The organism is Streptomyces sp. NPDC045846 (assembly GCF_056431605.1).
In genome coordinates this window covers 335,984-377,664 of record NZ_JBWKKJ010000008.1, presented here as the reverse complement: position 1 = coordinate 377,664, position 41,681 = coordinate 335,984, and the positions used below count along the sequence as shown (strand labels likewise).

General features: G+C 71.2%; 37 protein-coding genes (1 of these 37 cut by a window edge). 5 read left to right on the top strand and 32 right to left on the bottom strand.

The genetic code is table 11. The features are described 5' to 3' along the window. Positions 1-88 precede the first annotated feature (88 nt). From pyrF to pyrR, 8 genes are all read right to left on the bottom strand, one after another. Entirely contained in the window at positions 89-922 is an 834-nt protein-coding gene (gene pyrF / locus AC07F3_RS24405) for an orotidine-5'-phosphate decarboxylase (RefSeq protein WP_479116559.1), read from the bottom strand. After that, positions 919-2,031, bottom strand: coding sequence for a quinone-dependent dihydroorotate dehydrogenase (locus AC07F3_RS24400; protein WP_479116558.1), 1,113 nt, complete (start codon positions 2,029-2,031; stop codon positions 919-921). The genes pyrF and AC07F3_RS24400 overlap by 4 nt, the downstream gene beginning before the upstream one ends. A 67-nt stretch (positions 2,032-2,098) precedes the next feature. Further along, a complete protein-coding gene (gene carB / locus AC07F3_RS24395; RefSeq protein ID WP_114038045.1) occupies positions 2,099-5,407 on the bottom strand; it encodes a carbamoyl-phosphate synthase large subunit in 3,309 nt (1,102 codons plus the stop codon). Then, a complete protein-coding gene (gene carA / locus AC07F3_RS24390) occupies positions 5,400-6,542 on the bottom strand; it encodes a glutamine-hydrolyzing carbamoyl-phosphate synthase small subunit (protein WP_479116557.1) in 1,143 nt (380 codons plus the stop codon). The genes carB and carA overlap by 8 nt, the downstream gene beginning before the upstream one ends. After that, on the bottom strand, positions 6,539-7,150 hold the full coding sequence (locus tag AC07F3_RS24385; protein ID WP_479116556.1) for a PH-like domain-containing protein: 612 nt from the start codon (positions 7,148-7,150) through the stop codon (positions 6,539-6,541). The genes carA and AC07F3_RS24385 overlap by 4 nt, the downstream gene beginning before the upstream one ends. Further along, entirely contained in the window at positions 7,147-8,433 is a 1,287-nt protein-coding gene (locus AC07F3_RS24380; RefSeq protein ID WP_479116555.1) for a dihydroorotase, read from the bottom strand. Before AC07F3_RS24380 ends, AC07F3_RS24385 begins: the two co-directional genes overlap by 4 nt. Before the next feature lie 2 nt (positions 8,434-8,435). Continuing rightward, a complete protein-coding gene (locus AC07F3_RS24375; protein ID WP_479116554.1) occupies positions 8,436-9,419 on the bottom strand; it encodes an aspartate carbamoyltransferase catalytic subunit in 984 nt (327 codons plus the stop codon). A 94-nt stretch (positions 9,420-9,513) separates the two neighbouring features. Beyond that, on the bottom strand, positions 9,514-10,116 hold the full coding sequence (pyrR, locus tag AC07F3_RS24370; protein ID WP_479116553.1) for a bifunctional pyr operon transcriptional regulator/uracil phosphoribosyltransferase PyrR: 603 nt from the start codon (positions 10,114-10,116) through the stop codon (positions 9,514-9,516). A 295-nt stretch (positions 10,117-10,411) separates the two neighbouring features. On the opposite strand from pyrR, the gene bldD reads away from it, so the two are divergent. Further along, positions 10,412-10,912, top strand: coding sequence for a transcriptional regulator BldD (gene bldD / locus AC07F3_RS24365; protein ID WP_014044812.1), 501 nt, complete (start codon positions 10,412-10,414; stop codon positions 10,910-10,912). 163 nt (positions 10,913-11,075) lie between these two features. Here the strand turns inward: bldD and nusB are convergent, their stop codons facing one another. The 14 genes from nusB to AC07F3_RS24295 all read right to left on the bottom strand — a co-directional run bounded on the left by nusB (position 11,076) and on the right by AC07F3_RS24295 (position 24,317). Continuing rightward, entirely contained in the window at positions 11,076-11,504 is a 429-nt protein-coding gene (gene nusB, locus AC07F3_RS24360) for a transcription antitermination factor NusB (protein ID WP_479116552.1), read from the bottom strand. 2 nt (positions 11,505-11,506) lie between these two features. After that, a complete protein-coding gene (gene efp / locus AC07F3_RS24355; RefSeq protein WP_479116551.1) occupies positions 11,507-12,073 on the bottom strand; it encodes an elongation factor P in 567 nt (188 codons plus the stop codon). 69 nt (positions 12,074-12,142) lie between these two features. Then, positions 12,143-13,249 carry a M24 family metallopeptidase gene (locus tag AC07F3_RS24350; RefSeq protein WP_479116550.1) on the bottom strand — a complete coding sequence of 369 codons (1,107 nt, stop codon included), beginning with the start codon at positions 13,247-13,249 and terminating at the stop codon, positions 12,143-12,145. A gap of 56 nt (positions 13,250-13,305) precedes the next feature. After that, positions 13,306-14,238 carry a Pro-rich N-terminal domain-containing protein gene (locus AC07F3_RS24345; RefSeq protein WP_479116549.1) on the bottom strand — a complete coding sequence of 311 codons (933 nt, stop codon included), beginning with the start codon at positions 14,236-14,238 and terminating at the stop codon, positions 13,306-13,308. Positions 14,239-14,369: 131 nt separating this feature from the next. Next, a complete protein-coding gene (gene aroQ / locus AC07F3_RS24340) occupies positions 14,370-14,819 on the bottom strand; it encodes a type II 3-dehydroquinate dehydratase (RefSeq protein WP_479116548.1) in 450 nt (149 codons plus the stop codon). Beyond that, on the bottom strand, positions 14,816-15,910 hold the full coding sequence (aroB, locus tag AC07F3_RS24335) for a 3-dehydroquinate synthase (protein ID WP_479116547.1): 1,095 nt from the start codon (positions 15,908-15,910) through the stop codon (positions 14,816-14,818). Before aroB ends, aroQ begins: the two co-directional genes overlap by 4 nt. After that, positions 15,907-16,389: a shikimate kinase gene (locus AC07F3_RS24330; protein ID WP_479116659.1), complete on the bottom strand. Its 483-nt coding sequence runs from the start codon at positions 16,387-16,389 to the stop codon at positions 15,907-15,909. Before AC07F3_RS24330 ends, aroB begins: the two co-directional genes overlap by 4 nt. 35 nt (positions 16,390-16,424) lie before the next feature. After that, entirely contained in the window at positions 16,425-17,609 is a 1,185-nt protein-coding gene (gene aroC, locus AC07F3_RS24325) for a chorismate synthase (RefSeq protein ID WP_479116546.1), read from the bottom strand. A 145-nt stretch (positions 17,610-17,754) separates the two neighbouring features. Next, positions 17,755-18,597 carry a shikimate dehydrogenase gene (locus AC07F3_RS24320; RefSeq protein ID WP_479116545.1) on the bottom strand — a complete coding sequence of 281 codons (843 nt, stop codon included), beginning with the start codon at positions 18,595-18,597 and terminating at the stop codon, positions 17,755-17,757. Then, the gene (gene mltG / locus AC07F3_RS24315) at positions 18,578-20,308 is read right to left on the bottom strand and encodes an endolytic transglycosylase MltG (protein ID WP_479116544.1); all 1,731 of its coding nucleotides are present in this window, start codon (positions 20,306-20,308) and stop codon (positions 18,578-18,580) included. The genes AC07F3_RS24320 and mltG overlap by 20 nt, the downstream gene beginning before the upstream one ends. Before the next feature lie 101 nt (positions 20,309-20,409). After that, positions 20,410-20,874, bottom strand: coding sequence for a Holliday junction resolvase RuvX (gene ruvX / locus AC07F3_RS24310; protein WP_479116543.1), 465 nt, complete (start codon positions 20,872-20,874; stop codon positions 20,410-20,412). Beyond that, positions 20,874-23,543: an alanine--tRNA ligase gene (gene alaS / locus AC07F3_RS24305; protein ID WP_479116542.1), complete on the bottom strand. Its 2,670-nt coding sequence runs from the start codon at positions 23,541-23,543 to the stop codon at positions 20,874-20,876. Before alaS ends, ruvX begins: the two co-directional genes overlap by 1 nt. After that, positions 23,543-23,869, bottom strand: a complete 327-nt coding sequence (locus AC07F3_RS24300) for a DUF6167 family protein (protein WP_479116541.1) — start codon at positions 23,867-23,869, stop codon at positions 23,543-23,545. Before AC07F3_RS24300 ends, alaS begins: the two co-directional genes overlap by 1 nt. A 7-nt stretch (positions 23,870-23,876) precedes the next feature. Continuing rightward, complete coding sequence (locus AC07F3_RS24295) at positions 23,877-24,317, bottom strand: DUF948 domain-containing protein (RefSeq protein WP_479116540.1); 441 nt, start codon at positions 24,315-24,317, stop codon at positions 23,877-23,879. A 176-nt stretch (positions 24,318-24,493) separates the two neighbouring features. Between AC07F3_RS24295 and AC07F3_RS24290 the strand changes: the two genes are divergently transcribed. Further along, positions 24,494-26,650, top strand: a complete 2,157-nt coding sequence (locus tag AC07F3_RS24290; protein ID WP_479116539.1) for an ATP-binding protein — start codon at positions 24,494-24,496, stop codon at positions 26,648-26,650. Between the two features lie 21 nt (positions 26,651-26,671). Here the strand turns inward: AC07F3_RS24290 and rpsD are convergent, their stop codons facing one another. Next, positions 26,672-27,286 (bottom strand): 30S ribosomal protein S4, encoded by a 615-nt coding sequence (gene rpsD, locus AC07F3_RS24285; RefSeq protein ID WP_053723667.1) that lies wholly within the window; start codon positions 27,284-27,286, stop codon positions 26,672-26,674. Positions 27,287-27,520: 234 nt separating this feature from the next. On the opposite strand from rpsD, the gene AC07F3_RS24280 reads away from it, so the two are divergent. Then, positions 27,521-28,201, top strand: a complete 681-nt coding sequence (locus tag AC07F3_RS24280; protein WP_479116658.1) for a DUF2470 domain-containing protein — start codon at positions 27,521-27,523, stop codon at positions 28,199-28,201. Positions 28,202-28,207: 6 nt separating this feature from the next. Here AC07F3_RS24280 and AC07F3_RS24275 read toward each other — a convergent pair whose 3' ends face one another. The 4 genes from AC07F3_RS24275 to AC07F3_RS24260 all read right to left on the bottom strand — a co-directional run bounded on the left by AC07F3_RS24275 (position 28,208) and on the right by AC07F3_RS24260 (position 32,396). Further along, the gene (locus tag AC07F3_RS24275; RefSeq protein ID WP_114038150.1) at positions 28,208-29,563 is read right to left on the bottom strand and encodes a replication-associated recombination protein A; all 1,356 of its coding nucleotides are present in this window, start codon (positions 29,561-29,563) and stop codon (positions 28,208-28,210) included. A 56-nt stretch (positions 29,564-29,619) separates the two neighbouring features. Then, positions 29,620-30,258, bottom strand: coding sequence for a vitamin K epoxide reductase family protein (locus AC07F3_RS24270; RefSeq protein WP_479116538.1), 639 nt, complete (start codon positions 30,256-30,258; stop codon positions 29,620-29,622). Between the two features lie 150 nt (positions 30,259-30,408). Continuing rightward, entirely contained in the window at positions 30,409-31,671 is a 1,263-nt protein-coding gene (gene hisS, locus AC07F3_RS24265; protein WP_479116537.1) for a histidine--tRNA ligase, read from the bottom strand. 14 nt (positions 31,672-31,685) lie between these two features. Next, a complete protein-coding gene (locus AC07F3_RS24260) occupies positions 31,686-32,396 on the bottom strand; it encodes an MBL fold metallo-hydrolase (RefSeq protein ID WP_479116536.1) in 711 nt (236 codons plus the stop codon). Positions 32,397-32,533: 137 nt separating this feature from the next. Here AC07F3_RS24260 and AC07F3_RS24255 point away from each other — a divergent pair, with 137 nt between their 5' ends. Both AC07F3_RS24255 and AC07F3_RS24250 read left to right on the top strand, forming a co-directional pair. Then, positions 32,534-33,313 (top strand): peptidylprolyl isomerase, encoded by a 780-nt coding sequence (locus tag AC07F3_RS24255; RefSeq protein ID WP_479116535.1) that lies wholly within the window; start codon positions 32,534-32,536, stop codon positions 33,311-33,313. Between the two features lie 204 nt (positions 33,314-33,517). Beyond that, the gene (locus tag AC07F3_RS24250) at positions 33,518-34,747 is read left to right on the top strand and encodes a DUF349 domain-containing protein (RefSeq protein WP_114038020.1); all 1,230 of its coding nucleotides are present in this window, start codon (positions 33,518-33,520) and stop codon (positions 34,745-34,747) included. Positions 34,748-34,985: 238 nt separating this feature from the next. Here AC07F3_RS24250 and AC07F3_RS24245 read toward each other — a convergent pair whose 3' ends face one another. From AC07F3_RS24245 to yajC, 5 genes are all read right to left on the bottom strand, one after another. Then, positions 34,986-37,478, bottom strand: a complete 2,493-nt coding sequence (locus tag AC07F3_RS24245; RefSeq protein ID WP_479116534.1) for a RelA/SpoT family protein — start codon at positions 37,476-37,478, stop codon at positions 34,986-34,988. Between the two features lie 193 nt (positions 37,479-37,671). Then, positions 37,672-38,223, bottom strand: a complete 552-nt coding sequence (locus AC07F3_RS24240) for an adenine phosphoribosyltransferase (protein WP_479116533.1) — start codon at positions 38,221-38,223, stop codon at positions 37,672-37,674. Next, positions 38,220-39,320: a protein translocase subunit SecF gene (gene secF / locus AC07F3_RS24235; protein ID WP_479116532.1), complete on the bottom strand. Its 1,101-nt coding sequence runs from the start codon at positions 39,318-39,320 to the stop codon at positions 38,220-38,222. Before secF ends, AC07F3_RS24240 begins: the two co-directional genes overlap by 4 nt. Before the next feature lies 1 nt (position 39,321). Then, complete coding sequence (gene secD, locus AC07F3_RS24230; protein ID WP_479116531.1) at positions 39,322-41,088, bottom strand: protein translocase subunit SecD; 1,767 nt, start codon at positions 41,086-41,088, stop codon at positions 39,322-39,324. 144 nt (positions 41,089-41,232) lie between these two features. Continuing rightward, on the bottom strand, positions 41,233-41,681 hold the 3' portion of the coding sequence (yajC, locus tag AC07F3_RS24225) for a preprotein translocase subunit YajC (RefSeq protein ID WP_479116530.1). 10 nt of this gene lie beyond the right edge of the window; only the last 449 of its 459 coding nucleotides appear in the window; its start codon lies beyond the right edge, outside the window; it ends in the stop codon at positions 41,233-41,235.

Here is a 41,681-nt window from a genome sequence, read left to right as displayed (position 1 = left end):
TGAGGGCGGGTTTTTGTACCGTCCCAAGACGTAGGGGAAAGGGTGCTCCCCTGGCCCCCCCCCCCCCCCCCCCCCCCCCCGCCCCCGATCACGCCCCCGGGATCGCCGCGCGGACCTCGTCGGCGTAGCGCGTGGCCGCCTCGCGCAGGGCGCTCACGTCCGGGCCGTGGCGCAGGACGCCGCGGCTGACGCTCGGGACCACGTTGCGCACGGCGGCGCCGAAGACGCCGGGGAGGTCGGCCGGGGTCGCGCCCTGGGCGCCGATGCCGGGGGCGAGCAGCGGGCCGTTGATGTCGAGGTCGACCCCGGCGTCGCCGAGCGTCGCGCCGACCACGGCGCCCACCGAGCCCATCGGCGCCGCCTGCGCGTTCTCGGCCGCCATGTGGTCCAGCATCAGCTGGGCCAGCGGTCGGCCGTCGGCCGCCGTCGAGCGCTGGACCTCGGCGCCCTCCGGGTTGGAGGTCAGGGCCAGCACGAAGACGCCCGAGCCGGACTTGGCCGCGAGGTCGAGCGCCGGGCGCAGCGAGCCGAAGCCGAGGTACGGCGAGACGGTCACCGCGTCCGAGAAGAGGGGGGAGGCCGGGTCCAGGTAGGTGGCCGCGTACGCCGCCATCGTGGAGCCGATGTCGCCGCGCTTGGCGTCCATCAGGACCAGCGTGCCGGCCGCCCGGGCCTCCTCCACCGCCTTCTCCAGGACGGCGACGCCGCGCGAGCCGAACCGCTCGAAGAACGCGGACTGCGGCTTGAGGACCGCGACCCGGTCGGCCAGGGCCTCCACCGTGGTCCGGGTGAAGCGCTCCAGGCCCGCGATGTCGTCGTTCAGGCCCCAGTCCGCGAGCAGGGACGCGTGCGGGTCGATGCCCACGCACAGGGGGCCGCGGGTGTCCATCGCCTCGCGCAGTCGGGTACCGAAGGGGATCATGCGGCGGCCTTCTTCCGGGTCTCGGCGCCGACGGCCTCGGCGAGCGTCGCGTACGGGGAGGTGGCGAGCCGGGCGGCGAGGCCCTTGTGGATCGCGCGGCCCCAGAAGGGGCCCTCGTAGATGAAGGCGCTGTAGCCCTGGACCAGGGTGGCACCGGCCAGGATGCGCTGCCAGGCGTCCTCGGCGTTCTCGATGCCGCCGACCCCGATCAGGACGAGCCGGTCGCCGACGCGGGCGTACAGCCGGCCGAGGACCTCCAGGGAGCGCTCCTTGAGCGGGGCACCGGACAGGCCGCCGGTCTCCTTGACGAGGTCGGCCGGGGACTTGAGGCCGAGCCCCTCCCGGGCGATCGTCGTGTTCGTGGCGATGATGCCGTCCAGGCCGAGCTCCACGGCGAGGTCGGCGACCGCGTCGATGTCCGCGTCGGCGAGGTCGGGGGCGATCTTCACGAGGAGCGGCACGCGGCGGCCGGTCACGCTGCGGTCGGCGGCCTCGCGCACGGCGGTCAGCAGCGGGCGCAGCGACTCGGTGGCCTGGAGGTTGCGCAGGCCCGGGGTGTTCGGCGAGGAGACGTTCACCACGAGGTAGTCGGCGTGGGCGGCCAGGCGCTCGGTGGACTTCACGTAGTCGGCGGCGGCCTCGGCCTCGGGGACGACCTTCGTCTTGCCGATGTTGACGCCGACCGTCGTGCGGAACACGGCCTTGCGGGCCGCCAGGCGCTCGGCCACCGCCGCGGAGCCCTCGTTGTTGAAGCCCATGCGGTTGATCAGCGCGCGGTCCGGCACGAGCCGGAACAGGCGCTTCTTCGGGTTGCCCGGCTGGGGCTCGCCGGTGACCGTGCCGATCTCGATGTGGTCGAAGCCGAGCATCGCCATGCCGTCGATCGCGACCGCGTTCTTGTCGAAGCCGGCCGCGAGGCCGAACGGGCCGTGCATGCGCAGGCCCAGCGCCTCGGTGCGCAGCTCCTTGTAGCGGGGCGCGAGGACCGCGGCGACGAACGTGCGCAGGACGGGGACGCGGGCCGCGAGGCGGATCCAGCGGAAGGCCAGGTGGTGGGCCTGTTCGGGGTCCATCCGCTTGAAGACGAGGTTGAAGAAGAGCTTGTACATGTTCGGTGTCCTCAGGGGCTCATGAAGAGGGGGACACCGTTTCCGGTGTCCCCCTCGTCGCCGTCTGCTAGTCGCGGGCCGCGGTCAGGTGTTCCGCGTGTTCCTGGAGGGAACGCACCCCCACGTCACCGTGGTTGAGGGCGTCGATGCCCTGGACGGCCGCGGCGAGCGCCTGGACGGTGGTCAGACACGGCACGGAGCGGGCCACCGCCGCCGTCCGGATCTCGTAGCCGTCGAGGCGGCCCCCGGTGCCGTACGGGGTGTTGACGATGAGGTCGACCTCGCCGTCGTGGATGAGCTGGACGATCGTCTTCTCGCCGTTCGGGCCCTCGCCCTCACTCAGCTTGCGCACGACCGTGGCGTTGATGCCGTTGCGGCGCAGCACCTCGGCGGTGCCGGAGGTGGCGAGCAACTCGAAGCCGTGGGCGACCAGTTCGCGCGCCGGGAAGATCATCGTGCGCTTGTCCCGGTTGGCGACCGAGATGAACGCGCGGCCCTTGGTCGGCAGCGGGCCGTAGGCGCCCGCCTGCGACTTGGCGTACGCGGTGCCGAACACCGAGTCGATGCCCATGACTTCGCCGGTGGAGCGCATCTCCGGGCCGAGCACCGTGTCGACGCCGCGCCCGTGGACGTCGCGGAAGCGGCTCCACGGCATCACGGCCTCCTTGACGGAGATCGGCGCGTCCAGCGGCAGGGTGCCGCCGTCGCCCTCCCTGGGCAGCATGCCCTCGGCGCGCAGCTCGGCGACGGTGGCGCCCAGCGAGATGCGGGCCGCGGCCTTGGCGAGCGGCACCGCGGTCGCCTTCGAGGTGAAGGGCACGGTGCGCGAGGCGCGCGGGTTGGCCTCCAGGACGTAGAGGATGTCACCCGCCATCGCGAACTGGATGTTGATCAGGCCGCGGACGCCGACGCCCTTGGCGATGGCCTCCGTCGAGGCGCGCAGCCGCTTGATGTCGAAGCCGCCCAGCGTGATCGGGGGCAGCGCGCACGCCGAGTCGCCGGAGTGGATGCCGGCCTCCTCGATGTGCTCCATGACGCCGCCGAGGTAGAGCTCGGTGCCGTCGTAGAGGGCGTCCACGTCGATCTCGATCGCGTCGTCCAGGAACCGGTCGACCAGCACCGGGCGGGTCGGGCTGATCTCGGTGGACTCGGCGATGTACGAGGCCAGCCGCTCCTCGTCGTACACGATCTCCATGCCGCGGCCGCCGAGCACGTACGACGGGCGTACGAGGACGGGGTAGCCGATCTCGTCGGCGATGGCCTTGGCGCCCGCGAAGGTGGTGGCGGTGCCGTGCTTGGGCGCGGGCAGGCCGGCCTCGGCGAGCACGCGGCCGAAGGCGCCGCGGTCCTCGGCTGCGTGGATGGCCTCGGGCGAGGTGCCCACCACCGGGACGCCGTTGTCCTTGAGCGCCTGCGACAGGCCCAGCGGGGTCTGGCCGCCGAGCTGGACGACGACGCCCGCGACCGGTCCCGCGAGGGTCTCGGCGTGGACGATCTCCAGGACGTCCTCCAGGGTGAGCGGCTCGAAGTAGAGCCGGTCGGAGGTGTCGTAGTCGGTGGAGACGGTCTCCGGGTTGCAGTTGACCATCACGGTCTCGTAGCCCGCGTCGCTCAGCGCGAAGGAGGCGTGGACGCAGGAGTAGTCGAACTCGATGCCCTGGCCGATGCGGTTGGGGCCCGAGCCCAGGATGATCACGGCGGGCTTGGTGCGCGGCGCGACCTCGCTCTCCTCGTCGTACGAGGAGTAGAAGTACGGGGTCTTGGCGGCGAACTCGGCAGCACAGGTGTCGACCGTCTTGTAGACCGGGCGTACACCGAGGGCGTGGCGGACCTCGCGGACCACGTCCTCGCGCAGGCCGCGGATCCCGGCGATCTGGGCGTCGGAGAAGCCGTGCCGCTTGGCCTCGGCGAGCAGCTCGGGGCCGAGCTTGTCGGCGGCGGCCAGCTCGTCGGCGATCTCCTTGATGAGGAAGAGCTGGTCGACGAACCAGGGGTCGATCTTCGTGGACTCGAAGACCTCCTCCTGGGTGGCGCCCGCGCGGATCGCGTACATGACGGTGTTGATGCGCCCGTCGGTCGGCCGCTTGGCCTCCTCGAGGAGCACGTCCTTGTCGCCGACCGGGCCCGTGAAGTCGAACTGCGAGCCCTTCTTCTCCAGGGAGCGCAGCGCCTTCTGGAGGGCCTCGGTGAAGTTGCGGCCGATCGCCATGGCCTCGCCCACCGACTTCATGGTGGTGGTGAGGGTGGAGTCGGCCGAGGGGAACTTCTCGAAGGCGAAGCGCGGGGCCTTCACGACGACGTAGTCGAGGGTCGGCTCGAAGGAGGCCGGCGTCTTCTCGGTGATGTCGTTGGGGACCTCGTCCAGCGTGTAGCCGATGGCCAGCTTGGCGGCGATCTTGGCGATCGGGAAGCCGGTGGCCTTCGAGGCGAGCGCGGAGGACCGCGAGACGCGCGGGTTCATCTCGATGACGATGACGCGGCCGTCGTCCGGGTTGATCGCGAACTGGATGTTGCAGCCGCCGGTGTCGACGCCGACCTCGCGGATGATCGCGATGCCGATGTCGCGCAGCCGCTGGTACTCGCGGTCGGTCAGCGTCATGGAGGGCGCGACGGTGATCGAGTCGCCGGTGTGCACGCCCATCGGGTCGAAGTTCTCGATGGAGCAGACGACCACGACGTTGTCGTTCTTGTCGCGCATCAGCTCCAGCTCGTACTCCTTCCAGCCGAGGATGGACTCCTCCAGGAGCACCTCGGTGGTCGGCGAGAGCGTGAGGCCCTGGCCCGCGATGCGGCGCAGCTCCTCCTCGTCGTGGGCGAAGCCGGAGCCGGCGCCGCCCATGGTGAAGGAGGGGCGCACGACGACCGGGTAGCCGCCGAGCTCCTCGACGCCCGCCAGGACGTCCTCCATGGAGTGGCAGATGACGGAGCGGGCGGACTCGCCGTAGCCGATCTTCGCCTTGACGGCCTCGACGACGCCCTTGAACAGGTCGCGGTCCTCGCCCTTGTTGATGGCCTCGACGTTGGCGCCGATCAGCTCGACGCCGTACTTCTCCAGGACGCCCTGCTCGTGCATGGAGATCGCGGTGTTGAGCGCGGTCTGGCCGCCGAGGGTGGGCAGGAGGGCGTCGGGGCGCTCCTTGGCGATGATCTTCTCGACGAACTCGGGGGTGATCGGCTCGACGTAGGTGGCGTCGGCGATCTCCGGGTCGGTCATGATCGTGGCCGGGTTGGAGTTGACCAGGATGACCCTGAGTCCCTCGGCCTTGAGGATGCGGCAGGCCTGGGTGCCGGAGTAGTCGAACTCGGCTGCCTGGCCGATGACGATCGGTCCGGAGCCGATGACCAGGACGGACTGGATGTCGGTGCGCTTAGGCACGCTCGGCCTCCATCAAAGATACGAAGCGGTCGAAGAGGTACGCGGCGTCGTGCGGGCCCGCGGCCGCCTCGGGGTGGTACTGGACGCTGAAGGCCGGCCGGTCGAGCAGCTGGAGGCCCTCGACGACCTGGTCGTTCAGGCAGACGTGGGAGACCTCGGCGCGCCCGAAGGGCGTGTCCGAGACCTTGTCGAGCGGCGCGTCGACGGCGAAGCCGTGGTTGTGCGCGGTGACCTCGACCTTGCCGGTGGTGCGGTCCTGCACCGGCTGGTTGATGCCGCGGTGGCCGTACTTCAGCTTGTAGGTGCCGAAGCCGAGCGCGCGGCCCAGGATCTGGTTGCCGAAGCAGATGCCGAACAGCGGCGTCCCGCGCTCCAGGACCGCCCGCATCACGGCGACGGGGCCGTCGGCGGTGGCCGGGTCGCCCGGGCCGTTGGAGAAGAACACGCCGTCGGGGTTGACGGCGTACACGTCCTCGGCGGTGGCGGTCGCGGGCAGCACGTGCACCTCGATGCCGCGCTCGGCCATGCGGTGCGGGGTCATGCCCTTGATGCCGAGGTCGACGGCGGCGACGGTGAAGCGCTTCTCGCCGATCGCGGGGACGACGTAGGTCTCCTTGGTGGCGACCTCGGCGGAGAGGTTCGCGCCGGCCATCTGGGGCGCTTCCTTCACGCGGGCGAGCAGCGCGGCGTCCTCGGCGACCGCGTCGCCGGAGAAGATGCCGACGCGCATGGCGCCGCGCTCGCGCAGGTGGCGGGTGAGCGCGCGGGTGTCGATGCCGGAGATCCCGACGACGCCCTGCTGTACCAGCTCGTCGTCCAGGGAGCGGCGCGAGCGCCAGTTGGAGGGGGTGCGGGCGGGGTCGCGCACGACGTAGCCGGCCACCCAGATGCGCCCGGACTCGGGGTCCTCGTCGTTCACGCCGGTGTTGCCGACGTGCGGGGCGGTCATCACGACGACCTGGCGGTGGTACGACGGGTCGGTGAGGGTCTCCTGGTAGCCGGTCATGCCGGTGGAGAACACGGCCTCGCCGAAGGTCTCCCCCACGGCCCCGTAGGCCCGGCCGCGGAAGATCCGGCCGTCCTCCAGGACGAGTACGGCGGGAGCTTTGGCGGCTCCCCGGGTGGAGGTCGTCATCGTGCGGCGCCTTCCGTCGTGGTGGTGTGGATGGTCATGGAGTTGATGGCTTCGACCCAGGCCGCGTGCTGCTCGGCGCGGTCGGATCGGAAGCCCGAGTCGATGAGCCTGTCGCCGTGGCTCCAGGTGACGACGAGCAGTCCGCCCTCGGTGAGGACCTTGCCCGCGATGCCCTTGTCGAGCCGGGCCCCGCGCAGCTGGGCGGCCGGGACGAAGAAGTCGTTCGCGCCGGGGCGTACGACGTCCAGGCCCGCGTCCGTCAGGGTGAGCTCGGCCTTGCTGCGGACGCCGAGGCCGTGCGCCACGATGCGGTCGAGCCACTGCCCGGCGGTGGTGGAGCCGTGGTAGCGGCCGCTCAGCCTCAGTTTCGCCTCGCCCGGCGTCTCGGGCATCCCAGGCAGCGGCGGCTCGCCGCCTCCGGGGCGGGCGGGCAGGTCCGGCAGGTCGGCCTGGAGGCGGCCGCGCCACTGCCAGCCCTGGCGCATCAGCCAGTAGACGAGCGCCACAAAGAGCGCGAGCCCGACGAGCCAGCCGATCCGTCCGCCCCAGTTGGTCACCTCGGCGGACTTCTCCTCGGCGGCCAGATTGATCAGTGATGCGTACGTCACGCCAGCTTCCCGTCCACGACCGTTGCCCGGCCCCGCAGGAAGGTGTGCGTGATGCGCCCGGGCAGCTCGCGGCCCTCGTAGGGGGTGTTGCGGCTGCGGGAGGCGAAGCCCGCGGGGTTCACCTCACCACGGTATGCCGGATCGACCAGGGTCAGGTTGGCGGGTTCGCCTGCCGAGACGGGGCGGCCGTGGCCCGTGGCCTGCCCGATCCGGGCGGGCTTGTGGGACATGCGGTCGGCGACGCCGGCCCAGTCGAGCAGACCGGTCTCGACCATCGTGTGCTGGACGACGGAGAGCGCGGTCTCCAGGCCGACCATGCCCATGGCGGCCGCGGCCCACTCGCAGTCCTTGTCCTCGTGCGGGTGCGGGGCGTGGTCGGTGGCGACGATGTCGATCGTGCCGTCGGCCAGCGCCTCGCGCAGGGCGAGCACGTCCTTCTCGGTGCGCAGCGGCGGGTTGACCTTGTAGACCGGGTTGTACGAGCGGACCAGCTCGTCGGTGAGGAGCAGGTGGTGCGGGGTGACCTCGGCGGTCACGTCGATGCCGCGGGACTTGGCCCAGCGGACGATCTCGACGGAGCCGGCGGTCGACAGGTGGCAGATGTGCACGCGGGAGCCGACGTGCTCGGCGAGCAGCACGTCGCGGGCGATGATCGACTCCTCGGCGACGGCGGGCCAGCCGCCGAGGCCGAGCTCGGCCGAGACGACGCCCTCGTTCATCTGGGCGCCCTCGGTCAGCCGGGGCTCCTGGGCGTGCTGGGCGACGACTCCGCCGAAGGCCTTCACGTACTCCAGGGCGCGGCGCATGATCACGGCGTCGTCGACGCACTTGCCGTCGTCGGAGAAGACCGTGACGCCGGCGGCGGAGTCGTGCATGGCGCCGAGCTCGGAGAGCTGCTTGCCCTCCAGGCCCACGGTGACGGCACCGATGGGCTGGACGTCGCAGTAACCGGACTCCTTGCCGAGCCGCCAGACCTGCTCGACGACGCCCGCCGTGTCGGCGACGGGGAAGGTGTTGGCCATGGCGAAGACGGAGGTGTAGCCGCCGCGTGCGGCCGCCTGGGTGCCGGTGAGGACGGTCTCGGAGTCCTCGCGGCCGGGCTCGCGCAGGTGGGTGTGCAGGTCGACCAGGCCCGGCAGCAGGATCTGGCCCTCGGCGTCGACCACGGTCGCGCCCTCGGCGTCCAGACCGGTGCCGACGGCGGCGATGGTCTCGCCGTCGATCAGGACGTCCTGGACCTCGCCGCCGAGGACCCTCGCACCACGGATAAGGATCTTGCTCATGGTTACTTGTTCTCCGAATCGGTGGGACGGGCGTGACTGACGGCGGGCTCGTTGCCACCGAGCAGCAGGTACAGGACCGCCATGCGGGTGTGGACGCCGTTGGCGACCTGCTCGACGACCGTGCAGCGGTCGGAGTCGGCGACCTCGGCGGTGATCTCCATGCCGCGCACCATCGGGCCGGGGTGCATGACGATGCCGTGCTCCGGCATCTTCGCCATGCGCCCGCCGTCGAGCCCGTAGCGCCGCGAGTACTCGCGCTCGGTCGGGAAGAAGGCGGCGTTCATGCGTTCGCGCTGCACACGCAGCATCATCACCGCGTCGGACTTCGGCAGCACGGCGTCCAGGTCGTACGACACGTCGCAGGTCCAGTGCTCGACGCCGACCGGCAGCAGCGTCGGCGGGGCCACCAGGGTGACCTCGGCGCCGAGGGTGTGCAGCAGGTCGACGTTGGAGCGGGCCACCCGGCTGTGCAGCACGTCGCCCACGAGGGTGACGCGCTTGCCGGCCAGGTCCTGGCCGAGCGCGTCCTTGCCGACCAGGCGGCGGCGCATGGTGAACGCGTCGAGCAGCGCCTGGGTGGGGTGCTGGTGGGTGCCGTCGCCGGCGTTGATGACGGGGGCGTCGATCCAGCCGGAGGTGGCCAGGCGGTAGGGGGCGCCGGACGCGCTGTGCCGGATGACGACGGCGTCGACGCCCATGGCCTCCAGGGTCTGCGCGGTGTCCTTGAGGGACTCGCCCTTGGAGACCGAGGAGCCCTTGGCGGCGAAGTTGATGACGTCGGCCGACAGGCGCTTCTCGGCGGCCTCGAACGAGATCCGGGTGCGGGTCGAGTCCTCGAAGAAGAGGTTGCAGATCGTGCGGCCGCGCAGGGCGGGGAGCTTCTTTATCGGCCGGTCGGAGACGCGGGCCATCTCCTCGGCGGTGTCGAGGATGAGGACGGCGTCGTCGCGGGTGAGGTCGGCGGCCGAGATGAGGTGACGCATCATCTGGGGGTTCTCCAGGTGTGGTGGAGGTTGGGGCATGCGGGCGCGCAGAAGCAGGCCGTACGGGTCCGAGCGGTCCGTACGGAGGGGTGTGGGCCTACTGCTCGCCGGCCGGGGCGGTCTGCTTGACACCGAGCAGCACGGCGTCGCGGCCGTCCTCCTCGGCGAGCTGGACCTTGACCGTCTCCCGCAGCGACGTGGGGAGGTTCTTGCCGACGTAGTCGGCGCGGATCGGGAGTTCGCGGTGGCCGCGGTCGACAAGGACCGCGAGCTGGACGGCGCGGGGGCGGCCGATGTCGCCGAGCGCGTCGAGGGCGGCGCGGATGGTGCGGCCGGAGAAGAGGACGTCGTCGACGAGCACGACCAGACGGCCGTCGACCCCGTCGCCGGGGATCTCGGTGCGCCCGAGCGCCCGGGCGGGCTTCAGCCGCAGGTCGTCGCGGTACATGGTGATGTCGAGCGAGCCGACCGGGGTCTTGCGCCCGGTGATCCCCTCGAGCTTCACGGCGAGCCGCTCGGCGAGGTGGACGCCGCGGGTCGGGATGCCGAGGAGCACCACGTCGTCGGCGCCCTTGGCGCGTTCGACGATCTCGTGGGCGATACGGGTCAGGACGCGGGCGATGTCGGGGCCTTCGAGAACGGGCCGCGCCGCATCGGGGTGCGCCGGATCCTGCTGGTTCTGCGGGTGCTGCGTGTCCATATGAAACGGACCTCCTTCTCCGCCTCACGGGACGGACCTTAAAGGACGCCGGAATTGCGTCACCAACGGTACCAGGGGCCGGGAGCCGCCCGGCACCGGGCCGTCACCCGAACGGGTGAGTGGGCCCGACGGATCGCCGTGACCTGGAGGGCCCGGCCCACGCGGAGCCTGTCACTCCTCCGGGGCGCGGGTGTGGACCATTCGGCTTGACGCGGCCAAGTAACGCTGCGTAACCTCACAGTGAGTTACAGCCGCGCGGCGGAGCCGCACGTTGTCACAGCGTCCGGGGAGCTATATGTCCAGCGAATACGCAAAACAGCTCGGGGCCAAGCTCCGCGCCATCCGCACCCAGCAGGGCCTCTCCCTCCACGGCGTGGAGGAGAAGTCCCAGGGCCGCTGGAAGGCCGTCGTGGTCGGGTCGTACGAGCGTGGCGACCGCGCCGTGACCGTACAGCGCCTTGCCGAGCTGGCGGACTTCTACGGCGTTCCGGTGCAGGAGCTGCTGCCGGGCACCACGCCGGGCGGGGCCGCCGAGCCGCCGCCGAAGCTGGTCCTCGACCTTGAGCGCCTCGCGCACGTTCCGCCGGAGAAGGCGGGCCCGCTGCAGCGCTACGCGGCGACCATCCAGTCGCAGCGGGGTGACTACAACGGCAAGGTCCTCTCGATCCGCCAGGACGACCTGCGCACCCTTGCCGTCATCTACGACCAGTCGCCCTCGGTGCTGACCGAGCAGCTGATCAGCTGGGGCGTCCTGGACGCGGACGCGCGCCGCGCGGTCGCCCACGAAGAGGGCTGACGCCCCTTCAGCAGAAACGTGCCGTCGGGCCCGGTGGGAGCACTCGCTCCCACCGGGCCCGACGGCTTTCGCACACCCCCGCACGGCTGGTGGCACCACGGCGAAGGGCCCGCGGCACAGTGTGTGCCGCGGGCCCTTCGTAGGCCTTGTCCCGAACCGGAGGCTAGTCGCGGCGCAGGCTCGGCTTGAGGTCCTTGAAACGGGCGAGCATCCCGTTCACGAAGGCCGGGGAGTCGTCCGTGGAGAACTCCTTCGCCAACTGGACGGCCTCGTCGATGACGACCGCGTCGGGCGTCTCGTCCTCCCAGACCAGCTCGTACGTGCCGAGCCGCAGGATGTTCCGGTCGACGACCGGCATCCGGTCGAGCGTCCAGTCCACCGCGTACGTCGAGATCAGGTCGTCGATGCGGGCCACGTGGCCCGCGTATCCCTCGACGAGCTGCATCGTGTACTCGGCGACCGGCGGCTGACGGTCGTCGGACCGCGAGTGCCGCACCCAGTCCGCGAGGACCGTCTGCACGGACTCACCGCGCTGGTCGGCCTCGAAGAGGATCTGGAAGGCGCGCTTGCGGGCCTTGTTCCGGGCAGCCACGGTTAGCTGTTCACCCGGCCGAGGTAGTCGCCGGTGCGGGTGTCGACCTTGATCTTCTCACCGGTGGTGATGAAGAGCGGGACGCCGATCTCGTAACCGGTCTCCAGGGTGGCCGGCTTGGTGCCGCCGGTGGAGCGGTCGCCCTGCACGCCCGGGTCGGTGTGCTTGATGGTGAGCTCGACGGCGGCCGGCAGCTCGACGTAGAGCACCGCGCCCTCGTGCTGCGCGACCGAGGCGGTGAAGCCCTCGATCAGGAAGTTGGCGGCGTCGCCGACAGCCTTGCGGTCGACCATCAGCTGGTCGTACGTGTCCATGTCCATGAAGACGAAGTACTCGCCGTCCATGTACGAGAACTGCATGTCGCGGCGGTCGATGGTGGCCGTCTCGACCTTCACACCGGCGTTGAAGGTCTTGTCGACCACCTTGCCGGAGAGCACGTTCTTGAGCTTGGTGCGCACGAAGGCCGGGCCCTTGCCGGGCTTGACGTGCTGGAACTCGACGACGGACCAGAGCTGGCCTCCGTCGAGCTTGAGCACCAGGCCGTTCTTGAGGTCGTTCGTGGAAGCCACGGTTGCGGAATCTCCTGGACTGAAAGCTGGTGGACGACCGAGGGTACGCGCCCGGGGCACGTACGCGTGCTAGAGCGCTAGCAGCTCCTTGGTCGTGATGGTGAGTAGCTCGGGGCCGCCGTCCGCCTCGGGGCGTACGACGAGCGTGTCATCGATCCGGACGCCGCCCCGGCCCGGGAGGTGGACCCCCGGTTCGACGGTGACCGGCACGCAAGTGTCCAGTTTACCCATGGCTCCAGGTGCGAGCTGCGGCTCCTCGTCGATTTCGATCCCGACGCCATGTCCGGTGAGCGGTCCGAAGGCCTCCGCGTGGCCCGCCGCGTCCAGTACCTGACGGGCCGCGCGGTCCACCGCGCGGTATTCGGCGCCCGGCACGAGAGCCTCCCGGCCTGCCCGCTGGGCTGCGAAAACAGCGTCGTACAGCTCGATCTGCCAGTCGGCGGGAGTGGTACCGATCACGAAGGTACGGCCGATCTCGCACCGGTATCCGCGGTAGGTGGCGCCCAGGCAGACCGAGAGGAAGTCGCCCTCCTCGACCCGTCGGTCCGCCGGACGGTGCCCGGCCCGCCCGGAGTTGGGGCCGGTGCCGACCGACGTCATGAACGCGGGGCCGTCGGCGCCGTGGTCGACCAGGCGGCGCTCCAGTTCGAGGGCGAGGTGGCGCTCGGTGCGCCCGACCAGGATCGACTCCAGGAGCTCGCCCAGGGCCTGGTCGGTGATCTCCGCGGCGATGCGCAGACAGGCGATCTCGTCCTCGTCCTTGACCAGGCGGCGCTGCTCGACCGCGCCGCCGAGGTCGCTCAGGAGCAGCCGGGGCGCCACCGAGCCGAGGGCGCGGTGGCGGGCCACCGACAAGTGGTGCTCCTCCACGGCCAGCGAGTCGGCTCCGCTCGCCTGGGCGAGGTCGGCGGCCGCGACGGCGGGGTCGCCGCCGGGGGCGGGCAGCACGATGAGCCGGAGCTGCTCGTCGAGGTGGCCCTCGATGAGGTCGCCCGACGGCGTGCGCGGACACAGCAGTACGTCCTCGGCCGGGCCGATGAGGAGGACCGCGCCGGGCGGGGCGCCGCCCGACAGATAGCGGACATTGGCCGGGCGCGAGACCAGGGCGGCCGCGCTGCCTGCGGCCGCGCAGCGGTCCCGCAGCCAGCCGCGGCGCACCGCGAACACCTCTGACATGCCCCGAGCGTATGAGCGGGGCGCCGGGTCGGCCGTTTCAGCGCGTCCGACCGGGGCTACCAGCTCGGCGGGCTCGCGATGGTCCTGGCCAGGACGTCGTCCAGGAGGCGGGCCGTCGTGGGGACGTCGTACTGGGAGTTGTCGATGATCGGCAGGCCCGAGCCGTACCAGCCGGCCATGCGGCCGTGGATGCCCGCGACCTCCTCGTCGGACAGGCGGCGGTTGCCGCTGCGCTCCGCGTTGCGCTCCAGGACCACTTCGAGGCCCGGCAGCAGCACCACCGGGAGCAGCCCCGGGCCCACGTGCCGCTTCCAGCCGCCGAGGCCCACGACCGGCCGGTCGGGGAAGACCGCGTCGTCGAGGATGCAGGAGATGCCGTTGGCCAGGAAGTTGCGCGCCGCGAAGCCGCAGGTGCGGCGGGCGAGGCGGTACTGGGCCTCGGAGTGGTCGTTCCAGCCCGACTGGGGGTCGGCGAACCCCGAGCACACCCACTCGCGTACGTCGTCGAGGCTGATGTGCGCGGTGGGCACGCGGCGGTGCTGCGCCCAGTACCGGGCCACGGTCGTCTTGCCGGCTCCGGCGGGGCCGATGAGCAGCACCGCGAGCGTGGTGGCTCCGGTCCCCTCGGGGGCCTGCGGTATCGGTACCGGCCCGCCGGGCGGCAGGGCCACGTGCCCGGTGGTGTCGCGGGACGGCGGCCGCGCCGATGCGTGCTGCGGCGCGGGCCCGTGCCAGCCCTGGCCGGGCGGCTGCGGGGCCCCGGGGTGGTGGGGCGCCTGCACCGGGGGCGTCTGCGGGTGGGCCGGGAGCTGCGCGGGCGGGTGCCCGGAGCCGGTCGGCGGGCCTGGCTGGTACGGCGGGACGCCCGCGGGAGGCGCGGTGGGCCGCAGCGGAGCCGTCCCCTCCGACTCGATCGACTGGGTCCAGTCGTGCGGGGGCTGCCCCGGGGTGTGGGGCGGCGGCAGTGGAGCCCCCCCTGCGTGCTGCATCCGGTGCCACTCCGTCTCGTACAGGCAACTGGCGCTGGTCGGGCGCCCGTCGGTGCGGGGCGGCCCGGTGCAGAACCGTACCTCTCCCGGCCGCCACAGTGTGAACGGCCGGGGAGCGGCGACGGTGCCCGTCAGGCGCGTTCGCCGGTCACTTCGTCGGCGAGCGCGCGCAGCGCCAGGCGGTAGGAGCCGATGCCGAAGCCCGCGACCGTGCCGGTGGCGACGGGTGCGATCACCGAGGTGTGGCGGAACTCCTCACGGGCGTACGGGTTCGAGATGTGGACCTCGATGAGCGGCGCGGTGCGCTGGGCCGCCGCGTCGCGCATTCCGTACGAGTAGTGGGTGAACGCGCCCGGGTTGATGACGACCGGAATCCGCCCGTCCGCGGCCTCGTGGAGCCAGCGGATGAGCTCGCCCTCGTCGTTGGTCTCGCGCACCGAGACGTCGAAGCCGAGCTCCTTGCCGAGCGCCTCGCAGACCTCGACGAGGCCCGCGTAGGTGGTGGCGCCGTAGACGTCGGGCTCGCGGGAGCCGAGGCGGCCGAGGTTGGGGCCGTTGAGGACGAACACCCGCCGGGTCATGCCGAGACCTCGCCGTAGGCGGCCAGGAGCACCGCCGGGTCCGGGCCCTCCAGGACGGACGGCTTGGCGAGGCCGTCCAGGACGATGAAGCGCAGCAGGTTGCCGCGGGACTTCTTGTCCAGCTTCATGTTCTCCAGGAGCTTGGGCCACTGGTCGCCGCGGTAGGTCAGCGGCAGGCCGACCGACTCGAGGATCGCGCTGTGCCGGTCGGCGGTCGCGTCGTCCAACCGCCCTGCCAGACGGCCGAGTTCGGCCGCGAAGACCAGGCCCACCGAGACCGCCGCGCCGTGCCGCCACTTGTAGCGCTCGTTCTTCTCGATCGCGTGCGCCAGGGTGTGGCCGTAGTTGAGGATCTCGCGCAGACCCGATTCCTTCAGGTCGCCCGAGACCACTTCGGCCTTGACCCGGATGGAGCGCTCGATGAGCTCGGCGGTGTGCGGGCCCTCGGGGGTGCGGGCGCCGGCCGGGTCGGCTTCGATGAGGTCGAGGATGACCGGGTCGGCGATGAAGCCGGCCTTGATGACCTCGGCCATGCCCGACACGTAGTCGTTGACCGGCAGCGAGTCGAGGGCCGCCAGGTCGCACAGGACGCCGACGGGCGGGTGGAAGGCGCCCACCAGGTTCTTGCCCTCGGCGGTGTTGATGCCGGTCTTGCCACCGACGGCCGCGTCGACCATGCCGAGCACGGTGGTCGGAACCGAGATCCAGCGCACCCCGCGCAGCCAGGTGGCCGCGACGAAGCCCGCGAGGTCGGTGGTGGCGCCGCCGCCCACGCCGACGACGACGTCGGTGCGGGTGAAGCCGGACTGGCCGAGCGCCTTCCAGCAGTAGGCGGCGACCTCGGCGGTCTTGGCCTCCTCGGCGTTCGGCACCTGGATGGCGATGGCTTCGTAGCCCTCGGCCGCGAGGTCCTCGCGGATCGCGTCCCCGGTGCCGGCCAGGGCCTCCGGGTGGATGATCGCGATCCGCCTGGCCCGGTCGCCGATGAGTCCGGCCAGTTCGCCCAGCAGGTTGCGGCCGACGAGCACGTCGTACGGGTCCGTCCCGGCGGTGCCGCCGACCTGGATCCGGGTGGGTGCCTGCTCCGTCATGCGTCCTTCAACTCCAGTGCGTCGAGGACCGCCTGGGCGACCTCTTCGGGGGTGCGCTCGTCGGTCGCGACGACCGCACGGGCGACTTCGGTGTACAGATGGCGCCGCGCGTCCATCAGTTCGCGCCACTGCCGGCGCGGATTGACCGCGAGCAGCGGGCGGGCGGTGTTCAGGCCGACGCGCTTGACCGCCTCCTCCACGTCCATCGAGAGATAGACGACGGGGTGCGGCGCGAGCAGCGCGCGGGTGTCGGCGTCGAGGATCGCGCCGCCGCCGAGGGCGAGGACGCCGGGGTGCTCGGCCAGCGCCACGCGTACCGCCTCCCGTTCCAGGGCGCGGAAGTGCGGCTCGCCGTCCTCGATGAAGATGTCCGAGATCGAGCGTCCCTCGGCGGCCACGATGTCGGCATCGGTGTCCCGGTAGGGCGCGCCGAGCCGCTCGGCGAGCAGCGCGCCCACGGTGGACTTGCCCGAGCCCATCGGGCCGACGAGGACGACCAGGGGTCCGGCGGTGCTCACCGGATCTGCAGGTTGTCGAGGTACGACCGCACGTTGCGGCGCGTCTCGGGCACGCTGTCGCCGCCGAACTTCTCGGCGACCGCGTCCGCGAGGACGAGCGCGACCATGGCCTCGGCGACGATGCCGGCGGCCGGCACGGCGCACACGTCGGAGCGCTGGTGGTGGGCCTTGGCGGCCTCGCCGGTGGCGACGTCGATGGTGGCGAGCGCGCGGGGCACGGTCGCGATCGGCTTCATCGCGGCGCGTACGCGCAGCAGTTCACCGGTGGTCAGGCCGCCCTCGGTGCCGCCGGAGCGGCCGGAGGTGCGCTTGACGCCGTCGGCGGTGTTCACGATCTCGTCGTGCGCCTGCGAGCCGGGCACCCGGGCCAGGTCGAAGCCGTCGCCGACCTCGACGCCCTTGATGGCCTGGATGCCCATGAGGGCGGCGGCGAGACGCGCGTCCAGACGGCGGTCCCAGTGGACGTGCGAGCCGAGGCCGACGGGCACGCCGTAGGCGAGCACCTCGACGACTCCGCCGAGGGTGTCGCCGTCCTTGTGGGCCTGGTCGATCTCGGCGACCATCGCCTTCGAGGCGTCCGCGTCGAGGCAGCGGACCGGGTCCTCGTCCAGCTTCGCCACGTCGGCCGGGGTCGGGTAGACGCCGTAGGGGGCCTTGGCCGCGGCCAGCTCCACGACGTGCGACACGATCTCGATGCCGGCCGTCTCCTTGAGGTAGGAGCGGGCCACCGCGCCGAGCGCGACGCGGGCCGCGGTCTCCCGGGCGCTGGCGCGCTCCAGGATCGGCCGGGCCTCGTCGAAGCCGTACTTCTGCATGCCGGCGAGGTCGGCGTGGCCGGGCCTCGGGCGGGTCAGCGGGGCGTTGCGGGCCGACTCGGCCAGGACCTCGGGGTCGACCGGGTCGGCCGACATGACCTGCTCCCACTTGGGCCACTCGGTGTTGCCGACCATGATCGCGACCGGCGAGCCCATCGAGAGGCCGTGCCGCACGCCGCCGAGGAAGGTCACCTCGTCGCGCTCGAACTTCATGCGGGCGCCGCGGCCATAGCCGAGCCGCCGCCGGGCCAGGTGGTCGGCCACCATCTCCGTGGTGATCGGAACGCCGGCGGGAAGGCCCTCCAGCGTCGCGACAAGTGCGGGTCCGTGGGACTCCCCGGCGGTCAGCCAGCGCAACCTGCTCAACGGTGCTCCTCATGTGCGCGCCTGGAACTGCGACGGCGCGACCGGGTGCGCGGCCCTGGCCCGCCACCCCTGATCCTCCCATGGCCGGAGCGATGAACCGGCCGGAGGTCCACCAGGCGGACTCGAGGTCCGCTCCAGGAACCCGCTAGCGGGCGGCCAGCGCTGCCTCCCCCGCCTTGCGCATGGCGTCGAGCGGGGCCGCCGCGCAGCCCGTCATCTGCTCCACCTGGAGCACCGCCTGGTGCACCAGCAGGTCGAGCCCGCCGACCACCGCTCCCCCGCGCCCCGACCAGGCGGCCGCGAGCGCGGTCGGCCAGGGGTCGTACAGCACGTCGAAGAGGGTGCCCACGCGTTCGGGGACGGCCGCGGCCAGCGCGTCGGTGGTGCCGGCCGGGGTGGTGGCGACGACGAGCGGCGCTTCGAAGGCCTCCGCCGCCCGCGACCAGTCGAGGGTGCGGACGTCGACGCCGAGCCGCTCGCCCCAGCCGCGCATCTCCCGCGCCCGCGCCTCGCTGCGCACGTACGCCGTGACGGGGCCGGTGCAGACCCGGGCGAGCGCGGCCAGCGCCGAGGACGCGGTGGCGCCAGCGCCGAGGACGGCCGCGGACCCGACCCGGGTCACGCCGCGCTCCTGGAGCGCCGCGGTCATGCCGGGGATGTCGGTGTTGTCGCCGAGGCGGCGGTTGTCGTCGGTGAAGACGACGGTGTTGACGGCCTCGACGGAGGCCGCGGTGGCGCTCACCGCGTCGAGCAGCGGGATGACCGCCCGCTTCAGCGGCATCGTGAGCGAGAGGCCCGCCCAGGATCCGTCGAGCCCCGCGAAGAACCCGGAGAGCCCGGCCTCGTCGACCTCGAACCGGTCGTAGGACCAGTGGTCGAGGCCGAGTTCGGCGTACGCGGCCCGGTGCAGGACCGGGGACAGCGAGTGGGCGATGGGCGACCCGAGAACGGCCGCCCGCCGCGTGCCCTCACTGGCCGGACTGGGCATTGAACTCTTCCTTCAGCTTGTTGAACTCGGCCAGGTTCTTGGCGAACTCGGTCTTGTGCTTGCCGTCGGTGGCCACGAAGTACATCCAGCCCTCGTTCGTCGGGTCCAGCGCGGCGGCCAGCGCCTCGGTGCCGGGGTTGCCGATGGGGCCGGGGGTCAGGCCCTTCCACTTGTACGTGTTGTACGGGTCCTGGTTGGTGTTGATCTCCGCAAGACCGATCTTGATGTCGCTCTTGTTCATCAAGTAGTTGTACGTGGAGTCGAACTGGAGCTTCTGGTTGGTCTGGGTGTTGTCCGGCTTGAGGCGGTTGTAGACGACCTCGGACATCTTGCGGAAGTCGTCCGTCGTCTTGCCCTCGGCCTGCACGAGGCTGGCGACGGTGATGAGCTGCCAGGGGCCGTCCAGGTGGAGCTTCTTGGCCTCGGCGGCCAGGTCCTGCTTGCCGTACTCGGAAGAGGCGCGGTTGACCATCTTCTTCAGGACGTCCTCGGGCTTCATGCCCTTGGCGACCGGGTAACTGGCCGGGTAGAGGAACCCTTCCAGCGGGTCCTTGACGTTCTTGTGGCCCTTGGCCCAGTCCGGCAGACCCATGCTGTCGGCGTTCTTGAGCGCGATCTCCTTGGTCGTGCCGGGCGACAGGCCGAGGCGTTCGTCGATCTTGCCGTAGACCCAGGAATTGCGTGTGCCTTCGGGAACGATGAGGGCGTTGCGGCTGCTCGGGTTGAGCATCAGCTTGACCGCGTTGGCCGCGGACATGCCCTTCTTCATCGTGTAGGCGCCGGCCTGGATCGTCTTGCCCTTGGGGTCGTCGTTCTGGGCCTGGACGAAGGCGTCGATGCTCTTGACGACACCGGCCTGCTTGAGGATCTGGCCGATCTCGGAGCCGCCCGCGCCGGTCGGGATCTCGACCGTGACGGTGTCGCTGGTGCCCTCGCCCACGTAGTCGGGGGCCGCGCCGAACTTCTTCTGGTAGAACTCGTAGCCCACGTAGCCGATCCCGCCGGCTCCGACGGCGAAGATCACGGCGAGGACCAGACAGGCCCGCCCGCTCTTGCCCTTCTTCTTGGTCTTGCCGCGCCGCTCGCGGCCGCCGCCGCCCCCGGTCGCACGGCCGGACTCGCCCGGCTCGTCGTCTTCGCGTTCGCTGTCGTCAACGCCGGTGAAGAACGGGTGGCGCTCCTCCTGCGGCTCGGCGTCCCACTCGTGGCCCTGCTCCGGCACCTCGGGCACGGCGGGCGCCTGACGCTGGCCGGGCGGCTGCGGCGGCGGATACGCCTCGGGGGTGCCGTAGAGATCGTGGCCCTCGCCGGCATAGCCGTTGTTGTACGGATCGGGCTGCTGGCCCGCGTACGGCATGGCGGCCTGCTCGCCCGTACTGTCCCAGCCGCCCTGGTACTGCTGGGGCTGCTGGGGCTGAGCCGCGTACTGGTCCGCGTACTGCTGCTGCGGGTAGCCCTGCTGGGGCTGTTCGACGTAGCCCTGCTGCGACTGCTGCCCGGCGTAGTGCGGCTGCGGGGCGTACGGATCCTGCGGCTGCTGGGGGTAGTACGGCTGCTGGGGCTGCTGCTGGTAATGCTGCTGCGGCTGCTGCCCGCCGTCGTACGGAGCCTGACCGGAGGCAGCCTGCTGCGCTCCCCACCCCTGGTCCCCGTAGAGGGGATCCTCTGGGTGCCACGGTTCGGAGCCTGCGCCCCGGCCATACTCAGTCATCGGTCCCCTAGAGCCGCGAGGCATCCGGACGGTCCGCCTCTTTTGCTGTGCGGCGACTGTTCGAATGCCTCCGCATCGGCCGGAACGTTACCGTATCGCGATCAGATAACCACTTCGACGCCTTCGCCCGGAGCGTTACCTGACACCCGTTCGGCCTCAAGCGCGTTCTGAAGGATGATCACGGCGGCGGCCTGATCGATGACGGAACGTCCCTTCTTGGACTTCACGCCCGAGGCGCGCAGTCCCTGGCCGGCGGTGACCGTGGTCATCCGTTCGTCGACGAGCCGCACCCCGATCGGGGCGATGCCGCGCGCCAACTCCTGGGTGAACAACCGGACTTTGGCCGCCGCCGGGCCCTCGCCCCCGTTCAGGGAGCGGGGCAGTCCGACGATCACCTCGATCGGTTCGTACTCCTCGACGAGCTGCCGCAGCCGCCGGTGGGCGGCCGGGACGTCGCGTCCCGGCACGGTCTCCACCGGCGTGGCGAGCACCCCGTCGGGGTCGCACGAGGCGACCCCGATCCGGGCGTCTCCGACATCGATCGCGAGTCGGCGTCCTCGTCGCATCAGGCGGTCTCGGCGACCTGGCGCTCAACGGCGTCGATGGCGTCGCCGATCGCGTCCGGGTTCTGACCGCCGCCCTGGGCGACGTCGGGCTTGCCGCCACCGCCGCCGCCGAGCGTCTTGGCCGCGGTGCGGACCAGCTCACCGGCCTTGAGACCGCGCTCGCGGGCGGCCTCGTTGGTGGCGATGACGGTCACCGGGCGGCCGTTGGCCGTGGTGAACAGGGCCACGACCGCCGGGCGGTCGCCAGGGATCCGGCCGCGCACGTCGAGAACCAGCTTGCGCAGGTCGTCGGCGGAGGTGCCGTCCGGCACCTGCCCCGTGACCAGCGCCGTACCGCGGACGTCCTTGGCGGAGTCCACGAGACCGGCCGCGGCCTGGAGCACCTTCTCCGCGCGGAACTTCTCGATCTCCTTCTCGGCGTCCTTCAGCTTGCCGAGCATGGTGGAGATCTTCTCCGGAAGCTCCTCCGGACGCCCCTTGACCAGCTCCTGGAGCTGGGCGACGACCGTGTGCTCACGGGCCAGGAAGTTGTACGCGTCGACGCCGACCAGGGCCTCGATGCGGCGCACGCCGGAGCCGATGGACGACTCGCCGAGCAGCTTCACCAGGCCCAGCTGGGCGGTGTTGTGGACGTGCGTACCGCCGCACAGCTCCTTGGAGAAGTCGCCGATGGTGACGACGCGGACCCGCTCGCCGTACTTCTCGCCGAACTCGGCGATGGCGCCCTGCTTCTTGGCCTCGTCGATCGACATGACCTCCGCCTGCACGTCGAGCTCGCGCGCCAGCACCTCGTTGATCTTCTGCTCGACGTCGGTGAGGACCGTGCCGGGAACGGCGGCGGGCGAGCCGAAGTCGAAGCGGAAGCGGCCCGGCGAGTTCTCGGAGCCGGCCTGGGCGGCCGTCGGGCCGAGCGCGTCGCGCAGCGCCTGGTGGGTGAGGTGGGTGGCGGAGTGGGCACGGGCGATGGCGCGCCGGCGCTTGGTGTCGATGGCCGCGTAGGCCGAGGCGCCGACCGTGACCTCGCCGACCTGCACGACGCCCTTGTGCACGTGGACACCGGGCACCGGCTTCTGTACGTCGCGGACCTCGATGACCGCGCCGCTGTCGAGCCTGATCCGGCCCTGGTCGGCGAGCTGGCCGCCGCCCTCGGCGTAGAAGGGGGTGCGGTCGAGGACGACCTCGACCTCGTCGCCCTCGGTGGCGGCGGGCGAGGGCACGCCGTCGACGAGCAGGCCGACGATGGTGGACTCGTTCTCGGTGGAGCCGTAGCCGGTGAAGTCGGTCTCGCCGGAGGCGTCGGCCACCTCGCGGTAGGCGGACAGGTCGGCGTGGCCGGTCTTCTTGGCCCTGGCGTCCGCCTTGGCCTGGTCGCGCTGCTGCTTCATGAGGCGGCGGAAGCCGTCCTCGTCCACCGAGAGGCCCTGCTCGGCGGCCATCTCCAGGGTCAGGTCGATCGGGAAGCCCCACGTGTCGTGGAGCAGGAACGCCTTGTCGCCGGCCAGGACCGTGCCACCGGTGGCCTTGGTCTCGGTGATGGCGGTGTCCAGGATGTTGGTGCCGCCGCGCAGCGCCTTGAGGAAGGCGGCCTCCTCGGCCAGCGCGACGGTCTCGATGCGCTTGCGGTCGGTGACGAGCTCCGGGTACTGCCGGCCCATCGTCTCGATGACGACGTCGATCAGCTCCTGGACGACCGGGCCGGTGGCGCCCAAGAGGCGCATGTTGCGGATGGCGCGGCGCATGATGCGGCGCAGCACATAGCCGCGGCCCTCGTTGCCCGGCGTCACACCGTCGCCGATCAGCATCACGGACGTACGGATGTGGTCGGCGACGACGCGCATCGAGACGTCGGACTCGTGCTTGTCGCCGTAGCGCACACCGGTCAGCTCGGTGGCCTTGTCCATGACGACGCGCAGGGTGTCGGTCTCGTACATGTTCTGCACGCCCTGCAGGATCATCGCGAGGCGTTCGAGACCGAGGCCGGTGTCGATGTTCTTGGAGGGCAGGTCGCCGAGGATCGGGAAGTCCTCCTTGTTCTCCCCGGCGCCGCGCTCGTACTGCATGAAGACCAGGTTCCAGATCTCCACGTACCGCTCGTCGTTGACGGCGGGGCCGCCCTCGACACCGAACTCGGGGCCGCGGTCGTAGTTGATCTCGGAGCAGGGGCCGCACGGCCCGGGCACGCCCATGGACCAGAAGTTGTCCTTCTTGCCCAGGCGCTGGATGCGCTCGGCGGGTACGCCGATCACGTCGCGCCAGATCGTCTCGGCCTCGTCGTCGTCGAGGTAGACCGTGATCCAGAGCTTCTCGGGTTCGAGGCCGTAGCCGCCGTCCGCCACGGAGCTGGTGAGCAGCTCCCAGGCGTACTTGATGGCGCCTTCCTTGAAGTAGTCCCCGAAGGAGAAGTTGCCGCACATCTGGAAGAAGGTGCCGTGCCGGGTGGTCTTGCCGACCTCTTCGATGTCCGGCGTGCGCACGCACTTCTGCACGCTGGTGGCGCGCGGGGCGGGCGGCTTGGTCTCACCCAGGAAGTACGGCTTGAAGGGGACCATGCCCGCGTTGACGAGCAGCAGAGTCGGGTCGTCCGCGATGAGCGACGCCGAAGGGACGACGGTGTGCCCGCGCTCCTCGAAGAAGCTCAGCCAGCGGCGGCGAATCTCGGCCGACTCCATCAGTGGTCCTCATTCCGGTTGTACGAATGCTTGGGGTACTGCTGTTGTGTGGTCTCGATGGCGACGAGGCGGCGCTGCGCGGGAAGTTCGCGCACCTCGCCCTCGCCGATGCCCAGGACGTCGTTGAGTTCGGCTTCGCGCTGGGCCATGCCGGACTTGACGTCGAGGGCGAAGTCCTTGAGCCGGTGGCCGGCCTCGACCGCCTTGTCGGCGGTGCGCGCGGCCAGGCTCTCCGGGGTCAGCTGTTTCAGCTTCCGGTTGACCTTGGTGGTGGCCCAGACTCCGGCAGCCGCGCCCGCGGTGAACCAGAACGTACGGCGGAACATCGCAGCGTCAGCCCTTTCGCTTGGAGCGCCGCGCGGACGGCACGGTCCGCCCGACGATCACGTTACGTCGGCCCTCCCGGGCGGGCACGTCGGCGGGGACGGCGCCCTTGCGGCCGATCGCCCGGCGCACTCCGTAGCCGAAGGCGGCCACCTTCACCAGCGGGCCCCCGAAGGTGGAGGCGACCGTCGTGGAGAGCGCGGACGCGTTGGAGGTGACCTCCTGGACGTCCGAGGCGATCGCGTCGACGCGATCCAGCTGGGTCTGCGCGGAGCGCACCGCGCTGGAGGCGTCCGCGAGCAGCGGGACCGCCTGGTCGGTGACGTCCGCGACCAGCTTGGTCGTCGCCTTCAGCGTCTGGGCCAGCCTCACGAGAACGACCGCGAGAAAGGACACCAGGATCGCCCAGAAGACGGCCACCAGGATCCCGGCCACCTCTCCACCGGACACTTGCACCGCTCCCCGCAACCCGTCGGAACTCGAAAACCTCGAAAACCTCGAAAAAAGGTGTCCCCCGACCCTATCGCGCCGGGGATGGCTTCCCGCACCGGCTTCGGGGCCGCCACAAGCGGAGTCGCGCAACCCGATTGTACGCAGTGCATGCCCTTGAGTACCCTGCGTGTTCCATGCGCTCCCATCTGCCCGCAGAGTTGAACCGTTTCGTCGGGCGCGACCGCGAACTGGACCGCCTGGGCCGACTGCTCAGCGAGGGACGCATGGTCACCGTGACCGGCGTCGGAGGCGTCGGCAAGACCCGCCTCGCCCTGCGCGCCGCCGCCGCGGTGGAGCAGGAACGGTACTGCGACGGCGTCCGACTGGTCGAGCTGTCCGCCCTGACCGATCCCGGCCTGCTCGACCACGCGGTCGTCGAGGCGCTCGGCCTGACCGACCAGACCGCGAGGCCCCCGCGCCGCCTGCTGCTCGACCACCTCGGGGAGCGCCGGCTCCTGCTGGTGGTCGACTGGTTCGAGCAGTTGGTGGACGCCTGCGCCGGGCTCTTACGGGAGTTGCTGCGCGGCTGCCCCGGCCTGAGCGTGCTCGCCGCGGGGCGGCTTCCGCTCAGGATCGACGGCGAGCGGGTGCTGCCGCTGGCGCCGATGAACGACGAGGACGCGCTGCGGCTCTTCACGAAGCGCGCGGCCGACACCCGGGGCTTTGAGCATCCGCCCGACGGACACGCGGCGGCGGCCGCCGAGCTGTGCCGCCGCCTGGACGGGATCCCGCTGGCCCTGGAGCTGGCGGCGGGCCGGCTCGGCACGCTCTCGGTGGAGCAGTTGCTGCACCGGCTCGACGACCGGTTCCGCCTTCTCACCGGTGGCGGGCGGGCGGCGCTGCCGCGCCACCAGACGCTGCGCACGACCATCGGCTGGAGCCACGAGCTGTGCACGCCGGCCCAGCGGCTGCTGTGGGCGCGGCTCTCGGTGTTCGCCGGCTCCTTCGACCTGGAGGCCGTCGAGTACATCTGCGTGGGCCCCGATCTGCCGCAGGACGAGGTCCTCGACGTCCTCGGCGAACTGCTCGACCAGTCCCTGGTGGTGCGCGACGACGGCCTCGCCGGGGTCCGCTACCGGCTGCTGGACACGGTCCGCGAGTACGGCGCCGAGTGGCTGGCGGGGACGGGGGACGCGGACCGGCTGCACCGGCGCCACCGCGACTGGTACCTGGGGCTCGCCACCTGGTGCGAACTCGACTGGTTCAGCCCCCGCCAGGCCGAGGTCGCCGTCCGTGTGGAGAGCGAACTGGCCAATCTGCGCGCCGCGATGGAGTTCTCGCTCGGCCGCCCCGAGGACGCTCACCTGGCCCAGCACCTGGCGGCCACGCTCTGGTTCTACTGGGCCGGCTGCGGGCGCCTGGCGGAGGGGCGGCACTGGCTGGCCCAGGTCCTGGACGCCGAGAGCGAGCACCACCGTTCACGGCTCAAGGCGCTGTGGGTGCTCGGCTACGTCGCCGTCCTCCAGGGCGACGCGGTGGCGGCGATCGCGGCGCTCCAGGAGTGCCGCGAGGAGGCCGAGTCGCTCGGCGACGCCGTGGCCGTGGCCTACGCGGTGCACCGCACCGGCTGCCTGGCCCTGGTCACCGACGACATGCCCCGCGCCGAGGAGCTGCTGCGCACGGCGCTGTGCGGGTACGAGGAGGTCGGCGAGCTCAACAGCAACGTGCTGATGGGGCAGGTCGAGATGGCCATGGCGGTGGGCTTCCGGGGCCGGCTCGACGAGGCCGTCGCGGTCTGCGAGCAGGTGGTGCGGGTCTGCGAGGACCACGGCGAGCGCTGGGCCCGCGCCTACGCGCTGTACGTCCTGGCGTACGCGGCCTGGTACGGCGGCGAACCGGACCGCGCGCGCACGCTGTTGCGGGAGACCCTCGCGGTCACCCATGCCTTCCACGATCTGGTGGGCACGGTGCTCACCCTGGAGATGCTGGCGCTCGTCGAGGTGGACACGGGGGATCCGGCGGAGGCGGCCGTGCTCCAGGGAGCCGCCGAGCGGATCTGGCCGTCGGTGGGGCTGCCGCTGTTCGGCTCGGCCTATTTCTACGCCGCGCACGTGCTCTGCGAGGAGCGGACCCGCGAGCGGCTCGGCGACGCGGCGTACGAGGAGCACCGGAGCGGCGGCACCCGGCTGGACACGGAGGCGGCGGTGGCGCGGGCGCTGGGCCACGAGGGCGGCGGCGTACGGGAGTTGGCGGCCGCGGTCGAGGGGCAGCCGCACGAGGGGGCCGGACACGCGGAAGCCCGCCGCCTCCCGCTCCATGCGGAGCGGGGCGACGGCGGGCTGAAGCGCTGAGGCTCCGGTGGTACGCCTGGATCAGCGGGCGTAGTACTCGACGACGAGCTGCTCGTCGCAGATGACCGGGATTTCCTTGCGGTTCGGGTCGCGGTCCAGGCGGAAGGCCAGGGCCTTCAGGTTCACCTGGAGGTAGCGCGGGGTCTCGCCCTCGCCGGCGTAGCCACCCTCGCGGGCGACCTGGAAGGGGACCTTCTCGCGGCTGCGCTCGCGGACCGTCACGACGTCGTCCGGACGGACGCGGAACGACGGCTTGTCGACCTTGCCACCGTTGACCTGGATGTGACCGTGCACGACCATCTGGCGGGCCTGGTAGATGGTGCGGGCGATGCCCGAACGCAGGACCAGGGCGTCGAGGCGACGCTCGAGCTCGACGACCAGCGCCTCGCCCGTCTTGCCCTCGGCCTTCTTGGCGCGGTCGTAGGCACGCGCCATCTGGCGCTCGCTGATGTCGTACTGGGCGCGCAGACGCTGCTTCTCGAGCAGACGGACCTTGTAGTCCGAGTTCTGCTTGCGGCCACGGCCGTGCTCGCCCGGCGGGTAGGGGCGGGCCTCGAAGTACTTGACGGCCTTCGGCGTCAGCGCGATGCCGAGCGCACGAGACTTCTTGACCTTGGGACGCGACTGGTTAGGCACGTTCTCCAAACCTCCATGGTTGGGTTAGGTTAGGCTCACCTTACTCAAGGAGATCGCATGTCACGTCCGGGGAACACCAGTCACATCACGGACAGCACGAAGAAGGCCGGCCAGACGCCGCTTGCGCGGGAGGCCGACTCCACCGGCCCCCAGTCGAAGCATGGGGCCGGGCACGTGACGGAGGTCCGATCAGATCGTGGTCAGCCGCGTCCCAGCGGACTTGAAATCGCGCGGATGCCGTCAGCAGCCGAGCGCACACGAACTCTCGTACATAGTACCTGCTCGGCGGTACTGCTCGTACCCGGCCCCGTGGGAGCCCGCCCGGAGGAGCTGATGGCCGACGTGCGCAGCGTCGGTCCCGACGGCGACCTGTTCCTGGTCCTGCCCGCCGAGTCCCCGGCCGTACGGGCCACCACCCACGCCCAGGACGACGACGTCCGGGCGGTCCTGGAGCTCACGGACGTGGCTCCGGTGTCCGTCCCCCACCGTATCCGGGGCCGCGCCTGGGTCTCCGGCCGGCTGACCCAGGTGCCCGGGCAGGCGGGACCCGGCCGCATGACGCTCCGCCTCGAAGTCGGCGACGTGTACGTGGACGACCTCTGGGGCGCCGCCGCGGTGGACGTCGAGGAGTTCGCGAAGGCGGCGCCCGATCCGCTCGTACGGCACGAGACCGAGCTCCTCCAGCACCTCGCCTCCGCCCACGGCGAGCAGCTCGGCCTGCTGTGCGGGCTCGTGGGACGGGAGGGCGTGGCGAGGGTCACCCCGCTGGCGCTCGACCGTTTCGGGCTGCGGGTGCGCTTCGGCCGGACCGACGGCCACACCTTCGACGCGCGCTTCGACTTCCCCGAGCCGGTGGACGACCTCACCGCCCTGCGCCGCGCGATGCACCGGCTCTTCGAGGCGGCGGCCGACTAGGACGCGCTACTCCGGGGCGCGGCCCAGACGTTCGCGCACCTTCTCCACCACGTCCGCGTACCGCGCCTCGGCCCCGTAGCGGGTCGGCTCGTAATAGCGCCGGTCCGCCACCGCGTCCGGGGCGTACTGCTGGGAGGCGATCGCGCCCGGCACGTCGTGCGGGTAGACGTAGCCCTGCGCGTGGCCCAGTTTGGCCGCGCCCTTGTAGTGGCCGTCCCGCAGATGCGGCGGGACGGGGCCCGCCAGGCCCTTGCGCACGTCCTCCATCGCGGCTGCGATGGCTGTCGTCGCCGAGTTGGACTTCGGGGCGAGCGCCAGCGCGATCGTGGCGTGGCTCAAGGTCAGGGCGGCCTCGGGGAAGCCGATCAGGGCCACCGCCTGGGCCGCCGCCACCGCCGTGGGCAGCGCCGTCGGGTCGGCCAGGCCGATGTCCTCGCTCGCGGAGATGATCAGGCGCCGGGCGATGAAGCGCGGGTCCTCGCCCGCTTCGATCATCCGGGCCAGATAGTGCAGGGCCGCGTCCACGTCCGAGCCGCGGATCGACTTGATCAGCGCGCTCGCCACGTCGTAGTGCTGGTCGCCGCCCTTGTCGTACTTCACGGCCGCCCGGTCGACCGTCTCCTCCAGCGTCTGGAGCGTGATCTCCCGCTCCGACTTGGCGAGGGCCGAACCGGCCCCCGCCTCCAGGGCGGTGAGCGCCCGCCGGGCGTCGCCGCCCGCGATGCGCAGCAGGTGCGCCTCGGCGTCCGCGGGCAGGGTGACCGCTCCGCCCAGGCCCCGCTCCTCGGTGAGCGCCCGCTGGACCAGGGCCCGCAGGTCGTCGTCCGTGAGCGGTTCGAGGGTGAGCAGCAGGGAGCGGGAGAGCAGCGGGGAGATCACCGAGAAGTACGGGTTCTCCGTCGTCGCCGCGATCAGGGTGACCCAGCGGTTCTCGACCGCGGGGAGCAGCGAGTCCTGCTGGGCCTTGGAAAAGCGGTGGATCTCGTCGAGGAAGAGGACGGTCTCCTTGCCGAAGCCGCCGATGGCGCGGCGCGCGCCGTCGATGACCGCACGCACCTCCTTCACCCCGGCGGTGATCGCCGAGAGCTCGACGAAGCGCTTGTTGGTGGCCTTGGACACCACGTACGCGAGCGTCGTCTTGCCGGTGCCCGGCGGGCCCCACAGGATCACCGAGGACGGGCCGGCCGGCCCGCCGGCACCCTCCCCCACCAGGCGCCGCAGCGGCGAGCCCTGCTTGAGGAGGTGCTGCTGGCCGACCACCTCGTCGAGGACGCGCGGGCGCATCCGTACGGCCAGAGGGCTGCCCGCCGGGTCTTTCTCCTGGCGGTCCTCTGCAGCTGCGGTGAACAGGTCGGGTTCCACGCTCACGACCTTATGTCACCCCACTGACAACACCCTCTGGCCTGCGAGAACGCCGGTCAGCTGGTCCAGAAGTCCCACCAGCGGGTCAGGATCAGCATGCCGATGATCCCCACGTGCAGCACCGGCAGCACCCAGGTGAACTCGGACAGGAAGTTCTTCGCCCAGCGCGGCGCGGGCAGCAGGCCCTTGCGGAGGTTGAACGACGTCACGTACCAGAACATGAGGATCGTGGCGACCCAGGCCAGGCAGCACCACAGGCACAGCGAGTTGATCCGGTACAGCGACTCGAACTGGAGCCAGCTGACGAACCCGACGCCGAACAGGGTGCCCGCGTTGAAGGTCAGCCAGTACCAGCGGCGGAAGCGGCCGCCCGCCAGGATGCTCATGCCGACGCAGACGACGATGCCGTACGCGACCAGACCCAGCATGGGGTTCGGGAAGCCGAAGGCCGCCGCCTGGTCGCTCTTCATGATGTTGCCGCAGGACACGACCGGGTTGAGGCTGCAGCCCGGCACGAAGTTCGGGTTCTCGAGCAGCTTGAACTTGTCGAGCGTGATGACCCAGGCCGCCACGAGACCGGCCACGCCGGTGATCACGAGCAGCCAGGCGAAGGCCCGGCTGCCGCCCACCGCACCCTCGCCGCTCACCTCCCGATGGCCGGAGTCGGAGGAGACGTCGTCAAGTGTTGTGGTCATAGCGCCGGTCCGTCATCCCGTCATCGTGGTTGCCTGTGCTGCCGCCGCCTCATTCTGCCGCACCGGACCCGCTGTTCACCGTTCGATGGGCATAAGGGCCGATCCCCCGGTCCTCCTCCCGCATGCCGCGGGAGGAGGACCGGGACGGGCTCAGGCCAGGCGGGCGCGCACCGTTTCCAGGACGGCGTCCAGCGGGACCGGCGTCTGCTCTCCGGACTCCATGTCCTTCAGCTGGACCACGCCCTCCGCGAGGTCGCGCTCGCCCGCGACCAGGGTGAAGCGGGCGCCCGAACGGTTCGCGTTCTTCATGGCGCCCTTCAGGCCCTTGCCGCCGAAGGAGAAGTCGGCCGAGATGCCCGCCCGGCGCAGCTCGGTCACCTTGGTGAAGAGCACGCGCCGCGCCTCCTCGCCGAGCGGGACCGCGAACACGCTGGTCGTGGAGGGGAGTTCGAGGGTCACGCCCTCGGCCTCCAGGGCCAGCACCGTGCGGTCGACGCCGAGCGCCCAGCCCACCGACGGCAGCGCGGGGCCGCCGATCATCTCGGAGAGGCCGTCGTAGCGACCGCCGCCGCCGACCGCGGACTGCGCGCCCAGACCGTCGTGGACGAACTCGAAGGTCGTGCGCGTGTAGTAGTCGAGGCCGCGCACCAGCTTCTCGTCGTCCTCGAAGGCGACGCCCTCCGCGGTGATCAGGGCGCGCACCTCCTCGTGATAGGCCTTGCACGCGTCGCACAGGTAGTCACGCAGCACCGGCGCGCCGACCAGCTGCTTCTGCACGTCCGGACGCTTGTCGTCGAGCACCCGCAGCGGGTTGATCCCGGCGCGACGGACGGTGTCCGCGTCGAGGTCGAGGCCGCCCAGGAACGCCTGGAGGGCCTCCCGGTAGACCGGGCGGCACTCGTTGTCCCCGAGCGAGTTCAGCAGGATGCGGAAGTCGCGCAGGCCGAGCGAGCGGTAGGCCTGGTCCGCCAGGATGATCATCTCGGCGTCGAGCGCCGGGTCCTCCGCGCCGATGGCCTCGGCGCCGACCTGCGAGAAGTGCCGGTAACGGCCCTTCTGCGGGCGCTCGTAGCGGTAGTACGAGCCCGAGTACCAGAGCTTGACCGGGAGGTTGCCCGCCTTGTGCAGGTTGGCCTCGAGCGCCGCGCGCAGCACGGACGCGGTGCCCTCGGGACGGAGCGCGAGCCGGTCGCCGCCCTTGGTCTCGAAGGCGTACATCTCCTTCGTGACGATGTCGGTGGACTCGCCGACACCGCGCGCGAACAGTTCGACGTTCTCGAAGCCCGGGGTCTCGATGTAGCCGTAACCCGAGTTCCGCAGCGGAGCGGCGATCGCCTCGCGCACCGCGAGGAACGTGGCCGAGTCCGGCGGGAGCAGGTCGTAGGTGCCCTTGGGGGCCTGGAAGGTACTCATGGTGAGGCTTCTCGTCACATTCCTCGTCGGGGAGAGGCGATGCCCTCTCCCTGGCCGGCGGCCACCTGCCGCAGATAGGGGTTGGTGGCGCGCTCCTGGCCGATGGTCGTCTGGGAGCCGTGGCCGGACAGCACCACGGTCGAGTCGTCGAGCGGCAGGCACACGCGGCCCAGCGACTCGAGGAGCTCGGCGTGGCTGCCGCCGGGCAGGTCGGTGCGTCCGACGGAGCCGGCGAAGAGCAGGTCGCCCGAGAACAGGATCGGAGGAATGTCCTCCGCCTCGGGCAGCCCGAACGTCACCGACCCCTTGGTATGGCCGGGCGCGTGCGACACGGTGAGCTCCATGCCCGCGAGCGCCAGCTTGGCGCCGTCGGTGAGCTCCTTGACGTCGTCCGGCTCCCCCACCGTGAGCTCGCCCATGAGCTGCGCGCCGATGGCCCGGCCCAGGGCCTTCTCCGGGTCGCTCATCATGTAGCGGTCGTCGGGGTGGATCCAGGCGGGTACGTCGTGGGCTCCGCAGACCGGGACGACCGAGGCGCAGTGGTCGATGTGGCCGTGGGTGAGGACGACGGCGACGGGCTTGAGCCGATGCTTCTTCAGCGTTTCCTCGACGCCCTGGGTGGCCTGGTGGCCGGGGTCGATGATCACGCATTCCTCGCCTGCGGCGGGGGCGACCAGGTAGCAGTTGGTCCCCCAGGCCCCGGCGGGGAACCCGGCAATCAGCACGATCGTCCTCGATTTCTTGCGCGGCGGGTGATTACGGCTGTTCAGAGCCTACCGGCGCTGCTCCGGTCACAGCGAACCCATATACGGTACGGGGCACAGTCAGCTCGTACTCACGTACCCGCACAAGGAGACGACCGGTGGTCAGCAGCGAACAGCGTCGGCGCCAGCTCGCGCGCGAGAAGTTCGAGCGGCAGCAGCAGCGCCGGGAAGAGGCACGGCGCAGGGCCAGGCGCCGCAACACGGTCATCGCCGCGGCCCTCGCGGTGGTCGTGGCGGCGGGCGGCGCCGCGTTCGCGACGGGCGCCTTCTCCGACGACGGCAAGAAGGCGGACGCGGCCGCGCCCTCCGGCAGCCCGACGCCGACCCCGAGCGGGTCGCCCGAGCCGAAGATGGCCGTAGACGCCAAGGCCAAGTACGACATGGCGCTGAAGACGAACGCCGGCGACATCAAGATCGCGATGGACGCGGCGAAGACGCCGCACACGGTGAACTCGTTCAAGTCCCTCGCCGACAAGGGCTACTTCAACAACACCAAGTGCCACCGGCTCACCACGCAGGGCATCTACGTGCTCCAGTGCGGCGACCCGCAGGGCACCGGTTCGGGCGGTCCCGGCTACACGATCCCCGACGAGAACCTGACCGGGCTCGGCAAGGCGGGCGCGGACGGCACCGTGACCTACCCGGCGGGCACGGTCGCCATGGCCAATACCGGCCAACCGCACAGCGGCGGCAGCCAGTTCTTCCTGGTCTACAAGGACAGCAAGCTGCCGCCCACCTACACCCCGTTCGGCACGATGGACGCGGCCGGCCTGAAGGCCGTCGAGGACGTCGCCAAGGAGGGTGTCGAGGGCGGCGCGGGCGACGGAGCGCCGAAGAAGGCCGTCACCATCGAGAAGGCCGCCGTCACCAAAGAGTGACGCCCCCGGCCGCCCGGCACCGAGCGTGAACCGCTGAATTCGGCCGCGCTGAGTGCGGACAGCCGGGCGGCCGGTCGCCTAGATTGGCGTTGTGCAGCGCGGGCTCGTACGCGCTGTGGAGGGCGGGCGAGACCCGCCGGGAAACTGTGGACGATGCCCCGGGGGGACGAACCCCCCGCGCAGGCATCATGTGGAGGAGGCGCTGTGAGCAGCGACCCGTGGGGCCGCGTCGACGAGACGGGCACCGTGTATGTGCGTACAGCCGAGGGCGAAGTGGTCGTCGGATCGTGGCAGGCGGGCTCTCCCGAGGAGGCCCTGGCCTACTTCGAGCGCAAGTACGAGGGCCTGGTTGTCGAGATCGGCCTCCTCGAACGGCGGGTGAAGACCACCGACCTGTCGGCGAAGGACGCGCAGACCGCGATCGACCACCTGCGGTCGCAGGTGGACGAGCATCACGCGGTCGGTGACCTCGACGCGTTGCGGGGGCGCCTCGACAAGCTCGTCCAGACCGTCGAGTCGCGTCGCGAGGAGCGCAAGGTCCAGAAGGCCAAGCAGACCGACGAGGCCAAGCACGCCAAGGAGGCGCTGGTCGCCGAGGCCGAGGAGCTGGCGCAGAGCGAGCAGTGGCGCTCGGCGGGCGAGCGGCTGCGTGCCCTGGTGGACACCTGGAAGGGGCTGCCGCGCCTGGACCGCAAGTCCGACGACGAGCTGTGGCACCGCTTCTCGCACGCCCGCTCGGCGTTCTCCAAGCGCCGCAAGGCGCACTTCGCGTCGTTGGACGCCCAGCGCGAGGACGCCCGCAAGGTCAAGGAGAAGCTGGTCGTCGAGGCCGAGGCCCTGTCCGGCTCCACGGACTGGGGCACGACGGCCGCGCGCTACCGCGACCTGATGGCGGAGTGGAAGGCGGCGGGCCGCGCCCAGCGCGAGGCCGAGGACGAGCTGTGGAACCGCTTCCGCGGCGCCCAGGACGTCTTCTTCGCGGCGCGCAGCGAGGTGTTCGCGGAGCGCGACGCCGAGCAGACCGAGAACCTGAAGCTCAAGGAGGAGCTGGCCGTCGAGGCCGAGAAGATCCTCCCGGTGACCGACCTGAAGGCCGCCCGCGCCGCGTTCCGCTCCGTCAACGAGCGCTGGGAGGCCGTCGGCCACGTGCCCAGGGACGCGCGTCCCAAGGTCGAGGGCCGGATGCACGCCGTGGAGCGGGCGATCCAGGAGGCCGAGGAGGCCGAGTGGCGCCGCACCAACCCGGAGGCGCGGGCGCGTGCCGCGGGTCTCACGGGCCAGCTCCAGGACGCCGTCGACAAGCTGCAGAAGCAGATCGACGCGGCCCGCGCGGCCGGCAACGACGCGAAGGCGGACAAGCTGGCCCGCGAGCTGGAAGGCCGCCAGGCGCTGCTCGACCAGGCGCTGAAGGGTCTTGAGGAGTTCGGCGGCTGATCACGCCACCGCCGCACGGCGAGGCCCCGGAACCCTTCGGTTCCGGGGCCTCCGCCTTTCTCCGCCCAGCCGGGGCCGCAGGGGCCACGAGACGCGAGCACGGTCCGCAGGCGTCGGCGGGGTTGCTGGGGCTTCGCCCCGGACCCCGTTCGCCGAACAGGCTGAGGTTGCCTCTGCTCGGCACCCTGTCGAGGTCAGCCCGTCCAGGGGCGTGCCCCCGGCGCCGGCCCGCAGGCCGCTAGGGCCGCCGCGCCGACGTCACCCGGTACACGTCGTACACACCCTCAACACCCCGCACAGCCTTGAGCACGTGGCCGAGGTGCTTGGGGTCGCCCATCTCGAAGGTGAAGCGCGAGGTGGCGACACGGTCGCGGGAGGTCTGTACGGCGGCCGACAGGATGTTGACGTGCTGGTCGGACAGGACGCGGGTGACGTCCGACAGGAGGCGCGAGCGGTCCAGGGCCTCGACCTGGATGGCGACCAGGAAGACCGAGGACTGGGTGGGGGCCCACTCCACTTCGAGGATCCGCTCGGGCTGCTGGGACAGCGAGTCCACGTTGACGCAGTCCGCCCGGTGCACCGATACGCCGCTGCCCCGGGTGACGAAGCCGATGATCGGGTCGCCGGGGACGGGCGTACAACAGCGGGCGAGCTTGACCCACACGTCGTCGACGCCCTTGACGACCACGCCCGGGTCGGCGTTCTTGCGGCGCTTGCTGCGGCCGCGCGAGGGCGGCGCCGACTCGGCGATGTCCTCGTTGGCGGCCTCCTCGCCGCCGAGCGCCTGAACCAGCTTCTGCACGACGCCCTGGGCCGCCACATGGCCCTCGCCGATCGCCGCGTACAGCGAGGAGATGTCGGGGTAGCGCATCTCGTGGGCGAGGGTGACGAGCGAGTCGCCGGTCAGGATGCGCTGGATCGGCAGGTTCTGCTTGCGCATGGCCCGCGCGATGGCGTCCTTGCCCTGCTCGATGGCCTCGTCGCGGCGCTCCTTGGAGAACCAGGCCCGGATCTTGTTGCGGGCGCGGGGCGACTTGACGAAGCCCAGCCAGTCCCGCGAAGGGCCCGCGCCTGCCGCCTTGGAGGTGAAGACCTCCACCAGGTCGCCGTTGTCCAGGGTCGATTCGAGCGGCACGAGCCGTCCGTTGACGCGTGCGCCTATGGTGCGGTGACCGACCTCGGTGTGGACGGCGTACGAGAAGTCGACGGGGGTCGAGCCCGCCGGGAGCGCGATGACGTCGCCCTTGGGCGTGAAGACGAAGACCTCGTTGCGCGAGAGGTCGAAGCGCAGCGACTCCAGGAACTCGCTGGGGTCCTCGGTCTCCTTCTGCCAGTCGAGCAGCTGGCGCAGCCACGCCATGTCGTTGAGGTGGTCGTCCTTGCCGGTCTTGCGCGGCACGTCGGTGCGCACCTTGGAGGCGCCCGCGACGGCCTCCTGCTTGTACTTCCAGTGCGCGGCGATGCCGTACTCCGCGCGGCGGTGCATGTCGAACGTGCGGATCTGGAGCTCGACGGGCTTGCCGTTGGGGCCGATCACCGTCGTGTGCAGCGACTGGTACATGTTGAACTTGGGCATCGCGATGTAGTCCTTGAACCGGCCGGGGACCGGATTCCATCGCGCGTGGACCGTGCCGAGCGCCGCGTAGCAGTCGCGGACCGTGTCGACCAGGACGCGGATGCCCACCAGGTCGTAGATCTCCGCGAAGTCACGGCCGCGGACGATCATCTTCTGGTAGACGCTGTAGTAGTGCTTGGGGCGGCCGGTGACGGTCGCCTTGATGCGGGCCGCGCGCAGGTCGGACTGGACCTCGTCGGTCACTATGGCGAGGTACTCGTCGCGCTTGGGGGCGCGCTCGGCGACCAGGCGCACGATCTCGTCGTACATCTTGGGGTAGAGGATCGCGAAGGCGAGGTCCTCCAGCTCCCACTTGATCGTGTTCATGCCCAGGCGGTGGGCGAGCGGCGCGTAGATCTCCAGGGTCTCGCGCGCCTTCTTCTCCTGCTTCTCGCGCTTGAGGTACCGCATGGTGCGCATGTTGTGCAGGCGGTCGGCGAGCTTGATGACCAGGACGCGGGGGTCCTTGGCCATGGCGACGACCATCTTGCGGACGGTCTCGGCCTGCGCGGCGTCGCCGAACTGCACCCGGTCGAGCTTGGTGACGCCGTCGACGAGCAGCGCCACCTGGTCGCCGAAGTCGCGGCGCAGGGTGTCCAGGCCGTACTCGGTGTCCTCCACGGTGTCGTGCAGCAGGCCCGCCATCAGGGTGGCCGGGTCCATGCCCAGCTCGGCGAGGATCGTGGTCACCGCGAGGGGGTGCGTGATGTACGGGTCGCCGCTCTTGCGCTTCTGGCCGCGATGCCAGCGCTCGGCGACCTGGTAGGCGCGCTCGACCTGGCGCAGCGTCGCCGTCTCGATCTTGGGATCGTTGCTGCGCACTATCCGCAGGAGCGGTTCGAGCACCGGGTTGTACGCCGACGAACGCTGCACGCCCAGCCGGGCGAGGCGGGCCCGCACCCGGTTGGAGGAGCCGCCGGAGCGCGACACCGAACCGGCCGGGACCACCGGCTTCGCGACCGGGGCCGGCGCCGCGGCGGGCCGCTCGGCCGGGGCCTTGGCGTCCTCGGGCGCCGCGGGCTTCCGCTTCGCCGCGGGCTCGGGGGGCGTGGCCTGGTCCGCCGCGGCCGGCTGCTCGGGCTGCGCGGCGGAGAGTGGCTGGGCCTCGTCTGGCAAGAGCGCTCCTCTGGGGTCCCCCCGGACGGGGTCTGGGGGAGGGTCCGGGTCCCCCGGTCAGGCCCGGAAGACCCATGGTATCGAGCCAACGGCCTCCGCTCGCCCTCGGCCGGTGTGACGGCTCTGCCAGGAGAAACGCCAGAGGCGGGCACCGGATTCCTCCGGGCCCGCCTCGGCGGTGTCGTACTGCCGCTCAGACCGTGATCAGGGCGTCCAGCGGGGCGCCGCGCAAAGCGGTCTCCAGCCGTGCCCGGCCGCTGAGGAAGCTGAGCTCCATCAGGACCGCGACCCCGGCGACCTCGGCTCCGGCCCGGCGGATCAGTTCGAGGGAGGCCTCGGCGGTGCCGCCGGTGGCCAGCACGTCGTCGATGACCATGACGCGGTCACCCGCGCTGAGGTCCTCGGCGTGCACCTCGATCTCCGCGGTGCCGTACTCCAGCTCGTACGCCTGCTTGAGCGTGGCTCCGGGGAGCTTGCCCGCCTTGCGTACGGGGATGAACCCGATCCCCGCGCGGACCGAGACGGGGGCCGCCAGGATGAAGCCGCGCGCCTCCAGGCCGACGATCTTCGTCGCGCCGTGCTGGACGCACAGGGCGGCGAGCGCGTCGGTGAGGGCCGTGAACGCCTCCGGGTCCGCGAGCAGCGGCGTGATGTCCTTGAACATCACCCCCGGCTTCGGATAGTCCGGCACGTCACGGATGCGGCTGAGCAGCAGGCCCGCGGTCTCGGTGGGGACGCTGGTCATCGGCGCTTCCCCCGGTTGTTGCGGCTCGGCTGGCGGCGCTGGCCGACGACCGCGCCGGCCGTCTCCGAGTCGTCCTCGTCGTCGAGCGGCGCCGCGTCCTCGGGACCCTCCGCGCTCTCGCCCTTGGCGGCGGCCGCCGCGCGCTTGGCGAGCACCCGCTTCTTGAGGGCCTTCATCTCCGGCATGGCCTCCTTCAGGTCGGCGACCAGCGGAGTGGCGATGAAGATCGAGGAGTAGGCACCGGCCGCGAGGCCGACGAACAGGGACAGCGAGATGTCGTTCAGCATGCCGGCGCCGAGGACGCCGCCACCGATGAACAGCAGGCCCGCCACCGGGAGCAGCGCCACGACGGTGGTGTTGATGGAGCGGACCAGGGTGCCGTTGAGGCTCTTGTTCGCCATCTCGCTGTAGGTGACCCGGGTCTGCTTGGTGATCCCCTTCTGGCCCTCCTTGAGTCCGTCGAAGACGACGACGGTGTCGTAGAGGGAGTAACCGAGGATCGTCAGCAGACCGATCACGGTGCCCGGGGTGACCTCGAAGCCGACCAGCGCGTAGATGCCGACCGTGATCGTGAGGTCGTGGATCAGGGCGACCAGGGCCGCGAGCGCCATGCGCCACTCGAACGCGATGGCCAGGTAGACCACCACCAGGACCATGAAGATGATCAGGCCCGTCCAGGCCTTGTTGGCGATCGTCTCGCCCCAGCTGGGGCCGACCAGATCGGCGTTGATGTCGTTCGCGTCGACCTTGAGGTCCTTCGCGAGGTCCTTCTTGATCTGGTCCGACTTGGCCGTGTCGACCCCGCCGATGGTGATGCGGATCGTGCCGTCGCCGAGCTTCTGGGCGATCGCGTCGTGGCCGGACGCGGTGTGCGCCGCGTCCTCCGCCTGAGAGGCGGAGAAGGAGGTCTTCGGGGTGGTGAAGACCGCTCCGCCCTGGAATTCGATGCCCATCGTCAGACCCCGCACCGCCAGGCCGACGATGGCCGTGATGGTGATCAGGATCGAGATGCCGTACCAGATCTTCCGCTTGCCGACGAAGTCGTATCCGACCTCACCGCGGTACAGCTTGGCGCCGAGAGTGCCGAGCTTCGACATCTCACGCCTCCTTCGGGTTGTCGACGGGGGCGGAGGTGGTGCGGCGCGCGCGGCGCAGCGGGGGCTTGGCGCCGAGCCGCTTCGGGTCCAGACCGGACCACGGGTGGCCGCTCGCGAAGAACTTCGTGCGCGCAAGGAGGGTCATCACCGGCTTGGTGAACAGGAACACCACGACCACGTCGAGCAGGGTGGTCAGACCCAGCGTGAACGCGAAGCCCTGGACCTTGCCGACGGTCACGATGAACAGCACCGCGGCGGCGAGGAAGGACACGAAGTCGGAGACCAGGATGGTGCGCCGGGCGCGCGGCCAGGCCCGCTCGACGGCGGGGCGCAGGGTGCGGCCCTCGCGGATCTCGTCACGGATGCGTTCGAAGTACACGATGAACGAGTCCGCGGTGATGCCGATGGCGACGATCGCACCGCAGACGGCGGGCAGGTTCAGCGCGAAGCCGATGCCCGGGCCGAGCAGCGCCATGATCGTGTAGGTCAGGATCGCCGAGACGACGAGGCTGAGGATGGCGATGAGCGCGAGGCCACGGTAGTAGGCCACCAGGTAGATGATGACCAGGCCGAGACCGATGGCACCGGCGATCAGACCGGCGTGCAGCTGGTCGGCGCCGAGGGCCGCGGTCACCGTGGTGACGCTCTGCTCCTGGAAGGTGAGCGGGAGCGCACCGTAGGAGAGGACGTTCGCCAGGTCCTGGGCGGTCTGCTGGTTGAAGTTGCCGGAGATCTCGGCGGAGCCGCTGAGCGTGGAGCTCACGGTGGGCGCCGAGACGACCTGGTTGTCCAGGGCGATCGCGAAGCGGTTGTTCGGGTACTGCTGCTGCGAGAGCTTGCCGGTGATCGACGCGAACTTCTTCGAGCCGCCGCCGGTGAAGTCCATCTGAACGATCCACTGACCGTTCTGCTGGTTGATCACGGCCTGCGCCTTGGAGACGTCCGTGCCGTCGACCTCGGCCGGGCCGAGGATGAACTTCTCCTGGCCGTTCTGGTCGCAGGCGACCGTCGGCTCGGAGGACTTGGCGCCCTCGCCCGCCTTGGAGCGGGCTGCCTTGGTGGAGCAGTCGAGCGCCGCGAACTGGGCCTGGAGCTTGGCCGCGGCCGCCGCGTCACCGGAGGACGCCGACGGGTTCGGCGCGGGGCTGTTCGGCTTGCTCGCGCCGGGCGTGGGCGAACCGGAGGCCTTCAGGGCGTCGGAGACGGCGCGGCCCTGGGGCGAGCTGCTGGAGCTGGGCTTGCCCGCGCTCGGGGTGCCCTTGCCGGAGGCGCTGGGAGCGCCCGAGGGGGTGGGCTTGCCGCTCGGCTTGCCGCTGGTCGAGGCGCTCGGGGAAGCGCTCGGAGCGGGAGCCGCGGTCGGCTGGGCGGTCAGGACCGGCCGGAAGTACAGCTTGGCGGTCTGGCCGACCTGCTGGCGGGCCTGCTCGGAGTTCGTGCCCTTGGGGATGTTGACAATGATGTTGTCGCTGCCCTGGGTCTGAACCTCGGCCTCGCTCACACCAAGACCGTTGACACGCCGCTCCATGATGGAGACCGCCGTGTCCATGTTGGCCTTGTTGATCGCCGACTCCTGGCCAGGCTCGGGCTTGGCCTTGAGCGTGATGCTCGTACCGCCCGCGAGGTCGATGCCCAGCCTCGGGGTGGTGTTGTGGGAAAGGAACATCCCACCGGTGAGCGCGACCATGGCGATGAGGATGAAGGCCAGGGCACGGCCCGGCTTGCTCTGTCCCCCCGCCGCCGGCCTTCGGCCCTTGTTCGGTGCTGCCACCTTGTCGTTTCTCCCTGTCCAACCGCCCTGCGCCGGGTATGCGCGTGGGCGGCCACGAAGTGTTGTGGGGACGTCCCCCGCGGAAGTCGGCGCGCTGTGGGGACCGCCCGCGCCGGTCGGGCGCCGTGCGGTCCCGGTGCGTGACTACTTCGCGTCGGCCCCGCCGTCGGCCTTGCCGTCCTTGCCGTCCTTGGGCTCGGCGGCGTCCTCCGCCTCGTCCTTCTTGCCCAGGTCGATCTTGGCGTCCTTGGTGTCCTCGGCCTCGGCGGCCTCGGTCAGCGACGAGGCGTCGTTCGGCACCGCCGGGAGCTCCTCCTCGGTGTCGCCGTGCACGATGCGGTTGTACTCCGCGTCGTCCAGGACCGCGCCGATGGCGTTCTTGGCGTAGACGGCGTGGACGCCGGGCGCCACCTCCAGAAGCACGGTCTCGTCACCGACTTCCTTGACGGTCGCGTACATGCCCCCGATCGTGCGGACACCGGTGCCGGGCTGCATCTCATTGCGCATGGCCGCGGCCGCTTGCTGCTTCTTCTTCGCCGACCGCGTCATCAGGAACATGGCCCCGATGAGCACGATGAAGGGGAGGAGGGTCA

Bases quoted from the DNA above. Each gene is read 5' to 3' on its own strand.
- AC07F3_RS24400 (WP_479116558.1), bottom strand. From the start codon at position 2,031: ATGTACAAGCTCTTCTTCAACCTCGTCTTCAAGCGGATGGACCCCGAA.
- ruvX (WP_479116543.1), bottom strand. From the start codon at position 20,874: ATGCGACGAGGACGCCGACTCGCGATCGATGTCGGAGACGCCCGGATC.
- bldD (WP_014044812.1), top strand. From the start codon at position 10,412: ATGTCCAGCGAATACGCAAAACAGCTCGGGGCCAAGCTCCGCGCCATC.
- aroQ (WP_479116548.1), bottom strand. From the start codon at position 14,819: ATGACCCGGCGGGTGTTCGTCCTCAACGGCCCCAACCTCGGCCGCCTC.
- AC07F3_RS24380 (WP_479116555.1), bottom strand. From the start codon at position 8,433: ATGAGCAAGATCCTTATCCGTGGTGCGAGGGTCCTCGGCGGCGAGGTC.
- AC07F3_RS24350 (WP_479116550.1), bottom strand. From the start codon at position 13,249: ATGTCAGAGGTGTTCGCGGTGCGCCGCGGCTGGCTGCGGGACCGCTGC.
- AC07F3_RS24320 (WP_479116545.1), bottom strand. From the start codon at position 18,597: ATGCCCAGTCCGGCCAGTGAGGGCACGCGGCGGGCGGCCGTTCTCGGG.
- AC07F3_RS24290 (WP_479116539.1), top strand. From the start codon at position 24,494: ATGCGCTCCCATCTGCCCGCAGAGTTGAACCGTTTCGTCGGGCGCGAC.
- AC07F3_RS24300 (WP_479116541.1), bottom strand. From the start codon at position 23,869: ATGTTCCGCCGTACGTTCTGGTTCACCGCGGGCGCGGCTGCCGGAGTC.
- pyrR (WP_479116553.1), bottom strand. From the start codon at position 10,116: ATGGACACGCAGCACCCGCAGAACCAGCAGGATCCGGCGCACCCCGAT.
- AC07F3_RS24345 (WP_479116549.1), bottom strand. From the start codon at position 14,238: ATGCAGCACGCAGGGGGGGCTCCACTGCCGCCGCCCCACACCCCGGGG.
- AC07F3_RS24240 (WP_479116533.1), bottom strand. From the start codon at position 38,223: ATGACCAGCGTCCCCACCGAGACCGCGGGCCTGCTGCTCAGCCGCATC.
- AC07F3_RS24375 (WP_479116554.1), bottom strand. From the start codon at position 9,419: ATGATGCGTCACCTCATCTCGGCCGCCGACCTCACCCGCGACGACGCC.
- AC07F3_RS24270 (WP_479116538.1), bottom strand. From the start codon at position 30,258: ATGACCACAACACTTGACGACGTCTCCTCCGACTCCGGCCATCGGGAG.
- pyrF (WP_479116559.1), bottom strand. From the start codon at position 922: ATGATCCCCTTCGGTACCCGACTGCGCGAGGCGATGGACACCCGCGGC.
- hisS (WP_479116537.1), bottom strand. From the start codon at position 31,671: ATGAGTACCTTCCAGGCCCCCAAGGGCACCTACGACCTGCTCCCGCCG.
- aroB (WP_479116547.1), bottom strand. From the start codon at position 15,910: ATGACGGAGCAGGCACCCACCCGGATCCAGGTCGGCGGCACCGCCGGG.
- AC07F3_RS24280 (WP_479116658.1), top strand. From the start codon at position 27,521: ATGCCGTCAGCAGCCGAGCGCACACGAACTCTCGTACATAGTACCTGC.
- secF (WP_479116532.1), bottom strand. From the start codon at position 39,320: ATGTCGAAGCTCGGCACTCTCGGCGCCAAGCTGTACCGCGGTGAGGTC.
- AC07F3_RS24330 (WP_479116659.1), bottom strand. From the start codon at position 16,389: ATGGGCTCGGGCAAGTCCACCGTGGGCGCGCTGCTCGCCGAGCGGCTC.
- mltG (WP_479116544.1), bottom strand. From the start codon at position 20,308: ATGACTGAGTATGGCCGGGGCGCAGGCTCCGAACCGTGGCACCCAGAG.
- alaS (WP_479116542.1), bottom strand. From the start codon at position 23,543: ATGGAGTCGGCCGAGATTCGCCGCCGCTGGCTGAGCTTCTTCGAGGAG.
- carA (WP_479116557.1), bottom strand. From the start codon at position 6,542: ATGACGACCTCCACCCGGGGAGCCGCCAAAGCTCCCGCCGTACTCGTC.